56 protein-coding genes (1 of these 56 cut by a window edge) are annotated in these 54640 nt (G+C 60.8%); 31 read left to right on the top strand and 25 right to left on the bottom strand.

Annotation, left to right across the window (positions count from 1 at the left end):
• The first annotated feature begins 277 nt into the window (after window positions 1–277).
• The 3 genes from NAV32_RS11605 (at window position 278) to NAV32_RS11615 (ending at window position 2360) form a co-directional block, all read left to right on the top strand.
• Window positions 278–1438, top strand: a complete 1161-nt coding sequence (locus tag NAV32_RS11605) for a phospholipase D-like domain-containing protein (protein WP_256053028.1) — start codon at window positions 278–280, stop codon at window positions 1436–1438.
• A gap of 38 nt (window positions 1439–1476) precedes the next feature.
• Complete coding sequence (locus tag NAV32_RS11610) at window positions 1477–2058, top strand: DJ-1/PfpI family protein (protein ID WP_256052955.1); 582 nt, start codon at window positions 1477–1479, stop codon at window positions 2056–2058.
• Between the two features lie 77 nt (window positions 2059–2135).
• Window positions 2136–2360 carry a VF530 family DNA-binding protein gene (locus tag NAV32_RS11615; RefSeq protein WP_256052956.1) on the top strand — a complete coding sequence of 75 codons (225 nt, stop codon included), beginning with the start codon at window positions 2136–2138 and terminating at the stop codon, window positions 2358–2360.
• Between the two features lie 65 nt (window positions 2361–2425).
• Here the strand turns inward: NAV32_RS11615 and NAV32_RS11620 are convergent, their stop codons facing one another.
• Both NAV32_RS11620 and pyk read right to left on the bottom strand, forming a co-directional pair.
• A complete protein-coding gene (locus NAV32_RS11620) occupies window positions 2426–3949 on the bottom strand; it encodes a fumarate hydratase (protein ID WP_256052957.1) in 1524 nt (507 codons plus the stop codon).
• A gap of 186 nt (window positions 3950–4135) precedes the next feature.
• Complete coding sequence (gene pyk, locus NAV32_RS11625; protein WP_256052958.1) at window positions 4136–5587, bottom strand: pyruvate kinase; 1452 nt, start codon at window positions 5585–5587, stop codon at window positions 4136–4138.
• Window positions 5588–5768: 181 nt separating this feature from the next.
• On the opposite strand from pyk, the gene NAV32_RS11630 reads away from it, so the two are divergent.
• The 3 genes from NAV32_RS11630 to NAV32_RS11640 are packed head-to-tail and all read left to right on the top strand — an operon-like array spanning window position 5769 to window position 7078.
• Entirely contained in the window at window positions 5769–6146 is a 378-nt protein-coding gene (locus tag NAV32_RS11630; protein ID WP_256052959.1) for a tetratricopeptide repeat protein, read from the top strand.
• Window positions 6147–6180: 34 nt separating this feature from the next.
• On the top strand, window positions 6181–6606 hold the full coding sequence (locus NAV32_RS11635) for a DUF4124 domain-containing protein (RefSeq protein WP_256052960.1): 426 nt from the start codon (window positions 6181–6183) through the stop codon (window positions 6604–6606).
• Window positions 6607–6643: 37 nt separating this feature from the next.
• A complete protein-coding gene (locus NAV32_RS11640) occupies window positions 6644–7078 on the top strand; it encodes a PilZ domain-containing protein (protein WP_256052961.1) in 435 nt (144 codons plus the stop codon).
• 29 nt (window positions 7079–7107) lie between these two features.
• On the opposite strand, the gene NAV32_RS11645 is transcribed toward NAV32_RS11640, so the two are convergent.
• From NAV32_RS11645 to NAV32_RS11670, 6 genes are read right to left on the bottom strand one after another with little or no spacing between them, the layout of a single operon-like run.
• Window positions 7108–8439 (bottom strand): DUF58 domain-containing protein, encoded by a 1332-nt coding sequence (locus NAV32_RS11645; protein ID WP_256052962.1) that lies wholly within the window; start codon window positions 8437–8439, stop codon window positions 7108–7110.
• A 25-nt stretch (window positions 8440–8464) separates the two neighbouring features.
• The gene (locus NAV32_RS11650; protein WP_256052963.1) at window positions 8465–9460 is read right to left on the bottom strand and encodes an AAA family ATPase; all 996 of its coding nucleotides are present in this window, start codon (window positions 9458–9460) and stop codon (window positions 8465–8467) included.
• Window positions 9457–10614 carry a DUF4350 domain-containing protein gene (locus tag NAV32_RS11655; protein ID WP_256052964.1) on the bottom strand — a complete coding sequence of 386 codons (1158 nt, stop codon included), beginning with the start codon at window positions 10612–10614 and terminating at the stop codon, window positions 9457–9459. Before NAV32_RS11655 ends, NAV32_RS11650 begins: the two co-directional genes overlap by 4 nt.
• Window positions 10611–12164, bottom strand: a complete 1554-nt coding sequence (locus NAV32_RS11660) for a DUF4129 domain-containing protein (RefSeq protein ID WP_256052965.1) — start codon at window positions 12162–12164, stop codon at window positions 10611–10613. The genes NAV32_RS11655 and NAV32_RS11660 overlap by 4 nt, the downstream gene beginning before the upstream one ends.
• On the bottom strand, window positions 12151–13131 hold the full coding sequence (locus NAV32_RS11665; protein WP_256052966.1) for a stage II sporulation protein M: 981 nt from the start codon (window positions 13129–13131) through the stop codon (window positions 12151–12153). Before NAV32_RS11665 ends, NAV32_RS11660 begins: the two co-directional genes overlap by 14 nt.
• Window positions 13128–13886, bottom strand: coding sequence for an RDD family protein (locus NAV32_RS11670; RefSeq protein ID WP_256052967.1), 759 nt, complete (start codon window positions 13884–13886; stop codon window positions 13128–13130). The genes NAV32_RS11665 and NAV32_RS11670 overlap by 4 nt, the downstream gene beginning before the upstream one ends.
• A 104-nt stretch (window positions 13887–13990) precedes the next feature.
• On the opposite strand from NAV32_RS11670, the gene sbcB reads away from it, so the two are divergent.
• Complete coding sequence (gene sbcB / locus NAV32_RS11675) at window positions 13991–15415, top strand: exodeoxyribonuclease I (protein WP_256052968.1); 1425 nt, start codon at window positions 13991–13993, stop codon at window positions 15413–15415.
• A 114-nt stretch (window positions 15416–15529) separates the two neighbouring features.
• Here sbcB and mvaT read toward each other — a convergent pair whose 3' ends face one another.
• On the bottom strand, window positions 15530–15907 hold the full coding sequence (gene mvaT / locus NAV32_RS11680) for a histone-like nucleoid-structuring protein MvaT (RefSeq protein ID WP_256052969.1): 378 nt from the start codon (window positions 15905–15907) through the stop codon (window positions 15530–15532).
• Window positions 15908–16303: 396 nt separating this feature from the next.
• On the opposite strand from mvaT, the gene purU reads away from it, so the two are divergent.
• Both purU and NAV32_RS11690 read left to right on the top strand, forming a co-directional pair.
• Entirely contained in the window at window positions 16304–17155 is an 852-nt protein-coding gene (gene purU / locus NAV32_RS11685; protein WP_256052970.1) for a formyltetrahydrofolate deformylase, read from the top strand.
• An 84-nt stretch (window positions 17156–17239) separates the two neighbouring features.
• Window positions 17240–18700 carry a helicase HerA-like domain-containing protein gene (locus NAV32_RS11690; protein WP_256052971.1) on the top strand — a complete coding sequence of 487 codons (1461 nt, stop codon included), beginning with the start codon at window positions 17240–17242 and terminating at the stop codon, window positions 18698–18700.
• A 21-nt stretch (window positions 18701–18721) separates the two neighbouring features.
• On the opposite strand, the gene NAV32_RS11695 is transcribed toward NAV32_RS11690, so the two are convergent.
• The 3 genes from NAV32_RS11695 to yaaA form a co-directional block, all read right to left on the bottom strand.
• Window positions 18722–18931: a hypothetical protein gene (locus NAV32_RS11695; RefSeq protein WP_256052972.1), complete on the bottom strand. Its 210-nt coding sequence runs from the start codon at window positions 18929–18931 to the stop codon at window positions 18722–18724.
• A 244-nt stretch (window positions 18932–19175) separates the two neighbouring features.
• Window positions 19176–20621: a mannose-1-phosphate guanylyltransferase/mannose-6-phosphate isomerase gene (locus NAV32_RS11700; protein WP_256052973.1), complete on the bottom strand. Its 1446-nt coding sequence runs from the start codon at window positions 20619–20621 to the stop codon at window positions 19176–19178.
• A gap of 295 nt (window positions 20622–20916) precedes the next feature.
• Window positions 20917–21693: a peroxide stress protein YaaA gene (yaaA, locus tag NAV32_RS11705; protein WP_256052974.1), complete on the bottom strand. Its 777-nt coding sequence runs from the start codon at window positions 21691–21693 to the stop codon at window positions 20917–20919.
• 437 nt (window positions 21694–22130) lie between these two features.
• Between yaaA and NAV32_RS11710 the strand changes: the two genes are divergently transcribed.
• The 4 genes from NAV32_RS11710 (at window position 22131) to moaE (ending at window position 24809) form a co-directional block, all read left to right on the top strand.
• Window positions 22131–23522 (top strand): PhoH family protein, encoded by a 1392-nt coding sequence (locus tag NAV32_RS11710; protein WP_256052975.1) that lies wholly within the window; start codon window positions 22131–22133, stop codon window positions 23520–23522.
• Window positions 23523–23638: 116 nt separating this feature from the next.
• Window positions 23639–24109 (top strand): cyclic pyranopterin monophosphate synthase MoaC, encoded by a 471-nt coding sequence (moaC, locus tag NAV32_RS11715; RefSeq protein WP_256052976.1) that lies wholly within the window; start codon window positions 23639–23641, stop codon window positions 24107–24109.
• Complete coding sequence (locus NAV32_RS11720; RefSeq protein ID WP_256052977.1) at window positions 24106–24354, top strand: MoaD/ThiS family protein; 249 nt, start codon at window positions 24106–24108, stop codon at window positions 24352–24354. Before moaC ends, NAV32_RS11720 begins: the two co-directional genes overlap by 4 nt.
• A gap of 2 nt (window positions 24355–24356) precedes the next feature.
• On the top strand, window positions 24357–24809 hold the full coding sequence (gene moaE / locus NAV32_RS11725) for a molybdopterin synthase catalytic subunit MoaE (protein ID WP_256052978.1): 453 nt from the start codon (window positions 24357–24359) through the stop codon (window positions 24807–24809).
• Window positions 24810–24819: 10 nt separating this feature from the next.
• Here moaE and NAV32_RS11730 read toward each other — a convergent pair whose 3' ends face one another.
• The 4 genes from NAV32_RS11730 to NAV32_RS11745 all read right to left on the bottom strand — a co-directional run bounded on the left by NAV32_RS11730 (window position 24820) and on the right by NAV32_RS11745 (window position 28476).
• Window positions 24820–24987, bottom strand: a complete 168-nt coding sequence (locus tag NAV32_RS11730; RefSeq protein WP_256052979.1) for a hypothetical protein — start codon at window positions 24985–24987, stop codon at window positions 24820–24822.
• 130 nt (window positions 24988–25117) lie between these two features.
• Window positions 25118–26533: an ATP-dependent RNA helicase RhlB gene (gene rhlB / locus NAV32_RS11735; protein ID WP_256052980.1), complete on the bottom strand. Its 1416-nt coding sequence runs from the start codon at window positions 26531–26533 to the stop codon at window positions 25118–25120.
• A 144-nt stretch (window positions 26534–26677) separates the two neighbouring features.
• On the bottom strand, window positions 26678–27613 hold the full coding sequence (locus NAV32_RS11740; protein WP_256052981.1) for a GGDEF domain-containing protein: 936 nt from the start codon (window positions 27611–27613) through the stop codon (window positions 26678–26680).
• A 206-nt stretch (window positions 27614–27819) separates the two neighbouring features.
• Window positions 27820–28476 carry an alpha/beta hydrolase gene (locus NAV32_RS11745; RefSeq protein ID WP_256052982.1) on the bottom strand — a complete coding sequence of 219 codons (657 nt, stop codon included), beginning with the start codon at window positions 28474–28476 and terminating at the stop codon, window positions 27820–27822.
• A 367-nt stretch (window positions 28477–28843) separates the two neighbouring features.
• On the opposite strand from NAV32_RS11745, the gene NAV32_RS11750 reads away from it, so the two are divergent.
• The 6 genes from NAV32_RS11750 (at window position 28844) to NAV32_RS11775 (ending at window position 37691) form a co-directional block, all read left to right on the top strand.
• Complete coding sequence (locus NAV32_RS11750; RefSeq protein WP_256052983.1) at window positions 28844–29872, top strand: amino acid ABC transporter substrate-binding protein; 1029 nt, start codon at window positions 28844–28846, stop codon at window positions 29870–29872.
• An 89-nt stretch (window positions 29873–29961) separates the two neighbouring features.
• Window positions 29962–31146: an amino acid ABC transporter permease gene (locus NAV32_RS11755; protein WP_256052984.1), complete on the top strand. Its 1185-nt coding sequence runs from the start codon at window positions 29962–29964 to the stop codon at window positions 31144–31146.
• 10 nt (window positions 31147–31156) lie between these two features.
• On the top strand, window positions 31157–32254 hold the full coding sequence (locus NAV32_RS11760; protein WP_256052985.1) for an amino acid ABC transporter permease: 1098 nt from the start codon (window positions 31157–31159) through the stop codon (window positions 32252–32254).
• A gap of 20 nt (window positions 32255–32274) precedes the next feature.
• Entirely contained in the window at window positions 32275–33036 is a 762-nt protein-coding gene (locus tag NAV32_RS11765; protein ID WP_423836428.1) for an amino acid ABC transporter ATP-binding protein, read from the top strand.
• Between the two features lie 229 nt (window positions 33037–33265).
• Window positions 33266–37162, top strand: coding sequence for a phosphoribosylformylglycinamidine synthase (gene purL, locus NAV32_RS11770; protein ID WP_256052987.1), 3897 nt, complete (start codon window positions 33266–33268; stop codon window positions 37160–37162).
• A gap of 211 nt (window positions 37163–37373) precedes the next feature.
• Window positions 37374–37691: a YqfO family protein gene (locus NAV32_RS11775; RefSeq protein ID WP_256052988.1), complete on the top strand. Its 318-nt coding sequence runs from the start codon at window positions 37374–37376 to the stop codon at window positions 37689–37691.
• A gap of 119 nt (window positions 37692–37810) precedes the next feature.
• Here NAV32_RS11775 and NAV32_RS11780 read toward each other — a convergent pair whose 3' ends face one another.
• Both NAV32_RS11780 and NAV32_RS11785 read right to left on the bottom strand, forming a co-directional pair.
• Window positions 37811–38311 (bottom strand): L,D-transpeptidase family protein, encoded by a 501-nt coding sequence (locus NAV32_RS11780; protein ID WP_256052989.1) that lies wholly within the window; start codon window positions 38309–38311, stop codon window positions 37811–37813.
• An 85-nt stretch (window positions 38312–38396) separates the two neighbouring features.
• Complete coding sequence (locus NAV32_RS11785; protein WP_256052990.1) at window positions 38397–38561, bottom strand: hypothetical protein; 165 nt, start codon at window positions 38559–38561, stop codon at window positions 38397–38399.
• Here NAV32_RS11785 and NAV32_RS11790 point away from each other — a divergent pair.
• Genes NAV32_RS11790 through purT form a run of 4 tightly spaced genes read left to right on the top strand, consistent with a single transcriptional unit; the run spans window position 38560 to window position 41106 of the window.
• The gene (locus NAV32_RS11790; RefSeq protein WP_256052991.1) at window positions 38560–39168 is read left to right on the top strand and encodes a CoA pyrophosphatase; all 609 of its coding nucleotides are present in this window, start codon (window positions 38560–38562) and stop codon (window positions 39166–39168) included. The two genes, NAV32_RS11785 and NAV32_RS11790, sit on opposite strands and share 2 nt — an antisense overlap.
• An 11-nt stretch (window positions 39169–39179) precedes the next feature.
• A complete protein-coding gene (locus tag NAV32_RS11795; protein WP_256052992.1) occupies window positions 39180–39704 on the top strand; it encodes a gamma carbonic anhydrase family protein in 525 nt (174 codons plus the stop codon).
• On the top strand, window positions 39704–39898 hold the full coding sequence (locus tag NAV32_RS11800; RefSeq protein ID WP_256052993.1) for a DUF1289 domain-containing protein: 195 nt from the start codon (window positions 39704–39706) through the stop codon (window positions 39896–39898). The genes NAV32_RS11795 and NAV32_RS11800 overlap by 1 nt, the downstream gene beginning before the upstream one ends.
• Before the next feature lie 26 nt (window positions 39899–39924).
• Window positions 39925–41106, top strand: coding sequence for a formate-dependent phosphoribosylglycinamide formyltransferase (gene purT / locus NAV32_RS11805; RefSeq protein WP_256052994.1), 1182 nt, complete (start codon window positions 39925–39927; stop codon window positions 41104–41106).
• On the opposite strand, the gene NAV32_RS11810 is transcribed toward purT, so the two are convergent.
• A complete protein-coding gene (locus NAV32_RS11810) occupies window positions 41107–42399 on the bottom strand; it encodes a CNNM domain-containing protein (protein ID WP_256052995.1) in 1293 nt (430 codons plus the stop codon).
• 10 nt (window positions 42400–42409) lie between these two features.
• Window positions 42410–43210 carry a cytochrome C assembly family protein gene (locus NAV32_RS11815; protein ID WP_256052997.1) on the bottom strand — a complete coding sequence of 267 codons (801 nt, stop codon included), beginning with the start codon at window positions 43208–43210 and terminating at the stop codon, window positions 42410–42412.
• A gap of 256 nt (window positions 43211–43466) precedes the next feature.
• Between NAV32_RS11815 and ffh the strand changes: the two genes are divergently transcribed.
• The 6 genes from ffh to NAV32_RS11845 all read left to right on the top strand — a co-directional run bounded on the left by ffh (window position 43467) and on the right by NAV32_RS11845 (window position 47398).
• Window positions 43467–44843, top strand: a complete 1377-nt coding sequence (gene ffh, locus NAV32_RS11820; protein ID WP_256052998.1) for a signal recognition particle protein — start codon at window positions 43467–43469, stop codon at window positions 44841–44843.
• Window positions 44844–45022: 179 nt separating this feature from the next.
• Entirely contained in the window at window positions 45023–45274 is a 252-nt protein-coding gene (gene rpsP, locus NAV32_RS11825; protein WP_256052999.1) for a 30S ribosomal protein S16, read from the top strand.
• 5 nt (window positions 45275–45279) lie between these two features.
• On the top strand, window positions 45280–45816 hold the full coding sequence (rimM, locus tag NAV32_RS11830) for a ribosome maturation factor RimM (protein WP_256053000.1): 537 nt from the start codon (window positions 45280–45282) through the stop codon (window positions 45814–45816).
• Window positions 45817–45821: 5 nt separating this feature from the next.
• Window positions 45822–46574 (top strand): tRNA (guanosine(37)-N1)-methyltransferase TrmD, encoded by a 753-nt coding sequence (gene trmD / locus NAV32_RS11835; protein ID WP_256053001.1) that lies wholly within the window; start codon window positions 45822–45824, stop codon window positions 46572–46574.
• A gap of 45 nt (window positions 46575–46619) precedes the next feature.
• Window positions 46620–46970, top strand: a complete 351-nt coding sequence (gene rplS, locus NAV32_RS11840; RefSeq protein WP_256053002.1) for a 50S ribosomal protein L19 — start codon at window positions 46620–46622, stop codon at window positions 46968–46970.
• Window positions 46971–47167: 197 nt separating this feature from the next.
• Window positions 47168–47398, top strand: coding sequence for a hypothetical protein (locus NAV32_RS11845; RefSeq protein WP_256053003.1), 231 nt, complete (start codon window positions 47168–47170; stop codon window positions 47396–47398).
• 50 nt (window positions 47399–47448) lie between these two features.
• On the opposite strand, the gene NAV32_RS11850 is transcribed toward NAV32_RS11845, so the two are convergent.
• The 4 genes from NAV32_RS11850 to NAV32_RS11865 all read right to left on the bottom strand — a co-directional run bounded on the left by NAV32_RS11850 (window position 47449) and on the right by NAV32_RS11865 (window position 52553).
• Window positions 47449–48543 (bottom strand): DUF1513 domain-containing protein, encoded by a 1095-nt coding sequence (locus tag NAV32_RS11850; RefSeq protein WP_256053004.1) that lies wholly within the window; start codon window positions 48541–48543, stop codon window positions 47449–47451.
• Between the two features lie 2 nt (window positions 48544–48545).
• Window positions 48546–49619, bottom strand: coding sequence for an imelysin family protein (locus NAV32_RS11855; RefSeq protein WP_256053005.1), 1074 nt, complete (start codon window positions 49617–49619; stop codon window positions 48546–48548).
• A 26-nt stretch (window positions 49620–49645) separates the two neighbouring features.
• Complete coding sequence (locus NAV32_RS11860) at window positions 49646–51061, bottom strand: di-heme oxidoredictase family protein (protein ID WP_256053006.1); 1416 nt, start codon at window positions 51059–51061, stop codon at window positions 49646–49648.
• A 151-nt stretch (window positions 51062–51212) separates the two neighbouring features.
• Window positions 51213–52553 (bottom strand): imelysin family protein, encoded by a 1341-nt coding sequence (locus tag NAV32_RS11865; protein WP_256053007.1) that lies wholly within the window; start codon window positions 52551–52553, stop codon window positions 51213–51215.
• A gap of 188 nt (window positions 52554–52741) precedes the next feature.
• On the opposite strand from NAV32_RS11865, the gene NAV32_RS11870 reads away from it, so the two are divergent.
• Both NAV32_RS11870 and NAV32_RS11875 read left to right on the top strand, forming a co-directional pair.
• Entirely contained in the window at window positions 52742–53314 is a 573-nt protein-coding gene (locus tag NAV32_RS11870) for a LemA family protein (RefSeq protein ID WP_256053008.1), read from the top strand.
• Window positions 53315–53321: 7 nt separating this feature from the next.
• Window positions 53322–54206: an E3 ubiquitin ligase family protein gene (locus tag NAV32_RS11875; protein ID WP_256053009.1), complete on the top strand. Its 885-nt coding sequence runs from the start codon at window positions 53322–53324 to the stop codon at window positions 54204–54206.
• A 19-nt stretch (window positions 54207–54225) separates the two neighbouring features.
• On the opposite strand, the gene NAV32_RS11880 is transcribed toward NAV32_RS11875, so the two are convergent.
• Window positions 54226–54640, bottom strand: partial view of a putative bifunctional diguanylate cyclase/phosphodiesterase gene (locus NAV32_RS11880; RefSeq protein ID WP_256053010.1) — the 3' end only. Its footprint extends 1646 nt past the window's final position; only the last 415 of its 2061 coding nucleotides appear in the window; its start codon lies beyond the right edge, outside the window — the gene reads right to left on this strand; it ends in the stop codon at window positions 54226–54228.

Genomic DNA, 54640 nt, shown 5'->3' on the forward strand with positions numbered 1-54640 from the left:
GCACTTCAATTTGTGCTGAACACCTTGCTCGTATGGCGGTCGGAATTGCTGCTGGATCGCAGTAGCCCCTGCTCCTCTTGGAAAGGTTTGTCGAATCAGGCCCCTGTGTGTGATCCCGAGCCTGTCCGGTTAGTGCGAGGCTTTATTCCAGCTGCTTTCACGTAGACTGTGACGGCGATAAGCCGGTGGTGTTTTTTGGGTTGCGGACAGGGATTCCAATGTCATTCTATGATGTCAACAATCCTCCTTGGGACGGCTTCTAGTGAATGGAGGCATGATGCTGGCCGGCGAAGTGTTCCCATGGCGCGAAGGCAATCAATTTCAGTTAATAATCGATGGCCCCCGCTTCTTTCCGCGTCTCCTGCAGTGCATTGATGCTGCCGAGCGGCGCGTTGATGTTGAACTGTATCTGGTGGAGGACGGCCAGTGTGCCGAGCGTCTGGTTGCTGCGCTGGTTGCTGCGGCCGTTCGTGGCGTGCGAGTACGCTGTCTGTTTGATGGTTTTGGTTGCCTTAAGCTCGGACCAAAGGCGCGTAAGCGCCTGACCGATAGCGGCGTGGAGTTGCGGCTGTACAATCCGCTGAGATTTCGCCTGAAGTTCCGCAACTTGCATCGCGATCATCGCAAGCTGATCTTGATCGATGATGTCTGCTGTTTCGTCGGTGGCACAGGTGCGACTGACGAGTTCTGGAACCCGGAAAAACCGGAAGAGCATTGGCATGAAGCCATGGTTGAGATCCGCGGGCCATTGATGCATGACTGGCGTCGCTTGTTCGATGCTCAGTGGGCTTTATGCCTAAAGCGGAGAATCTGGCAGCTTCCCCTGCCGCAGAGTTTGCCGAAAATTCCGGAGAACCCGGAACCCGGCAATGGCATGGGGCGGGTAGCGTACTCTGCGGCGCGCCAACATCGTGACATCCTCCAAAGCCTGATCCGGAACTTGCGCCATGCGCGAACACGGGTCTGGTTCGCCACACCTTATTTCCTGCCGACCGGACGGGTACGACGCGAGTTGCTGCGTGCGGCGCGTCGAGGCGTCGAAGTGCGCTTGTTGCTGACCAGTCGCAACACAGACCACCCCCCCATTCGGTACGCAGGCCAACGCTATTATCCTCGCTTGCTGCGTGCAGGCGTGCGCATTCATGAATATCAGCCACACTTTCTGCACTTGAAGATGGTATTGATTGACGACTGGGTAAGTATCGGCTCGTGCAACTTCGATCACTGGAATCTGCGCTGGAATCTGGAAGCTAACCTCGAAGCTGTCGATGCCAGCCTCAGCGCGAGTGTTGCGGAGAGTTTCGAGCAGGACTTTTCACGCAGCATTGAAATCGATTTGTGCAAATGGCATGCACGCCCGTTGCGCATGCGCATTTACCAGAGAATGTGGGGGCTGCTGGACCGCCTGGCGATCAATATCCTCAACCGAAGTGGCTGATCGGCTACTGATTATTCACCTGACAGGAGAACGACCCAATGGCTGCAAAGAAGATTCTGATGCTGGTTGGTGATTATGTCGAAGATTACGAAACCATGGTCCCGTTTCAGGCGCTACAAATGGTTGGTCACACTGTTCATGCGGTGTGCCCGGACAAGAAAGCCGGAGACAGCGTGCGCACTGCGATCCATGATTTCGAGGGCGATCAAACCTACAGTGAAAAGCCGGGGCATAATTTCGCCCTGAATTTTGACTTCGATGCTGTGCGTGCCGAAGACTATGATGCTCTGCTGGTTCCCGGTGGTCGTGCGCCCGAGTATCTGCGTTTGAACGAGCAGGTACTGGATCTGGTCCGCGCCTTCGATGAGATGAAAAAGCCGATCGCTGCGGTCTGTCATGGGGCTCAATTGCTGGCGGCTGCCGGTGTGTTGAAGGGGCGTGATTGCAGTGCCTACCCTGCGTGTGCGCCCGAGGTGAAACTGGCAGGAGGTAATTACGTGAATATCCCGGTTGACCAGGCACACAGCGAAGGCAATCTGGTCACGGCACCTGCTTGGCCTGCGCATCCAGCCTGGCTGGCAGGTTTTCTCAAGCTGCTGGGTACCGAGATAACGTTGTAGGATAACGTCCATCCACGTCAGGTCCGTGTTTGCGTGCCTGACGAGCCCTGCCTCAAACGCACCCTGAGAGATCCCTCGTGACTGTTGCTCCGAAAAATCCGCTGCATGGCGTCACCCTTGAAGCGATGCTGATTGAGTTGCACGCTCACTATGGTTGGGAGGGGCTGGCCGAGCGAGTCGATATTCGCTGCTTCAAGAGTGAACCGAGCATCAAGTCGAGCCTGACCTTTCTGCGTCGCACTCCCTGGGCGCGGGAGAAGGTCGAGGCGTTGTTCCTCCGCTTGCGTAAAGGGCGCGCATGAGATTTCCCCGCTTCAAACAGAAAGCCCGGCACTAGGCCGGGCTTTCTGCATTCAGTTCAGCGCTATCACTGTACTTCAACAGCCAGGCTGTCGCTGATCTTCTGCTGCCAGATCGCCGGGCCGGTGATGTGCACCGACTCACCGTTGGTGTCGACGGCGACGGTCACGGGCATGTCCTTCACCTCGAACTCGTAGATGGCTTCCATGCCCAGCTCGGCAAACGCCAACACTTTTGATTTCTTGATCGCCTGGGCGACCAAATAGGCAGCGCCGCCAACAGCCATCAGGTACACGGCCTTGTTATCCCTGATCGCATCGATGGCAATCGGGCCGCGCTCGGATTTGCCGATCATGCCCAGGAGACCAGTGCTTTCCAGAATCTGGCGGGTGAACTTGTCCATGCGCGTTGCGGTGGTCGGGCCGGCGGGACCAACCACTTCGTCACCAACCGGGTCGACTGGACCGACGTAATAGATGAAGCGCCCCTTGAGGTCCACTGGCAGCTCTTCGCCCTTGTTCAGCATGTCGACCATGCGCTTGTGTGCGGCGTCACGCCCGGTGAGCATCTTGCCGTTGAGCAGGACGGTTTCGCCCGGCTTCCAGCTCTGCACGTCTTCCGGGGTCAGGGTGTCGAGATTGACGCGGCGTGCGCTCGGGCCGGCTTCCCAGACGATTTCCGGGTAAGCGTCCAGATCTGGTGCTTCCAGCACGGCCGGACCGCTGCCGTCGAGCACGAAGTGTGCGTGACGGGTGGCGGCGCAGTTGGGGATCATGCACACCGGCAGGGAGGCGGCGTGGGTCGGGTAATCCATGATCTTGACGTCGAGCACGGTGGTCAGGCCGCCCAGGCCCTGGGCGCCGATACCCAACTGGTTGACCTTGTCGAACAGCTCCAGGCGCATCTCTTCGATGCGGTTCTGCGGGCCGCGGGCTTTCAGCTCATGAATGTCGATGGACTCCATCAGCACTTCCTTGGCCATTACTGCCGCCTTCTCGGCGGTGCCGCCGATGCCGATGCCGAGCATGCCTGGCGGGCACCAGCCGGCGCCCATTTCCGGGACGGTCTTCAAAACCCAGTCAACGATGGAGTCGGACGGGTTGAGCATGGCCATCTTCGATTTGTTCTCGGAGCCGCCGCCCTTGGCTGCCACATCCACTTCCACCTTGTCGCCGGGAACGATGGAGTAATGGATGACCGCCGGGGTGTTGTCCTTGGTGTTTTTGCGGCTACCTGCCGGATCGGCCAGGATCGAAGCGCGCAAGACGTTTTCCGGCAGGTTATAGGCGCGGCGAACGCCTTCGTTGATCATGTCGTCGACGCTCATGGTGGCGCCGTCCCAGCGTACATCCATGCCGACACGGATGAACACGGTAACGATGCCGGTGTCCTGGCAGATCGGCCGGTGGCCGGTGGCGCACATGCGCGAATTGATCAGGATCTGCGCCATAGAATCGCGCGCCGCCGGTGATTCTTCACGCAGGTAGGCTTCGTGCATCGCCTGGATGAAGTCGACGGGATGGTAATAGGAGATGAACTGCAAAGCGTCTGCAACGCTTTGTATCAGGTCGTCTTGCTTGATCACGGTCATGCAGCGCGTCCTCTTGGCGGGGCGGAGACGAGGCGCGTCGAGAATGCAACCGGCGCGCTCAGGTTGAAAAATGCGCGGCAGTATAACCCGCTGTGCAAGCGCATACACAGACGGACCAAAGGCGAAGGGATGGAGCCGGAATTGAAAAGGCGGGGCTGAGTTCCCCGCCTTCTTCGCAGGGTCTTGTCAGCTCAGTGAGTCGCCTGCTCGCAGGATCTTCATGGTGTTGGTCCCGCCAGTGCCGTGATAGCGGTCACCTTTGGTCAGGATGACCCAGTCGCCGGGCTTGACGATGTCGCGCTTGAGCAGTTCATCCACAGCCGCCTGACTGACTTTCTCCGCCGGCAGTGCGGCCGGATCGAAAGGGATCGTCTGCACGCCGCGGAACAGCGCCACACGGGCCTGGGTTGCACGATGGGGCGAGAAGGCGAAGATGGGTACCGAAGAGCGAATGCGCGACATGATCAGCGGGGTGTAGCCGCTTTCCGTCAGGGCAATGATGGCCTTGACTCCCGGAAAATGGTTGGCGGTGTACATCGCTGCCAGCGCCGCGCTTTCGTCGCTGCGCTCGAAGCTGTGGCCAAGGCGGTGGCCGGAGCGGGTGCTGGTCGGGTGTTTCTCGGCGCCCACGCAGACACGCGCCATTGCGGTGATCGCTTCGACCGGATAGTCGCCTGCGGCACTTTCTGCCGAGAGCATGACCGCATCGGTGTAGTCGAGCACGGCGTTGGCTACATCGGACACTTCGGCCCGGGTCGGCATCGGGCTCTGGATCATGGACTCCATCATCTGAGTCGCAGTGATCACCACCTTGTTGTAGCGGCGCGCATGCAGAATGATTTTCTTCTGGATGCCCACCAGCTCGGCATCACCAATTTCGACGCCCAGGTCGCCGCGTGCAACCATCACACCGTCGCTGGCGCGGATAAGGCCATCCAGGGCTTCGTCATCGGCAACTGCTTCGGCGCGCTCGATCTTGGCGATCAGCCAGGCGCTGGAGCCGGCTTCGTCACGCAGGCGGCGCGCCAGTTCCATGTCGGCGGCGTCGCGAGGAAAGGAGACGGCCAGATAGTCCAGGTTCATTTCGGCGGCGAGCTTGATGTCGGCCTTGTCTTTTGCGGTCAGCGCCGGTGCGGTCAGGCCACCGCCGCGACGGTTGATGCCTTTGTTGTCCGACAGCGGGCCACCGATCAGCACCGTGCAGTGCAGCTCGTCGGCAGTAGCGTTATCGACGCGCATGACTACGCGGCCATCGTCGAGCAGCAGCTCATCGCCCACGCTGCAGTCCTTGATCAGGTCGGGGTAGTCAATGCCCACGACTTCCTGGGTTCCGGCATCGCGGGGGTGCGTGACAGAAAAACGGAAGTGATCGCCCTCGGCCAGCTCGATACGTTTGCCGGTGAATTTTGCGATACGGATCTTGGGTCCCTGCAGGTCGCCCAGAATGGCAATGAAGCGGCCATGGCGCGCGGCGATGTCACGCACCAGTTGTGCCCTGGCGCGGTGCTCGTCTGGCGTACCGTGGGAAAAATTCAGTCGAGCGACATCGAGACCGGCCAGGATCATTTTTTCCAGCACCTGCGGCGAGCTGCTGGCAGGACCAAGGGTGGCAACGATTTTGGTGCGACGCGGGATCATCCGATCTTCCTTCTTCTTCACAGAGTGGCCCGGAGGCTACTACGCCCCGTGGCTGTAGTCATTGTTGGGCAGCACTACTCTTTGCGGGTGGCTGAAGCAGGCTCGAAATGCCGCTTCGATAGCCGAATGGATTGCAGTTTTTGCCATAGTGGTCGATAAGCCGGAATCGGAGGATTTACCCATGCGCACTCTTGTGATTCTTTTTCTGGTCACCCTCAGCGTAGGCTGCAGCAGCAGAAGCGCACTCGATCGTCATCTCGACAATGCTTACAGGCATTACGCACAGGGCGATTGCGCCAAGGTGATGCTTGAGCTGTCCCAGGCCGAGCGTCGCAGTCACCCACGCGACAATCTGCAGCCGGAAATTTCCCTGCTACGCGGTCAGTGTCTGGAGCGCCAGGCGCTGTTTGTCGATGCGGTGGAAACCTATCGCTTCATCCAGTCCCGCTACCCGGCCAGCGAATATGCCTTCCGTGGTCGGGCTCGGCTGGAGACCTTGCGCCAGCTGGGGCATTATCAGCCGGCTGAACAGGCTGTGGCTCATGCCGCCAGGCCCTGAGCGGCACTGAAACTGGCGGAACGGGAAGGAGTCCATGCGGGTCACATTACTGTTGCTCATGCTGTCGTTGTCGTCGCCGGTGGTGGCTCAGATCTATCGCTGGATCGATTCACATGGAAACGTGCATTTCGATTCGCGATCGCGCCCGGGAGCCGAGCAGGTCGACGTCAGGCCGCAGGTTGTCGAACGTGATGATGCAACCCGTGACCGGGAGGCGCGTGCCGAGCGTTTTTTCAATGCGCGCCGGCAGGAGCAGCAGCAAGCTGATCAAGCGATGCGCGAGCAACAGGCACAGCGTGAACATGAGTGCCGGTATTGGCGTGAGGAGCTGGCGAGCCTGTCCCGAGGCGGTCGCTACTTTCGCATCGATGCAAAGGGCGAGCGGGTCTACTACAGTGAAAAAGAGATAGACGCGGCGCGGCAGCAGTTGACCGGTCGTATCAATGCAGGCTGCGGCTGAAGCGGCGGCAGCCATCTTCGCGGCAGGGCAGGAACCCATGAACATGCTCAATCAGCGAAGTATCCAGCGGCACCAGCTGCCGTATTACCTCAGTGTATTCAACCGTTTAACGGACAAGCCGCTGGGTTTCATCGGCAACCTTTCGGAAACCGGGCTGATGCTGATCAGCCGTTATCCGATGATGACCGGTGTGCGTTTCGATATGCGCCTGAAAATTCCCGCTCAGCATGGCGAGTTGCGCTGCGTCGATATCGGCGCGACCTGTCTCTGGTCACGCGAGGACGTGACACCAGGCAGTTTCGACTCAGGCTTTGTTCTGCTTTCGCCGCCCGATGACATTCGGGTCATGATTGATGCATTGCAGCGATACTTCAGCTTCCGCCCGGCAGCACAAATTCCTCCGGCTCGTTTGCCGCGTTCCGGCTCGTCACCCAGCAGGGCTGCTGACGAGGATTGTTGTCGGGGGAGCTAGAGTCCCCCGCTCTGGGTCCTTGCCACTGGCTAAAGCATTCCGCCTCTTTTCCAGGCCAGATAACGACTGATCAGCTGCGGACCGAGTTCATGGGGCAAGGTTTCGAGCACCGGGACGCCCCGTGCCTGCAGACGGTCATGCAGCCTGTTGCGGGCATTCAGGTAATCCAGCGTGCCGCAATAGCCCAACGCGTCCTGAAAGCCGCTTATCGGCTGCTGACGCAGACTGTCGAGAACGGGTTCGCGCAAGCTCGCCACCAGTACCCTATGCCGACTTGAAAGGCGGCGCACTGCATCGAGCAGTTCTTCATCGTCCTCATCGCGCAGATTGCTGAGGATGATCACCAGTGCACGGCGCTTCTGCCGTTCGAGGACTTCCTTGGCTGCGCTTGAAAAGTCGGCGGGCTGCAGGGTTGCGTCCAGGTCGTAGACGCCGTTGAGCAAGGTATTCAGCTGCTCCCGGCCCTTTGCGGGGGCGATGAAACGGTGCTGTTCGGTGGCGAAGCTGAGCACTCCCAGCGCATCACCCTGGCGCAGGGCGACATAGCTCAGCAGCAGGCTTGCATTCAGCGCATGGTCGAAGTGCGACAGGGCGCCGTCCTGGCTGCGCATTCGCCGGCCACAGTCCAGCATCAGCAGCACCTGCTGGTCGCGTTCGTCCTGATATTCACGGGCGATGGGCGTGCGCTTGCGGGCCGTGGCCTTCCAATCGATCTGGCGCAAGGTATCGCCTTCGCGAAAGTCTCGTAACTGATGAAAGTCCAGGCCAAGCCCGCGACGGGGCAGCTGGCTGACGCCCAATCGGCTCAGCCAGCTGTCTACCGCCATCAGTGGTGCGCCATGCAGGCGGGTAAAGTCCGGATAGACCCGTGTCTGCGATTCCAGCGGCAACACGCGACGCTGGCGGCACAAGCCCAGCGGACCGTACAGGCGAACTTCACAATGGCTGGCGCTGAAGTGGCCGCGACGTTCCGGGCGCACGCGGTAGGTCAGTTCGGCATGCTCTCCGGGTGCCAGCCGCAGGCTGCGCGGCAAATGCTCGAATTCCAGGCCGGTCGGCAGGTGATCAAAAATATCCAGATGCAATGGCCGAGGCAGCGCGTGTCGTATCTGTAGACGAACGTCGTGCCAGCGGCCCAGTGCCAGGTTGCCGGGCAGGCTGCGTTGCAGATCAGGCGAAGGCATGCGGCGCAGGGCCAACGCATCGAGCAGCATCGCAAGACCCAGGCAAAGCAGCAGGCCCCACCAGGCGTTGCTGATTGCCGGGTGTGTGGCTCGCTCCAGAGCAGAAAACAGCCCCAGCAGCACAGCCAGGCCGAGCAGCAGGAGCAGCGCATGGAGCAGGCGCCGGGTCGGGTTCATCGGGCGTCTCGCGTCTGTGGTTGGGTCAAAGACGTGGCGCCGTGATCTGCTCGAGTAACTGCTGCAACAGCTGATCCACCGAAACGCCGTCCATTTCCAGTTCCGGCGAGAGCCGGACACGATGCCGCAGTACGGCCAGTGCACATTCCTTGACGTCGTCCGGGGTGACGAATTCGCCACCTCGCAGCAGCGCCCGAGCGCGAGCGCAGCGCACCAGGGCGATGGATGCACGCGGGCCGGCGCCCAGGGTCAGGCCGGGCCAGTTGCGCGTCGAGCGTGCCAGGCGCACGGCATAGTCGAGCACCTGATCGTCGAGAGGCATGTCGCTGGCGATCTTCTGCAGGGCCTGGACATCCTTGGCTTGCAGCAGCACGCGCAGCCCGCTGATGTCGAGAATGTCGGTACGCGCCGAGCGCGTGACCTGACGGACCAATTCCAACTCTTCGTCAGCTTGCGGATAGTCCATGCGCAGCATCAGCATGAAACGGTCGAGTTCGGCTTCGGGCAGCGGATAGGTTCCTTCCTGTTCGATGGGATTCTGCGTAGCCATTACCAGAAAGGGCTGTGGCGCTGCCAACGCGCGGCCTTCGAGGGTGACCTGGCGCTCCTGCATGACCTCCAGCAGTGCAGCCTGGGTTTTCGCCGGGGCGCGGTTGATTTCGTCAGCCAGCAGCAGGTTGGTGAACACCGGCCCCTTGCGCAGCTTGAACTGCTCGCTGGCAATGTCATAGACCGCGTGGCCGGTGATGTCACTGGGCATCAGGTCAGGGGTGAACTGGATTCGCGAGAACTCACCGCCGAAACAGCGCGCCAGCGCACGCACCAGCAGGGTCTTGCCCAGCCCCGGAACGCCTTCGACGAGCACATGGCCACCGGCGATGAGTGCGGTCAGCACACCCTCGACAATTTCCTGCTGACCGATGACGGCCTTGTGCAATTCCAGACGCAGCGCCTGTGCCAACTGGCTGGCGCGCTGGCGCTGGAGGTCGGCATGACTGGACTCACTGGGCGCATCGTTCATAGTGCATTCCTGAGGCTTTGCAGGCACGAGACCTGACGGGTGAATTCGGCAGCGCTGACGGGTTTTTCTGCAGCAGGCCGCAGCGCTTGATGGATGGTTTCGTCAGGCAGGTGACTGAGTTTTGCCAGCAGCTGACATTGTTCGCTGTGTGACAGGCTGTCGAAGGTGCTGTGGCGGCGCCGCGCCTGCCGGCGGATATCGTTCTGCAGACTGCTCAGCAGGTGCTGTTGACCGGCATGTCGATAGAGAAAGTCTGCGCTGCCGCGCAAGTGTTCCTGCAGCTGACGCTGACTGGGCGCCACCGGACTCTGTAAGGGACCGTGGCGTTGGGCGAAATGCCAGGTCGCCAGCAGCACGCTCAGCAGCAAGGCGGCCAGTGCCTCGGGGAAATGGCGTAGCAAAAGCTGCAGCAGGTTGTCATGTCGAGCGTTGTAAACCAGGGTCACGTCGCGATCCTGGGTGAGATACCACAGCAGCCAGGCATGGTCGTACTGGCCGATATTGCCGTTCTGCCAGATCCAGCTGTCGGTGAGCGCAGTGATCAAGCCGTCGCCGTGACGCAGTTGCAGCATATGCGTGGCGCCGGGGCTGTTGGCCCAGGCGTGGGCCTGGCTGCCAGCATCGTAGAGATGGAAACGGGTATCGAAAGCCAGATAGGCCGGCGCTTCTTCGTTTTCCAGATACAAGCGGGTCAGCTGTGAGAGTTGTTCTCCCTTGGTAACCGCCGTATCCGTCTTGTCATCTTCGCGGGCGTCGTACTGCTGCAGGTTCAGCATGTCCAGCAGCAGATCGCCGCTGGACTTGGACTGTTCATTCCAGAGTTGTTCGGCGACAAAGACCACGTGCGCGCCTCTCTCGGCCCAGTCCAGCAGGCGTTGTGCCTGCTGCGGCGTCATCGCCTGGCGTGGACCCAGAAGCAGCAGAATCTGGTCCTGAGGTGGTGTGGCGAACAGGCCGGCAAGCCCTTCCACATGACTGACAGTACGGCCCTGGGTGCTGAGAAACAGCCCGGCTGCCAGATAGGGATTGTGCTGCACCTCAGGTGCCGGTCCATGTTCGATCACTTCTTCGTAAGGCTTTGCCTTGCTGGCGACGAACAGCAGGGCGCTGAGCAACAGCGCTGCTGCCAGATAGAGCGCATGACGTCGATTCATGCGCTCACCTGCGGCTCGAACAACGTGCGCCATCGGTTGCAGAGTTCGTCTCGTGCGGCATCCGGTGGCAGGCGATGGCCATAGGCGAGGTTGAGCCAGTGTTCGGTGAGGTATTCGGCATAGTGGGTGAGTTCTGTCTGAGCGGTTGCGCGCACCAGTTGCAAAACTTCACCTTCGGTATGAGCGCCAGTCAGCGGCAGCCGGTACTCATGCAGCAGGCGACTTAGAAACGCCCGGTAAAGCAGCCCCAGCGCCGCGCGCGGCTGTTCGTTCCAGAGCTGCATGACTTCGCCGATCACGTCCGCTGGCAGGCTTTCAGGGGCCACTTCGAGGCCGAACAACAGGTCCGGGGCTGCCTGGCGAGTGGTCTGCACGTTACGCCAGCGCCCTGCATGCAGCCTGATCCACTCCCTGTAGCGCCACAGTGCCAGACCGATCAGGCTGAACAGGCTGCTCCACAGCAGAATCTCCAGCGCGCTTGCCAGGTTGTCCAAAACACGGCGGAAACTGTCGAAGCCCGACACATTTTCGAGCAGGCGTGCCAGCCAGCCGGGCTCCTTGTTCGTCTGCTCTTCGCCAAAGCGCCAGTGCGTAACCGTTTCGCTGTTCCTGAATGGCGGTTTGTCCAGCAGTTCGGCAATCGCTGCGCTGGCGGCCTGGCTGCTCAGGGGCTGGTTGAGCAGGCGCTCGCTGTCAGGGCTTGGTTCGGACACTGTGGATGCAGGGGGTGCATCAGCCCAGACCGTTGCTGTTGGTGTGACGAACACCAGGCCGAGACCGAGCAGTATGATCGGCAGCAGCGTTTTCAAACGATCGCGCAGGCGTCTGAAGCTCAGTTCCAGGTCCCAGGCTTCCAGGTGGGTGCGGCGGTTCAGGTAGAGGCTGAAGCCACTGGCCACATAGATCGGTTCCCAGATCATCAGGACCAGCACATAGAGCAGGTTGGACAGGTGTTCGAGCCAGAGCAGATCATCGTTGACGTGCAGAAGATCCTGCCAGCGCCAGTCACTGAGCAGCTGTGCAGGAATGAGTAGATAGAGCAGCGCCAGTGCGCCCAGCCACAGGGCGAGTTCCAGGTGCATGCCGACGATGGTCAGCCAGGTCGCGGTGCCGGTGTCGCGCTGCCCCAGCACGATCAGCCGCTGCCTGCGGGCGGGGCCGGCCAGCTGTTCAAGCTGCAGCACCGGCAGGTCGAAACTGCGCGTAAGGCTCAGGCGTCGCCAGGTCAGGCTGGCCAGCCATTGCGGGCGCAGCAGGCCAGGCAATGCTCTGAAGCATTCAGATAGCGAGGGTGTGTCGCCAAACAGTGCGCGCGAGAGGATGAACAACGGCAGGCGCTCATAGAGCGGCTTGAGCCACCAGAACAGCAATATTGAGACGCTCGGGTGCTGCCAAAAGATCAGGCTGAGAAGCGCGAAGATCGGCAGCGTCAGCAGCGCCCAGGTGAGCATCAGCAGGCCGGCATGGCGGCGCGCCAGCAGAGTACCGATGTCCAGCGCTTCCCAGGCACTGCGTGGGCGGATGGCTACACTGGCATCATTCAGATGCATTTTGGCTCCTGCCGCCAAGTGTGAAATACAGGCCCACCAGCAGCCACAGCAGCGCTCCCACAGCGTACTTGACCGATGCCGAAGTGAAGGTCATGGAGGACCAGTAAGCCTCGATGAAGGCGGCAATCAGCAGCATCAGCGCGGCCCCGGCGATCAGGCGCACGGCGCGTGCAGCGGCCAGTCGCAGCGCCTCGCCACGGCCCAGGCGCCCCGGTGCGATGAGCGCAGTGCCCAGCTTCAGCCCGGCGGCGCCGGCCAGGGTTATGGCGGTCAGCTCGAAGGCGCCATGACCGATGACGAACGACCAGAACGGCTGGTGATAGCCAATGCCGGTGAGGTGACCGGCGATTGCGCCAATCATCAATCCGTTGAACAGCAGGTAGAAGAGGGTGCCAAGCCCGAACAGCAGGCCGCCGGCAAAGGTCTGAAAGGCGATGCCGATGTTGTTCATCACGTAATAGCCGAACATTACCCAGTCTTCACCAGAGCCACGGGTGCCGAATTCGCCCAAGCGGCGGGCCTCGGGGTTGTACATGGCTTCCATCTGCTCGACCTGGCTTGCGCTGACGAGGCTGTAGACCAGCTCGGGAAAGGCCAGAACCAGCGCAGCCATGCCCAGCAGACACAGGTAAAAGAGCAGGCTGGCGGCCAGCACATGGCGCCATTCCTCGCGCGCCAATCGGGGGAAGCCACCGAGCATGAAGCCCAGCAGGCGACCACCCAGTGGGCTGCGGTGACGATACAGTTGCTGGTGGCCGCGCTGGGCCAGCTGCTGCAGGTAATCGACCGAATGGCTGCTGTAGCCGCGTGAGCGGGCCAGGGCCAGGTGCTGGCAGAGGCGTCGATAGGCGGTGGGAAAGTCACGGGCGGTGGGTGAACCTTTCCGGCCTTTTTCGAGAGCGTCGAGGGTGTCGCCGAAGGTGCGCCACTCGGCCTGATGGCGGGCTTCGAAGCGGCTCTGCTTCATGCCGGGCCTACCAGGCTGCGGGCAATGCCGTTGAGACGCGCCTGCGCCTGTTCTGGCGAGACCTGAAGTGGCTCTGCCAGGATCGCAGCCAGCTCCTGGCAGCGCTCAGGCGAGAGGGCGGCCTGGCGTTCGGCGAAGGCGATCAGTGCGCGCTGCTCCTCAAGTTCCAGCGCGAAGGGCGCAGCCAGGGGCTCGGCCTCCGGCAGTTGCGGCTGCTGGAAACCTCGGGTGTCGTAGATCACCAGAGTGCCACCGGCAAGATCACCCAGTCGCTTGAATGACGGGTTCCACAGGCAACAAAGTGCGCCGATGAAATAACCGAACGGCAGCATATCCACGAAGCGCAGCAGGTTGCGCGTCAGCGACGAGGCCCAGCCGACCGGCGTGCCGTCGTCATGCACGACCTTCAGTCCCAGCCAGCGCTTGCCGGGTGTCCGCCCCTGGTTGAACACCTCGAACAACACCATGTACCACCACTGCACGAGAAACAGCAGCAGCGCACCGGTACCCAGCCCGAACTGGCCCAGCAGCCCCAGACCAAGCCCCAATACCAGCAACAGCGCAGCGCGAATCAGCAGGTCCACGGCGAAAGCCAGCGCGCGCGGCACCAATCCCGCCGGGCGCAGCAGCAGGTCGATGCCTTCCGGTGTCTCGATCCGGTGGGTGTTGTCCAGTAGCGCTGTGCGACTCAATGGATTGTCCGAACAAATGGCTGAATGCGGCCCGTTCCGGTTCGCAAGCGCGCATGTAAGCATTGAATGCGGCGTTCGACCAGAACCCGACAGGCATTTTTGGGCACAATGTTGCGATGCGGCCTCGGACATGCCTGCGCCGCCCTTGCACAGTGAAGGAATCCGCCGTGGCATCCAGCATCTTCTGGTACGACTTCGAAACAACCGGCATCTCGACGCGCCGAGACCGGCCCTTGCAGGTCGCGGGCATTCGGACCAACGAGGCGCTGGAGGAGATCGGCGAACCGCTTAACATCTATTGCCGACCTGCCGATGACATTCTGCCGCATCCGGCGGCCTGTCTGGTCACTGGCATCACGCCGGCGACTCTGCTCGAAAAGGGGCTGTGCGAGGCCGACTTTATCGAACGGTTACATCGCGAGTTGGTGCAACCGGGCACCTGTGGAGCTGGCTACAACAGCCTGCGTTTCGATGACGAAGTGCTGCGTCATAGTCTGTATCGCAACTTCTTCGATCCCTATGCGCGGGAGTGGCAGGGCGGCAACAGTCGTTGGGATCTGATCGATCTGGTGCGCACTGCTTATGCGCTGCGCCCGGAGGGCCTGGTCTGGCCGCAGGAAGACGGACGCGTGACGCTCAAGCTGGAGCGCCTGAGCCAGGCCAACGGACTTGAGCATCTGCAGGCGCACGACGCCTTGTCCGATGTACGGGCCACCATCGCTCTTGCAAGGCTGATACGCGAGCGACAACCGAAACTCTATGACTATCTATACGGCTTGCGTCGCAAGGATGCGGTGATTGAGCAGATTGAACTGTTGAAACCGCTCGTACATGTATCCGGTCGTTTCTCGGCGTCCCGTCATTATTTGTCGGTGGTATTGCCGTTGGCCTGGCATCCGCGCAACCGAAATGCATTGATCGTGTGTGACCTGAACGCCGACTGCTCGCCCTTGCTGGAAGCGTCTGCCGAGGATCTGCGTGAGCGACTATATACCCGCCGGGAAGCTCTGGACGGGAAACTTCCAGTTCCTCTGAAACTTGTGCAGATCAACCGCTGCCCGGTACTGGCCCCGATAAAGGTCTTGCGTGAAGCGGATATTGATCGGCTGGGACTGGATATGCAGTCTTGTGAAGCCAGGGCGAAAGAACTTCAGGGTCGGCAGGCGCAGTGGCGTGAAAAACTAACGATCATCTATCAGCAGGAGGCATTCGAAGCTACGTCAGACCCGGAGCAGCAACTCTACGATGGTTTTCTCGGTGAGCGGGATCGCAGACTCTGTGATCAGGTTAGAAATCTGGCCTCTTCGCAGGAAATGTTTGCCTTTGATGATGAGCGTTTGCCGGAACTCTACTCTCGTTACCGTGCGCGAAATTATCCTGAATCCTTGTCGGTAGCGGAAAAAATGCAGTGGCAGACGTTTTGCCGACAACGCCTGAGCGACCCTCAATACGGTGCTCCCAATACGCTGGAGCAGTTCGAGAGCAGCCTGCAGGAAGTGATGACGTCGGCAAGCCCGGCACAGATCAAGCTATTGCGCCAGTGGGCGCAGCATGCGCAAGTGTTGCGTAAGCGCTATCTACCAGACAGTTGAAAGCTGTCTGGTGGGACCTGGTCTGTGTTTTCAGTGATCTGATACCCGTACCAAAACGAAAAAGCCATCTGGCGCAATGCACCAGATGGCTTTGGGAGATGCGGCGAAGAAGAATCAGTCGAGCAGAGTGGCCCAGCCTTCAACTTCTGCGGAGCCCCATTTGGCTTTCCATTCTTTCAGCGTCTTGTGATTGCCGCCTTTGGTTTCAATCACATCGCCATTGTGTGGGTTCTTGTATTGCTTGACACGACGAGCGCGTTTGGCAGTTACGGGTGCGCGGCTCATGCGTTGTGTCTTGATGTTGCGAGCATCCGGATCAAGCAGGGCAATAATGTCGCGCAGCGACTTCTGATATTCGCCCATGAGTTCGCGCAGTTTGCCTTCGAACTCAAGCTCCTTTTTCAGCTTGTCGTCTGCGGAAAGAGACTTCAGACGCTCCTGAAGTTCCTTGATGGCTTCTTCGGTGGCGCGGTATTCATTGATCAGCGACATGTCACTTCCTTGGGATAGGTTTGAACGCAAGTGTTGGCAATCATAGACAGCTGCAATGCACAAGTAAATATAGTAGCGAATGAAAGAGTAAGCATTTTTTATAATGTCGATGTTTGAGACCTGGATAACTCCCTCGGCTTTTTCTCAACGGCTACGCATGCGCGACTGTCAGGCGGGAGGTCAATAAACTCGCCAATATGATGCTGGTGACCATGGTCTTTATCAGGCCTGGTCAGCGCACGAGGCTGCAGAGTGTCAGTTTATGTTCAGGCTTCGTAAGTACTGCGCAGTCTACTGTCATGGATTGACTGCCTTTTGGCGTCCAATCAACTGGTTGTGCTTTTCTCCGCTGGGATAGAATGGCGCGTCTTTTTTTGCAAGCCGGAGTTAACTTTAATGCGCACATTCAGGCTGGTCATTGCCTGCCCCGATGGTGTTGGTATCGTTGCCAAGGTCAGTAATTTTCTGGCGACCTACAACGGCTGGATTACCGAAGCCAATCACCACTCCGATCACCAGAGTGGCTGGTTCTTCATGCGCCATGAAATTCGCGCGGACTCGTTGCCCTTCGATCTGGATGGCTTTCGCCAGGCATTCGCCCCCATTGCCCGGCAGTTCTCCATGGAGTGGCGCATCACCGACTCGCAGGAACGCAAGCGCGTCGTATTGATGGCCAGCCGCGAGTCCCACTGCCTGGCCGACCTGCTGCACCGCTGGCACAGCGGCGAGCTGGATTGCGACATTCCCTGTGTGATCTCCAATCACAACGACCTGCGCAGCATGGTCGAGTGGCATGGCATTCCCTATTTTCACGTGCCGGTTGAGCCGGGCCGCAAGGAAGAGGCCTTTGCCGAGGTGGCGCGACTGGTCCGCGAACAGCACGCCGATGTCATCGTGCTGGCGCGCTACATGCAGATTCTGCCGTCCGAACTTTGCGAAGAATTTGCGCAGCGTGTGATCAATATCCATCACAGCTTCCTGCCCTCGTTCGTTGGTGCCAAACCCTATCACCAAGCGTCCCTGCGCGGCGTGAAGCTGATCGGCGCGACCTGCCACTACGTGACCGAGGAGCTGGATGCCGGCCCCATCATTGAGCAGGACGTGGTGCGCGTCAGTCACCGTGACAGCATCGAAGACATGGTGCGCCTGGGCAAGGACGTGGAAAAGATGGTGCTCTCGCGCGGTCTGCGCTATCACTTGCAGGACCGTGTGCTGGTTCACAGCAACAAGACGATGGTGTTCAACTGAGCCACGCACGGACGAGGTAGGGTAGATCCATTGGTGAAACCGGTTGGTCTGCAACCGGTTCGCCGCCGCCATGTCGGAGGCCGAATGTCATACAGCGATCGCCTGGTGCTGGGTGCGGATGCTACGGGCGCCGCCAATACTCATTCATTGCGTCTGGCCAACCGGCATGGACTGATTGCCGGTGCCACAGGCACGGGCAAGACAGTCACCCTGCAGCGCCTTGCCGAGCAGTTCAGCGATGCCGGCGTTGCGGTGTTCGCCGTCGACGTCAAGGGTGACCTGTGCGGTCTGGGCGCGGCAGCGACGCCCAAGGGCAAGATTGCCGAGCGCATCGCCAGCATGCCCTGGCTCGACTATCAGCCGCGTGCCTGTCCGCTCACGCTGTGGGATGTGCAGGGCCGGAGTGGGCATCCCTTGCGCACGACGCTGACCGAGATGGGGCCGCTGCTGCTGGGTAATCTTCTGGAATTGACTGACAGCCAGCAGGCAGCGCTTTATGCGGCCTTCAAGATTGCTGATCGTGATGCGCTCCTGCTACTGGATATCAAGGACCTGAAGGCACTGCTCAATCACCTCCGGCAGAACCCCGAAGTGCTGGGCGAGGATGCCGCGTTGCTGACTGGAGCATCGGCCCAGGCATTGTTGCGGCGGCTTGCGACGCTGGAGCAGCAGGGCGCAGAAGCCCTGTTTGGCGAGCCGGCACTGGCCATCGAGGACCTTTTGCGCGGGGACGACGAGCGCGGGCAGATTCACCTGCTCGATGCCAGTTCGCTCGCGCATCAGGCCCCCAAGGTCTATGCGACCTTTCTGCTCTGGTTGCTGGCCGAGTTGTTCGAGCAGTTGCCCGAGCGTGGTGATGCGGATCGTCCGCTGCTGGCGCTGTTCTTCGACGAGGCTCATCTGCTGTTTCGCGGCACGCCACGTGCCTTGCAGGAGCGGCTGACACAGGTTGTCCGGCTGATTCGCTCCAAGGGTGTCGGCGTCTATTTCGTCACCCAGTCGCCCTCGGACCTGCCGGACGAAGTCCTGGCGCAGCTGGGGTTGCGTATTCAGCATGGCCTGCGGGCTTATACGGTCAGGGAGCAGAAAGCCTTGCGTGCAGTAGCGGAAGGTTTTCGGGCCAACCCGGATTTCTCTGCGCTGGAGACCCTGGTCGACCTGGGTATCGGCGAAGCGCTGGTCGGCGGGCTGGAGGACAACGGTACGCCGGCCATGGTGCAGCGCGTGGCGATCGCACCGCCACAATCGCAAGTGGGGCCGCTGGATGAGCAGAGCCGACGTGAGCTGATTGCCCGTTCTGCGCTGCGGGGTCGTTATGACAAGGCCATCGACCGTGAGTCGGCCTACGAGATCCTGCTTGAACGCGCCAAACAGGCTGCCGAGCCCGAAGCGCCAAAGGCGTCGAAGGCGAGCAGCAAGGAGAGCGATATGCTCGGTGATCTGGCCGGGCGGGCATTCAAGAGCGCCATACGCCAGGCAGCCAGCCAGCTCGGCAGGCAGTTGGCGCGTGGCTTGATGGGGTCGTTGCTGGGCGGCAAACGCTGAGCAGGAAGATCGGCGGTCAGGTCACTCGGTCCGGGCTGTCTGTTGCGACAATTCCTTTTCCATCTTCTGCAGTTCTGCTTCAAATACCTGATCGTGAACGGTTGGCTTCTTGCGCCAGGGTTTTCGTTCAGGGTCGGGTTGTGCTGCGTAAGTGATTATTTCCCCGCCATATATATTCTGAAAGCGGCTGGCCTGTCGCTCGAGTTCAGCGCGTAGTTGCTCTTTTGTCACGTAGTCGTTTTTCCTGATGTTGTTTCAGCAGTGCAAGGCAGATAAAACAGCTGCGTATGCGCCTGCATTCGTGTGCAGGCTGCTATGCGGATGTGGCTTATTTAATGAGGGTGATCGCCGATATTGCAAGCCTTTTGCCCGAAGTAAATGCTAATAATTGTGTTGCGTCGCGGATTGGCGTTTTCCCTCTCGCCAAACTAAAAAACCGCGCTCGAAGGCGCGGTTCTTTCTTTACCTCAGATCATCAGCGCACGGACTGTTTTGTCTTGTCCTCGTGAGCACGGCCATAGACATCTTCCAGCCGTTCGATATCGTCTTCGCCCAAATAGCTTCCTGACTGCACCTCAATGATTTCCAGAGGAATCTTGCCGGGATTGGCGAGGCGGTGAATGGATGTCACCGGGATATAGGTCGACTGGTTTTCGGTGAGCAGGAAGGTCTTGTCATTGCAGGTCACCTGCGCAGTGCCCGACACCACGATCCAGTGCTCGGCACGGTGGTGGTGCATCTGCAACGACAGCGCGGCGCCGGGATTGACGCAGATGCGCTTGACCTGGAAGCGACCGCCCATGTCCACGGAGTCGTACCAGCCCCAAGGGCGGTAAACGGCGCAGTGATTGCGGGTTTCGGTGCGGTTTTGCGCATCCAGCCTGGACACCAGCTTCTTGACGTCCTGCACCTTGTCCTTGTGAGCGACCATCATGGCGTCCTTGGTTTCCACCACGACGATGTCGTCCAGCCCCAGCACGGTCACCAGCTTGCCGTTGCCATGCACCAGACAGTTGCGGCTGTCTTCGGCAATCACGTCGCCCTTGATGACGTTGCCGTTGGCATCCTTTTCCAGAACATCCCAGATCGAGGACCATGAGCCGACATCGCTCCACTCGGCGGACATGGGCACCACGCAGGCCAGTTCGGTTTTCTCCATCACGGCATAGTCGATGGAGTTGTCCGGGCAGCAGGCGAAGGTCGCAGGATCGATCAGCACTTCGTCACCGTTATGGGCGCTGCGTTCGAGCGCGAGCTTGCAGGTGTCGTAGATGTCCGGGTCGTGCTTTTTCAGCTCTTCCAGGAAAACGCTGGCGCGGAACAGGAACATGCCGCTGTTCCAGTAGTAATCGCCCGATTCGACATATTGCTGCGCGCTGGTTTCGTCCGGCTTTTCGACGAAGCGGGTGACGCGGCTGATGCCTTCGGGTAGCCCGTTGCGCTCGGTAAGGTCGCACTTGATGTAGCCGTAGCCGGTTTCCGGGCTGGTCGCAGGAATGCCGAACAGCACCATTTCGCCGTTTTCTGCCGCGTTAGTGGCCAGAGCAAGGGAGCGCTGAAAGGCTTTCTGATCCTTGATGACATGATCCGCCGGCAGGACCAGTAGCAGTTCGTCACGGCCATCCTCAACCAGCTTCATCGCCGCAAGGGCGATGGCCGGTGCGGTATTGCGTCCGAAGGGTTCGAGGATAAGGCTCTGGATGCTCAGTTTGCGCGCAGCCAGTTGCTCCTTGACGATAAACCGGTGCTCCTGATTACACACCAGCAGCGGCGGTTGCATGCCTTCGAAGGCGAGGCGCTCGATGGTCTGCTGGAACAGGGTCTGCTCACTGGTGAGGGCAAGAAACTGCTTCGGAAACAGCTTGCGCGAAAGTGGCCAGAGCCGGGAGCCGCTGCCACCAGAGAGGATGACCGGGATCATGTTGTTTCTCCTGAATCGTTGAGAAGGATGGGTTCTTCTTGTTCCATGTGAGCGTGCAGGCTACCTGCCTGAGTGCGTCTGGCATTGCCGGTACGGGCTTATGATTGTGGGTGGCTCGGGTAAGTTCCCCGGCAGACAGCCGCTGATCGGAGCGCTATGGCAGGTGGCTTGGGCGGTCTGGGTCAGGCAGGGATATGCAAAGGACAGGCGGCAGGGCAGAAGCTTCGTGGCTGAAGCCACTCCCACGGGGGCGTGAAATTTCCCGGGGGGGGCTCCAGCCGCGAAGGGGCCGTAGTCAGGCGGGTGTGTCGCGCAGGAATACCAGGTGATCGTTCGATGAGTCGTCAGGGCTGAAGCGGTAGCCTTCGCTGTCGAAGGCCTTGAGCTGCTCGGGGTTCGCGATGCGGTTGCGGATTACGTAGCGCGCCATCAGCCCGCGCGCTTTCTTGGCATAGAAACTGATGATCTTGTACTGACCGTTTTTCAGGTCCTTGAAGTCGACGCTGATGAGTCGCGCGTTCAGCGCCTTGCGTTTGACCGCACCGAAGTACTCGTTGGAGGCCAGGTTAAGCAGTACGTCGTCGCCCTGGGCTTCGAGCGCTTCGTTCAGCCAGCCGCTGATCCTCTCGCCCCAGAAGGCGTAAAGGTCCTTGCCGCGGGGGTTGGCCAGCCTGGTTCCCATTTCCAGGCGGTAGGGCTGCATCAGGTCGAGGGGGCGAAGCACCCCGTACAGGCCGGACAGCATGCGCAGATGATGCTGGGCGAAGTCGAAATCCTCCTCGCAAAAGTCCTCGGCATTAAGCCCGGTGTAGACGTCGCCCTTGAAGGCGAGCAGCGCCTGTTTGGCGTTGTCCGGGGTGAAGTCTGGAGTCCAGCTACCGTAGCGCGCGACGTTCAGTGCCGACAGCTTGTCGGACAGATGCATCAGTTCGCCAATCTGCAGTGGGGAAAGCTCGCGCAGCTGTTCAATCAGTCGTTCAGCGTGATCAAGGTGTTGGGGTTGCGTGTATCGCTGGGTCGCCGGCGGCGTATCGTAGTCGAGCGTTTTGGCCGGTGAAATCACCATCAGCATGGGTAGTCTCCTGTCCGTGTGCGGCGATTCTAGGCGTTATCCGGGTGCAGGCTCCAGCTATCGGCCTGTTTGCTGCGCTCAATCAGGCGTGCTGGCGGATGAGGGTTTCGGGAGAAGGGCAGGCGGAGCAGGGGAGAAGCGGGTGTGACGAAAGCGCACAGGCTGATTGGCGACTCTAGCGCTGCAGTGTGAGGTCCGCCAAGGGCTATTCGTCGAGATGCAAAATAAACGTGCGATCGCGCGAAAAGACTTTTTCCTGTCATCTCTTTTGCGGTATTACCGATACACAGACCGCCGAACCCTGCAGCACAGGTGGCGGCCGATGGGTGGCCCCGGACCTCTGCTACCCACGTCTGCTGGCCTCGCAGCCGGTGGTCCCAAAATGGCGGTGCGCTCAGACGCTCCGTCGTCCGTCTCTACGGAAAAGGTGACCGCGAATGGATGACTACGGCAGACCCCGCGCTACTCAGCCCACCCTCTACGTTCTGGACACCAACGTCCTGCTTCACGACCCCAACGCACTGCTGAACTTCGAAGAGCATCAGGTCGCCATTCCCATGACCGTGCTGGAGGAGCTGGACAAGCTCAAGAGCGGCAAGCACAGCGTGGCTGCTGAATGCCGGCAGGTGATCCGGCTGATCGACAAGGTGCTGGGCAACGCGACACCGGAGCAAGTCGAGCTCGGCGTGCCCATCCAACGCGAGACGACGGGTGGCTTCTGCGGCAGTCTGTCGATCCTGATGAGCAAGAGCGCCGACGCCAGGGGACTGCCGGAGGATCTCAACGACAACAAGATCATCAACCAGGTGGTCGAGCTGCAGCAGCGCAATGCCGGGGTGCCGGTGGTGCTGGTGACCAACGACATCAACATGCGCCTGAAGGCGCGCGCCTGCGGTGTGGCCGCCGAGGACTACCAGACCGACAAGCTGGTCGATGACGTCGGCCAGTTGTCGCGTGGTTATCACAGCCTCAGTGGTTCCTTCTGGGACCGTGTCAGCAAGGTGGAAACCCAGCAGGGGCACGGTCGGACCTGGCACCGGGTGCAACTGATCGACAACCTGCCGGCGGTGCATGTCAACGAGTTCATTCTCGACGAGCAGGGCTTCGTCGGCTGGATCAAGGGCATCAAGTCGGACGAGCTGTTATTGCTGGACATGCATCAGGAACCCCTGCTGCATCAGGAAGCCTGGGGCCTGCGCCCGCGTGATATCCACCAGGCGCTGGCGTTGTACGCGCTACTCGATCCGGATATCCACCTGGTCAACCTGTCCGGCGCTGCAGGTTCCGGCAAGACCATCCTGGCACTGGCGGCGGCCATCGAACAGACGGTCGTGAGCAAGCGTTACCGGCGCATCATCGCCACGCGCAGCGTCCAGGGGCTGGACGAGGACATCGGCTTCCTGCCCGGTACCGAGGCGGAAAAGATGGAGCCCTGGCTGGGAGCCATCACCGACAACCTCGAAGCGCTGCACATGGACGACGAGAACACCCACGGCAGCGTCGACTACATCCTGCAGAAGGTGCCGTTGCAGTTCAAATCGCTCAACTACATCCGCGGCCGCAGCTTCCAGCAGAGCCTGATCCTGATCGATGAGTGCCAGAATCTCACGCCGCACCAGATGAAAACCATCATCACCCGGGCCGGAGCCGGCTCCAAGGTGGTCTGCCTGGGCAATCTGGCGCAGATCGATACGCCTTACCTTTCGGCCACCAGTTCCGGGCTGACCTATCTCACCGAGCGCTTCAAGGATTTCCCGCATGGCGTGCACATCACCTTGCAGGGTGTGCCGCGATCGGTGCTGGCGGAATATGCCGAGGCGAATATGTAGCAGCCGCAAGCCGAAGCAGGGCGAATGTCATCTTTTACATCCGCCCTGCGTGAGGCCAAAGCAGTTTCAAGCTGGGCTAAACTGCCTGTCTTTCACATAGACCCGGCAGGATTCCCATGCTTACTCATCTCGATTCACAAGGTCGCGCCAGTATGGTCGACGTGACCGACAAGGCCGTCACTGCGCGAGAGGCGGTGGCGCAGGCGCGGGTGCGGATGCTGCCGCAGACCTTACAGATGATCGAGCAGGGTGGTCACCCCAAGGGCGATGTGTTCGCGGTGGCGCGTATCGCCGGCATTCAGGCGGCAAAGAAGACCCATGAACTGATTCCGCTCTGCCATCCCCTGCTGCTGACCAGCATCAAGGTCGAGCTGCAGGCGGACGGCTCTGACGTAGTGCTGATTCGCGCCACCTGCAAACTGGCCGGACAGACCGGCGTTGAAATGGAAGCGTTGACTGCTGCCAGCGTGGCTGCGCTGACCATCTACGACATGTGCAAGGCCGTGGACAAGGGCATGATTATCGACGGTGTACGGTTGCTGGAAAAACGCGGCGGCAAAAGCGGTGACTGGCAGGTGCAGGCATGATTTCTATCCAGTATTACGCCCGCTACCGGGAAAGCCTCGGCAGCGACGGCGAGCATCTGCCGTGGGATGCAACCTTTGCCACTGTGGATGACGTGCGCCGGTATCTGCTGGCGCGTGGTGACGACTGGGCCGTGCTGGGCGAGCAGAATCTCATGTGTGCGCGCAACCAGGAGCTGTGCAGTCTCGACGAGCCGGTGAGTGACGGCGACGAAGTGGCCTTCTTCCCGACCGTGACCGGAGGCTGACAATGGGTGTTCGTGTTCAGCAGGCAGCCTTCGATCCCGGCGCAGAACTCAATGCCCTGCATGCGGCCAATCTGGGTATCGGTGCGGTGGCCGGATTCGTCGGCTACGTCAGGGATTTCAATGATGGCGAGGAGGTCGCCGGAATGTTCCTGGAACATGCGCCGGGCATGACCGAAAAAGCCCTGATGAAGATTGTCGAAGAGGCCGAGCAGCGTTGGCCGCTGTTGCGACTGGACGTGCTGCATCGGGTCGGGGCGCTGGAGCCTGGCGAGCCCATCGTCTTTGTGGGCGCTGCCAGTGCGCATCGCGAAGCGGCGTTCGATGCCTGCCGCTTTGTCATGGATTACCTGAAAACGCGCGCGCCTTTCTGGAAGAAGGAAACCACGCCTCAAGGTCCGCGCTGGGTCGAGGGTCGTGAGAGTGACCAGAGTGCCGCCCGGCGCTGGAGCGAATGAAGCGCTCGAGTCAATAGTTGAAGGTGATGTAAAGCTTGAAGGAGAGGGTGGAGAACATCATCAGCACACCGATGGTGAGCAGGGCGATGCCCCAGCTCTGGTCCCGATAGTTGTAGCCGAGGCCCAGTAGAACAAAGCCTGTTCCGATCAGGATGATCAACCAATCGATATGCTGCATGAGCGGACTCCGTTTCTTCAGGGGATGTACTGACTGTAGGGCTTTTGCCCCTTGAGGTGATGACCTCTGTCAGTGGAAGTGGGACGGCTGTGATGCAGGAAGGCAAAGGCGCCTTCCTGCAGGCGTGCCGTTAGCGAGAGCGAGGCGCGGGTGTCAGCAGTTCAGCAGGCGGCATCTCGCAGCTGATCTTGCGCCCGAGCAGCGCCTCGATGGCGGGCAGGGCGAAGGCGTCATCCTCGCCGGCAAAGCTGATGGACGTGCCGCTGGCGCCGGCACGTCCGGTTCGCCCGATGCGGTGTACGTAGTCGTCCGGCACTTCCGGCAGGGTGAAATTGATCACGTGGCTGATGCCATCGACATGAATGCCACGCCCGGCTACATCGGTGGCCACCATCACGCGAATCTTGCCTTCGCGGAAGCCTTCCAGCGCGCGGATGCGCTTGTGCTGGGGCACGTCGCCGGACATCTGCACGGCACTGATGCCATCGCGGGTGAGGCGCTCCTCGATGCGGCGTACTTCATCCTTGCGGTTGGCGAAAACCATCACCCGACTCCAGTCGTTCTGGGTGATGAGGTTGTAGAGCAGCTTGTATTTGTCGCTGCCTGCTACGGCATAGACGTGTTGCTCGACGCTGTCGCTGGCAACGTTGATAGCCTCGATCTCGACGATGGCGGGGTCGGTGGTCCACTGCTTGGCCAGGTTCATCACGTCCTCGGTAAAGGTCGCGGAAAACAGCAGCGTCTGGCGCTCGCTCTTGGGCGGCGTCTGCCGGATGATCTGGCGAACCTGTGGAATGAAGCCCATGTCGAGCATGCGATCCGCTTCGTCGAGCACCAGCACCTCGACCATGTCCAGATGCGCTTCGCCGCGCTGGTTGAAGTCCAGCAGTCGCCCCGGTGTCGCCACGAGAATGTCGCAATAGCGGGACTCCAGCGCCTTAAGCTGCTTGTCGAAGTCCATGCCGCCGACGAAGCTCATGACGTTGAGGTTGGTGTATTTGGTCAGGTCCAGTGCGTCGTTGGCGATCTGGACCACCAGCTCACGGGTCGGCGCGATGATCAGCGCACGCGGTTCACCCATGTAGCGTTCCTTGGGCGGTGGGGTTTCCAGCAGCTGGGTGATGGTGGAAATCAGGAACGCGGCGGTTTTGCCGGTGCCTGTCTGGGCACGCCCGATGGCATCGCGCCCCTTGAGGGTGAAACCCAGCACTTGCGCCTGGATCGGGGTGCAGTAGGGGAAACCCAGATCCTGTATCGCATGCATCAGTTCGGGAGAAAGCTTGAAGTCATGAAAGCGTGTCTTGCCTTCTGCTGGCTCGACTACGAAATCTTCCAGCTTCCAGGCCGGGGGAGGTGGCGCAGCGGGTTTGCGGGTGCGCTCGCGGCGCGGCTTGGTGACGGCCGGCGTATCGCTGTGCTGGGGCGCCTGCGTTTCACGCGGCTCGCTGTAATGGGGCGCGGCTTCACTTGGGGCGTCGCTGGCAGGTTGCGCAACGGAAAGCTCGGTCGGGCTTTTACCAAAGATTTTCTTGAGTGCTTTGAGCACGGTCTTCTCGTCTGGTTGTCAAAATTCGCCCGCCAGTGTAATGCATGTAGCAGACAGGGCGAAGACTTGCACCTGCCGGGCGCAGCGGTTCGTGCGGCTGCGCGGGTTCTGGCGATAGGATGAGGCTTTCAGTGCCGCCATGACTCAGCCGCAAACGCGGTTTCGTCCGTTCTGCTTGGCCTCGTAGAGGGCATGATCGGCCTTGTGAATGAGGCCTTCCAGATTGTCTTTTGGCTGTCTCAGGGCTACACCGATGGAAATCGTCACGCCCGGCAGCGTACCCAGCGGTGAGCGGAACGAGCGCAGCCGGGCCAGACGCAAGCGCAGGCGCTCTCCCACTTTCCGGGCTTGCGCCAGGGCCATGCCGGGGAGCAGGACCACGAATTCCTCGCCACCGTAGCGCACCAGGCTGTCAGCCGGTCGCAGCAGTTTCCCCAGCGTATCGACGACAAGACAGAGCGCGTGATCGCCGGCCAGGTGGCCGTGCAGGTCGTTGTAGTCCTTGAAGTGGTCGACATCCAGCATAAGGATCGAAAGGGGCCGTCCGCTGAAGGCGCAGCGGGTGCTTTCACGGTTGTAGATATGTTCCAGCCGGCGTCGATTGAAGGCGCCGGTGAGGGTGTCGATATTGGCGTTCTGCTCGCTGTTGATGATCAGCCGGTCGCTCAGGCGGACACGCTGGCAAAACAATTCGACCAGGTTCTGCATCAGCTGCGGTGAGCGCGAAAGCAGGGACATTGAGCGGCTATGCAGGCGCAGCATCAGCGAAGACTCAAGGCTGACGACCCAGGCGGACGGCAGCTGGTTGTCGATGAAACTGATCTCGCCGGCGCAGTCGCCGGGACCAATGATCCGCACCGGCTGGCTGTCGAGCGAATCCAGGTGAACCGCCAGCTCGCCATCCAGGAGCAGGTAAAGATAGTGGTTGGGTTTGAGGGGTGAAAGCAGTACCTCGCCGGTACCGACCAGACAGGGTTCGCAGATTTCCTGCAGCATGCGCAGGCAGGGTTCGTCGAGATGATCGAACAGACGCACCTGCTGCAGGTGCTTCCATTCGGCCCGCCAGTCGGCGGTTTTCATGACGTCCACATGCGTCTGGATGAGAATTTCGCCATGGCAGCTCGCGCGTCTCGTGACGCAGATCGGTGGTTGCTTCCGGCCGCGATGAGCGCTGCCAGACAGGTGCATCGGGTTTTTGGTACTCCTGCTTCAAGCGTAGCCGTAAACCGCCGTTCGGATAGCTGAACGGCGGGAATATTGCGTGAAGATGTCGCCTTGCCGAAGGCTCAGCCCAATTGTGTGGTGAGCCAGTCGCCAATCTCGTGGATCTCGGCCGGCAGCACCTCATGGGCCATCGGGTATTCCTTCCACTGCGCCTGTACGCGGTTCTGCAACAGGCATTCATAAGCGGCACGACCCATGAAGGGAGGTACTACGTCATCCCGGCTGCCATGCAGGCAGAGCACCGGCAAGTCCGTCTGCAGGGGCGAGAGTTTGAGATCGTCGCTGAACGTGGGCGCGTAGGTAGACAACGCAAGCACACCGCCCAGCGGCCCGGCCCAGCGCAAAAAGGCAGTGTGATAGACCACGGCGCCGCCCTGGGAGAAGCCGGCCAGGAAGATGCGTCGGGGATCGATGCCGCCATCGCGTTGCGCTTCAATCAGCTCGATGACGCTCTGTGCCGACTGCTCCAGCTGTGCCTGGTCGATGGCGCGTGCGGGACTCATGGCCTGGATGTCGTACCAACTGGGCATCGCCCAGCCGCCATTGATGGTTACCGCACGGGTCGGTGCCTGCGGCAGTACGAAGCGCGTGTGCAACAGGCGCTGCTGAAGGGCTTCGGCGACCGGCAGGAAGTCATAGCGGTCAGCGCCCAGACCATGCAGCCAGATAACGCAGGAGTCGGCAGTCTGTGCCGGTTCGATGATCAATGGGTCGCTCATGTGGGGCTCCGTCTGATGGCCTGCACCGGCGCGGTGCAAACAGCGGGGAAGTTGCTCGAAGGTTGCATTGGAAGTTGCAGTGGCAGGCGGCGAGATTACCCCTTGTTGGCCGTTCCCTGAAGTATGAGCCCGCATGACAGGCGATTTGGCATGACTGGTACGCCGCTTGCTTCATGCATTCGTGGCTGCTGCGCCGATACCCCCGCACGTCTGCGGAGTTGCGTATCGGGAGGAGTTGCCGATCAGTGATCGGCGACTAGACTCAGGTCAGGTTCTTCCTTGGTTCTGATTGACGCATGTCGATTGGTGTTTTCCGACGCTGGTGGGAGACCCGACCCCGCAGAATAAAAACAAACTGGAGGTTTCGATGATCAGAGCTAAATCCACACTGACCGTGCTGGGCGCCGCGATGCTTTTGAGTGTTGGCGGCCAGGTGCAGGCAGGGGCGACTCTGGATGCGGTGAAGAGCAAGGGTTTCGTGCAGTGCGGTATCAGCGATGGGTTGCCGGGCTTTTCCTACGCAGACGCCAAGGGTCAGTACAAGGGAATCGATGTGGATATCTGTCGCGCGGTTGCGGCTGCAGTCTTCGGTGATGCCGAGAAGGTCAAGTACAGTCCGTTGACCGCCAAGGAGCGTTTCACCGCGCTGCAGTCCGGCGAGGTCGATATGTTGTCGCGCAACACCACCTGGACCAGTTCGCGTGACGCGGCCATGGGGCTGAACTTCACCGGTGTCACCTACTATGACGGGCAGGGCTTCCTGGTCAACAAGGAGCTGGGCGTGGCCAGCGCCAAGGAGCTTGATGGGGCGACTGTCTGTATTCAGGCCGGCACCACCACTGAACTGAATCTTTCCGACTATTTTCGCAGCAACAGCCTCAATTACACGCCCATTACCTACGACACCTCGGACGAGAGCGCCAAGTCGCTGGAATCCGGTCGTTGCGACGTTCTCACATCCGACCAGTCACAGCTCTACGCCCAGCGCATCAAGCTGGCGAAGCCGGATGAATACGTGGTGCTCCCGGAAGTCATCTCCAAGGAGCCGCTCGGCCCGGCGGTTCGCCAGGGTGACGAGGAGTGGTTCGATATCGTGCGCTGGACACTGTTCGCCATGGTCAACGCCGAGGAGCTCGGGGTGACAGCGGCGAATGCAGAAGAGACCGCAAAAAACACCAAGAACCCGGATGTGGCGCGCCTGCTCGGTGCGGAAGGCGAATACGGCAGGGACCTGAAACTGCCCAAGGACTGGGCGGTGCAGATCGTCAAGCAGGTCGGCAACTACGGTGAGGTGTTCGAGCGCAACGTCGGTGCTGGCAGCGAGCTGAAAATCGAGCGCGGCCTGAATGCACTCTGGAACAACGGAGGTTTGCAGTACGCACCGCCAGTGCGTTGATCGAGCAGGGCCGGCATTCAGCCGGCCCTGTTTCAAGGATGAGCGATGCCGGTGAGTGTGTGCCGGCGCCTCCGTATTGAGGTTTCCTGATGCGAACCATCGCCAAATCGGGAGCAGCGCGTGGTTCGCTGCTCAGGGATCCGCAGGCGCGTGCCTGGCTGTTTCAGATCATCGCCGTCATCACCGTTGTTGCAATCGGCTGGTTTCTGTTCCACAACACCCAGGCCAACCTGGCACACCGGGGCATTAATTCGGGCTTTGGATTTCTCGATAATGCCGCTGGCTTCGGCATCTCCCAGCACCTGATTGACTACAGCGAAAGCGACTCCTACGGTCGGGTGTTCTGGGTCGGCCTGCTCAATACGCTGCTGGTCAGCGTGATCGGCATCATCCTGGCGACCATCATCGGCTTCACCCTAGGAGTAGCGCGACTGTCGCCGAACTGGCTGATCCGTCAAATCAGCACTGTCTATATAGAGATCTTCCGCAACATCCCACCGCTGTTGCTGATCTTCTTCGTCTACTTCGCCGTGCTCAGCCCCTTGCCCGGTCCGCGCAACAGCCTGAGCCTGTGGGACATCATCTTCATCAACAATCGCGGTGTACAGATGCCCGCGCCCCGTGCGGGTGAAGGTTTCTGGGCGTTCTGGATTGCGCTGTTTCTGGCGCTGGTAGCCATCGTCCTGCTCAACCGCTGGGCACGCGCCCGGCGTCATGCCACCGGACGTCCCTTTCCGGTGTTCTGGATCAGCCTGGTTCTGTTTGTCGGGTTTCCCTGGCTGGGTTCACTGCTGTTCGGCGGGCCGTTTCTCTGGGAGATTCCCGAGCTGCAGCGCTTCAACATTCGCGGCGGCTGGGTGGTGATTCCCGAGCTTGTGTCCATCGTGCTGGCGCTTTCCATCTATACCGCAGCCTTTATTGGCGAAACCGTGCGCGCCGGCATCCAGTCGGTGAGCCACGGCCAGACCGAGGCAGCGGCCTCGCTGGGGTTGCGGCCGGGACGGGTGCTGCGGCTGGTGATCGTGCCGCAAGCGCTGCGCGTGATCATTCCGCCTCTGACCAGCCAGTACCTCAACCTTGCGAAGAATTCCTCGCTGGCAGCGGCCATTGGCTACCCGGACATGGTTTCGCTGTTCGCCGGGACGGTACTCAACCAGACCGGCCAGGCGATCGAAACCATGGCCATCACCATGAGCGTATACCTGGCCATCAGCATCAGCATTTCGCTGTTGATGAATTGGTACAACAAGCGCATCGCGCTGATCGAACGGTGAGGGCGCGCACATGACGACTCATGCTTTCAAGCCGGACCTGCCAGCACCTTCACGCAGCATCGGCGTGGTCGGTTGGCTGCGAGCCAATCTGTTCTCCAGCTGGCTCAATACGCTGCTGACCCTGATGGGACTCTATTTGATCTGGTTGATCGTGCCGCCGATCATCGACTGGGCGATTATCAAGGCCGACTGGAGCGGCGAAAGTCGGGACGATTGCAGTCGGGAGGGCGCGTGTTGGGTGTTCGTGCAGACGCGTTTCAGCCAGTTCATGTATGGCTTCTATCCGGCGGAGTTGCGCTGGCGTGTGGATGCCGCTGCCTGGTTGGCGGTTCTCGGTGCCGCGCCGTTGTTCTTCCGGCGGATGCCGCACAGGGTGCGTTACGGCATCGCCTACCTGCTGCTGTATCCATTGCTGGCCTATTGGTTGCTGCATGGTGGCTTCTTCGGTCTGGAAACGGTGCCGACCTCGCGCTGGGGCGGCTTGATGCTGACCATAGTGATTGCCGCCGTGGGCATCGCCGGAGCCTTGCCACTGGGCATTTTGCTGGCGCTGGGACGCCGCTCGGACATGCCGGCGATCCGCGTGCTGTGCGTTACCTTCATCGAGTTCTGGCGCGGCGTGCCGCTGATCACCGTGCTGTTCATGTCCTCGGTGATGCTGCCGCTGTTCCTGCCCGAGCAGATGAACCTCGACAAGCTGATGCGCGCCATGCTGATGGTGATCTTCTTCGAGGCCGCCTATATCGCCGAAGTAGTGCGCGGCGGCTTGCAGGCGATACCCAGAGGCCAGTACGAGGCGGCTGCGGCAATGGGTCTGGGCTACTGGCGCAGCATGATCCTGGTGATCCTTCCGCAGGCGCTGAAGATGGTCATTCCCGGCATCGTCAACACCTTTATCGCGCTGTTCAAGGACACCAGCCTGGTGATCATCATCGGCCTGTTCGACTTCCTCAACAGCATCAAGCGCGCCACATCCGACCCAGCCTGGCTGGGCATGTCCACCGAAGGCTACGTGTTCGCGGCGCTGGTCTACTGGATGTTCTGTTTCGGCATGTCGCGCTACTCCATCCACCTGGAACGCACGCTTGATACCGGTCACCGGACTTAGGAGGGGGCAATATGAGCGACATGCAATCCGAACAATCTGAAAGAGCCGCTGAGCCGGTTATCCAGATGCAGGGCGTGAACAAGTGGTTCGGTCAGTTCCATGTGCTCAAGGACATCGACCTGAATGTCAGTCAGGGTGAGCGCATCGTACTGTGCGGCCCCTCGGGCTCGGGCAAGTCGACCACCATTCGCTGTCTCAACCGGCTGGAGGAGCACCAGAAGGGACGTATCGTGATCAACGGTGTGGAGCTGACCAGCGATCTCAAGCAGATCGAGGCGATTCGCAGTGAAGTCGGCATGGTTTTTCAGCATTTCAATCTGTTTCCGCACCTGACCGTGCTGCAGAACTGCACGCTGGCGCCGATGTGGGTGCGCAAGCTGCCACGCCGCGAGGCCGAGGAAATTGCCATGCACTATCTGGAGCGCGTGCGTATACCGGAACAGGCTGAGAAGTTTCCGGGTCAGCTTTCCGGTGGCCAGCAGCAGCGCGTGGCCATCGCCCGTGCGCTGTGCATGAAGCCGAAGATCATGCTGTTCGATGAGCCCACCTCGGCGCTGGACCCGGAAATGGTCAAGGAAGTGCTGGACACCATGGTCGGCCTCGCCGAAAGCGGCATGACCATGCTTTGCGTGACCCACGAAATGGGCTTCGCCCGTACCGTCGCCGACCGGGTGATCTTCATGGACAAGGGTGAGATCGTCGAGCAGGCCGATCCGGAAGTGTTCTTCAGTAATCCGGTCAATGAGCGGACCAAGCTGTTTCTCAGCCAGATCCTGCATTGAGCTTGAAGGCTGGGGAACCTGGTAAGAGAACAGTGCCTGTTTGTGGTGCGTAGGGTGGATGTCGCTTTTTACATCCACCGTGACTTCGCTCGGTGGATGGCCACCCCGTGGATCGGTGAAGCGTGATCCACCTGCACCCTGGTCTGCGCTTGCGTAGCCTTAGCCTCGAACGCCGTCATGGGCTAGAATACGCGCCCCGACTGCTCCCCTCTTCGAGGCTGTTCCGACGATGTTGATCCTGCGTGGCGCTCCCGCTCTTTCCGCCTTCCGTCACGGTAAGCTCCTGGCACAACTGACCGAGAAGGTCCCCGCCGTGAGCGGGTTGTACGCCGAGTTTGCCCATTTCGCCGAAATATCCGGCACGCTGGACGCCGACGAGCAGCAGGTTCTTGCCCGGTTGCTGAAATACGGCCCGAGCGTATCCGTGCAGGAACCGGTGGGTCGGTTGTTCCTGGTGGTGCCGCGTTTCGGCACCATTTCTCCCTGGTCGAGCAAGGCCAGCGATATCGCCCACAATTGCGGACTGAGCAAAATCCAGCGACTGGAGCGTGGTATTGCCTTCTACGTGGAAGGCGAGTTCGACGATGCCGATGCACGATTGATTGCCGCCGCACTGCATGACCGCATGACCCAGCTGGTGCTGGGTCGCTTCGAAGACGCCGCCGACCTGTTCAGCCATGCCCAGCCCAAGCCGCTCACAGCAGTGGATGTACTTGACGGTGGCCGTGGCGCGCTGGAAAAGGCCAACGTCGAGCTGGGCCTGGCGCTGGCCGACGATGAGATCGATTACCTGCTGACCAGCTTCACCGAGCTGGGACGCAACCCGCACGACATCGAGCTGATGATGTTTGCCCAGGCCAACTCCGAGCATTGCCGGCACAAGATCTTCAACGCCAGCTGGGACATCGACGGCGAGAGCCAGGACAAGTCCCTGTTCGGCATGATCAAGAACACCTATCAGCTGCATTCCGAAGGCGTGCTATCGGCGTACAAGGATAACGCCTCGGTGATCGTCGGGCATGAAGCTGGACGGTTCTACCCTCATCCCGAGACCGGCGAGTACGCGGCGACCCGCCAGCCGGTGCATATCCTGATGAAGGTGGAAACCCATAACCACCCGACGGCCATTGCGCCATTCCCCGGTGCTGCCACCGGCTCGGGCGGCGAGATCCGTGACGAAGGCGCTACCGGTCGCGGCTCCAAGCCGAAGGCCGGGCTGACCGGCTTTACCGTCTCCAACCTGAATATTCCCGGCTTCGAGCAACCCTGGGAAAAGCCCTACGGCAAGCCCGAACGCATCGTCACACCGCTGGATATCATGATCGAAGGCCCGCTGGGCGGCGCGGCGTTCAACAATGAATTCGGGCGTCCGGCGCTGGCCGGTTATTTCCGTACCTTCGAGCAGCGCATCGAAACGCCGCGCGGCGAGGAAGTGCGCGGCTACCACAAGCCGATCATGCTGGCGGGTGGCCTGGGCAATATTCGTGAAGATCATGTGCAGAAGGGCGAGATCTCGGTCGGCGGCAAGCTGATCGTGCTCGGTGGCCCGGCGATGCTGATTGGTCTGGGCGGCGGTGCAGCATCCTCGATGGCCACTGGTTCAAGCTCGGCGGACCTGGATTTTGCCTCGGTGCAGCGCGAAAACCCGGAAATGGAGCGTCGCTGCCAGGAGGTGATCGACCGCTGCTGGCAGTTGGGCGAACACAACCCGATCAAGTTCATTCACGACGTAGGCGCTGGCGGCTTGTCCAATGCCTTCCCGGAACTGGTCAACGATGGCGGTCGCGGTGGTCGTTTCGAACTGCGCAACATTCCCAACGACGAACCCGGCATGGCGCCACACGAAATCTGGTGCAACGAGTCCCAGGAGCGCTACGTGCTCTCGGTCGATTCTGCCGATTTCGTGCGTTTCAAGGCCATCTGCGAGCGTGAGCGCTGCCCCTTCGCCGTGGTTGGCGAGGCCACCGAAGCGCTGCACCTGACCGTCGCCGACAGCCATTTCGGTAACAACCCGGTGGACATGCCGCTCAACGTGCTGCTCGGCAAAACCCCGCGCATGCACCGCAGTGCCAGTCGTGAAGCCGAGCTGGGCGATGACTTCAATGCCGCAGCGGTCTACCTCGATGAAGCCGTTGGCCGTGTACTGCGGCATCCGGCGGTGGCCAGCAAGAGCTTCCTGATTACCATCGGCGACCGCAGCATCACCGGCATGGTGGCGCGCGACCAGATGGTCGGGCCCTGGCAGGTGCCGGTGGCCGATTGCGCCGTGACCACCACCAGCTACGACGTCAATACCGGCGAAGCCATGGCGATGGGCGAGCGCACGCCCCTGGCGCTGCTGGACGCACCTGCATCAGGTCGCATGGCTATCGGCGAAACGCTGACCAACCTTGCTGCTGCACGTATCGAAAAGCTCTCCGATATCAAACTGTCCGCCAACTGGATGGCCGCCGCCGGTCATCCGGGTGAAGACGCACGGCTGTACGACACCGTCCGCGCCGTCGGCATGGAACTCTGTCCGCAGCTGGGCCTGACCATTCCGGTAGGCAAGGACTCGATGTCGATGAAAACCCGCTGGGACGAAGAGGGCGCCGAGAAAAGCGTGACCTCGCCCATGTCGCTGGTTGTTTCCGGCTTCGCTCCGGTGCTCGACGTACGTCAGACTCTCACGCCGCAACTGCGCATGGACAGGGGCGCTACTGACCTGATCCTGATCGACCTGGGCCGCGGCCAGAACCGCATGGGCGGCTCGATCCTGGCTCAGGTATACGGCAAGCTCGGTCGCCAGGCACCGGACGTCGACGATGCCGAAGACCTGCAGGCCTTCTTCACGGTGATTCAGGGGCTTAACGCTGACGGCCTGTTGCTGGCCTATCACGACCGTTCCGACGGTGGCCTGCTGACTACGGTGCTGGAAATGGCCTTCGCCGGTCATTGCGGCCTGAACCTGAACCTCGACGGCCTGCTGGACGATGCCGACGAGGTCCCGGCTGTGCTCTTCAACGAAGAGCTGGGCGCTGTCATCCAGGTGCGTCAGGACGATACCGAAATCGTTCTGGCCCAGTTCAGTGCGGCAGGTCTCGGCGATTGCGTCGCAGTGATCGGCCAGCCGGCCAATAACGGCTACATTTCGCTACGCCTTGCCGGTAGTGAAGTCTTTAGCGGTGATCGCCGCCTGCTGCAGCAGCAATGGGCCGAAACCAGCTACCGCATCCAGCGTCTGCGCGACAACGTCGAGTGTGCCGATCAGGAATTCGATGCGCTGCTTGAGGAAGACAATCCCGGCCTCAATGCCAAACTCAGCTTTGACGTCAATCAGGACATCGCTGCACCCTACATCAAGCGTGGCGTGCGCCCGAAGGTGGCGGTGCTGCGCGAGCAGGGCGTCAATGGTCAGGTGGAAATGGCGGCGGCCTTCGACCGTGCCGGCTTCGCTGCGGTGGACGTTCACATGAGCGACATCCTCTCCGGTCGCATCAGCCTGGAAGACTTCAAGGGTCTGGTGGCCTGTGGCGGTTTCTCCTACGGCGACGTGCTCGGCGCCGGTGAAGGCTGGGCCAAGTCGATCCTGTTCAATGCTCGTGCGCGGGATGGCTTCCAGGCCTTCTTCGAGCGCAGCGACAGCTTCTCCCTTGGCGTATGCAACGGTTGCCAGATGATGAGCAACCTGCATGAGCTGGTGCCTGGCAGCGAGTCCTGGCCGCACTTCGTGCGCAACCGCTCCGAGCAGTTCGAGGCGCGTGTGGCCATGGTCCAGGTGCAGGAATCGCCGTCGATCTTCCTCCAGGGCATGGCCGGCTCGCGCTTGCCGATTGCTATCGCCCACGGCGAAGGTCATGCCGAGTTCTCCAGCGAAGTGGCGTTGCAGGCTGCGGATCTCTCCGGCACCGTGGCCTTGCGCTACGTGGACAACCACGGCAGGGTCACTGAACGCTACCCGGCCAACCCCAACGGCTCGCCGCTCGGGATTACCGGCATGACCAGCCGTGACGGTCGCGTGACCATCATGATGCCGCACCCTGAGCGGGTATTCCGCGCCGTAACCAACTCCTGGCGCCCGGATGAGTGGCAGGAGGATGGCGGCTGGATGCGCATGTTCCGCAATGCACGAGTCTGGGTGGACTGAGGTCGGCGCCTGCTGCAAACAAAGCCCGGACGCGTGCAAATGCTCCGGGCTTTTTCATGCGCGCGCGAGCAGGTCGTTGCGCTGAACCAGGCGTTGGCTGCAGCGTCTGATATTGATCCTGGGCAAAAATGCCGCCGCTGTTTTTGGGACACTTGCGCCTTTTTGAGCAGGCTGCCTGTTTCGTCTCGTTGTGATTCTTGTGGAGATGCCGATGTACAAACTGTGCTTCTACGTACCGGAAAGCCATCTGGAAGAGGTCAAGGATGCGGTATTTGCCGCAGGTGGCGGGCGTATTGGCGATTATGATCGCTGCAGCTGGCAGGTGCTCGGGCGTGGCCAGTATCGACCGCTGGAAGGCAGTCAGCCGTTTATCGGTCAGGAGGATCAGGTGCAGCTTGTGTCGGAATGGCGGGTGGAGCTGGTGGTCGCCGACGAGCTTATCCACGACAGCGTCAAGGCACTCAAGCGGGCACATCCCTATGAAACCCCGGCCTTTGACGTCTGGCGGCTGTCGGATATGGTTTTCTAAAAAGCAGGCAGCCAGGGCTTGTTCGCCCTTACCACGCATCACGCCTGCAGCCCGCTACGGCCTGGCTTCGGGCCAAATGTGTTCGGTTGTTTATCAATGCCTGGCCGAATGAATTCGGTTTACGGCCTGATTTCGATCAGCGTGCCGTCTTTCACCAGGTTCCACACTTCGCGCATATCGTCGTTCTTCAAGGCGATGCAGCCTTCGGTCCAGTCAAGGGTGTGGAAAAACCACTCGGGGTATTCCTCGTCCAGCGGCGTGCCATGAAGCATGATCATGCTGCCCGGAGAGGCGCCTTCGGTGCGGGCGCGTGCCAGGTCCCTGGCGTTCGGGTAGGAGATGTGCATCGCCAGGTTGAACTTGTCCGAGGTCTTGCGCCAGTCGATCCAGTACAGCCCTTCCGGAGTGCGCTGGTCGCCTTCGCGTTGCTTGGGGCCGGGTTGCTTGCCCAGCGAGATGCGGTAGCTTTTCAGCGTGGTGCCGCGACTGATCAGGTGCAATTGGCGTTCCGATTTGACCACCAGGACCTTGTCGATAAAGGCTCCGTTCAAATTCGGCGATGCTGTCGCGTGTGACAGCGAGGCCAAGGTGAGGCAGAAAATCGTTAACAACCATCGCATTCGGTATTTCCCAGGAATTGGTGCTACATCAGGCCTTTATCCGGCGGCATGCAGGTTGGCTGCAGCCGCTCGACGAGCGCGTATTCTAGGAGCTTTTCCCGCTTTGCTGCGAGCCGTGCGGCGCTGACGCCAGCAAGATGTGCGGCTTTCGGTAGTGAGTGCTGTCGTTGCGTATTTTGGCTTTGCCTGTCTTGGGCGCCTCGGTGATCCATGCCATGATGTTGGTCAAATACGCAAAGAGATTTTTCATGCTGGACACAATTCTCCGACGGGTGCGTGACTACTCACCGCACCTTCTGGAGCCGGAAGGACGGTTGCCCGAAGCAGCAGTGCTGATGCCGGTTACCCGCAGTGAATCGCCCGAACTGGTGCTCACGTTGCGCGCCAGCGGCCTGTCTACTCATGGGGGGGAGGTTGCGTTTCCTGGCGGGCGTCGCGACCCCGAAGATCGCGATCTGGCGCATACCGCCTTGCGTGAGGCCGAGGAAGAGGTGGGCCTGGCGCCGGGTATGGTGGAGATCGTCGGGCCGCTCAGCAGCCTGATTTCTCTGCATGGCATCCATGTCACCCCCTATGTCGGCATCGTGCCGGATTATGTCGAGTACCGCGCCAACGATGCGGAAATCGCCTCGGTGTTTTCCGTACCCCTGGATTTCTTCTGCCACGATCCGCGTGAGTTCACCCACCGTATCGATTACCAGGGCGGCGCCTGGTATGTCCCTTCTTACCGTTATGGCGAATACCAAATCTGGGGGCTGACGGCGATCATGATCGTCGAGCTGGTCAACTTGGTGTGCGACGCCGGAATCGAGATGCGTCGGGCTCCGACTTCCTATATCCATCTGAACAAAAAATAGAGGTGATGGCTGTGAAATATCGTCTGGGCGAGTCTCGTGTTGAAACGCACCCGCAAAGCTGGGCTGCACCGGGCGCCATGCTGATTGGCAAGATTCGTCTGGATGCCGGCGCCAGTGTCTGGTTCGGCGCGGTGCTGCGTGGCGACAACGAACTGATCCACATCGGCGAGAACAGCAACGTTCAGGATGGTAGTGTGCTGCACACCGACATGGGTCATCCGCTGACGCTGGGTACCGGTGTTACCGTGGGCCACAACGCCATGCTGCATGGCTGCAGCGTCGGCGACTACAGCCTGATCGGTATCAATGCGGTGATCCTCAACGGGGCGCAGATCGGCAAGTACTGCATCATCGGCGCCAATACGCTGATTCCCGAGGGCAAGATCATTCCCGATGGCTCGCTGGTGGTCGGCTCGCCCGGCAAGGTAGTGCGCGAGCTGACCGAAGAGCAGAAGAAGATGCTCGAAGCCAGCGCCGCGCATTACGTGCAGAACGCCCAGCGTTATGCACGTGATTTGGTAGAGCAGGATGATTGATGTCTGAGCCGGCCGAGAAACCGATTGCTTCGCCCTGTGTGAGCATCTGCGCGCTGGACGAGACGGATGTCTGCACCGGTTGCCAGCGTAACGTCGACGAGATCATTCGCTGGAGCCGGTTGAACAACAGCGAGCGGCGGGAAGTGCTGTTGCGTTGTCATGAGCGGGCCCGCGAGCGCGGCCAGCTGTTGTAATCATTCAATCGTAAACGAGGGAAACCATGCCACGTATCGGCACTCCGCTGTCTGCCAGCGCTGTTCGAGTCCTGCTGTGCGGTTCTGGCGAGCTGGGCAAGGAGCTGGTGATCGAACTGCAACGTCTGGGCGTCGAGGTGATCGCCGTGGATCGCTACGCCAACGCGCCGGCCATGCAGGTTGCGCATCGTCACCACGTTATCGATATGCTCGACGGCGCTGCGTTGCGCGCGATCATAGAGCGGGAAAAGCCGCACTATATCGTCCCCGAGATCGAGGCCATCGCCACGGCGACGTTGGTCGAGCTGGAGGCCGAAGGCTTCACCGTGATTCCCACCGCGCGTGCTGCGCAGCTGACCATGAACCGTGAGGGTATTCGTCGTCTGGCTGCCGAAGAACTTGGGCTGCCGACTTCGCCGTATCGCTTTGCCGACTCGCTGGAAGACTGCCGCAGCGCCGCACTGGCCATCGGTTTTCCCTGTCTGATCAAGCCGGTGATGAGTTCGTCGGGCAAAGGGCAATCGGTGTTGCGCAGTGAAGCGGATATCGATGCGGCCTGGAGCTATGCCCAGGCGGGCGGTCGTGCCGGTAAGGGGCGAGTGATCGTTGAGGGTTTTATCGACTTCGATTACGAAATCACGCTGCTGACGGTGCGCCATGCGGGTGGGACCACATTCTGTCAGCCGGTGGGGCATCGCCAGGAGAGGGGCGACTATCAGGAATCCTGGCAGCCGCAACCAATGAGTGCGGGTGCCATGGCCGAGGCCGAACGCATTGCGCTGGCCGTCACCGAGGCGCTTGGTGGGCGTGGTGTGTTCGGCGTTGAATTGTTTGTTAAAGGGGATCAAGTCTGGTTTTGCGAGATATCGCCACGGCCACACGATACCGGCCTGGTGACACTGGTTTCCCAGGATCTGTCCGAGTTCGCCCTGCATGCGCGGGCCATTCTTGGTCTGCCGATCCCGACCATTCGCCAGTTCGGCCCATCGGCGTCTGCCGTAGTGCTGGTGGAGGGTGAGAGCGAGCAGGTCAGCTTCGGCAATCTGGCCGCCGCAATGGCTGAGCCGGATACTGCGCTGCGCCTGTTCGGCAAGCCAGAGGTCAGTGGTCAGCGGCGCATGGGCGTGGCGCTGGCGCGCGATGAGTCCATCGAGGCAGCACGCGCGAAGGCGTTGCGGGTCGCAACGGCTATCGATACGCAGTTGTAGCTATGGCTGTTCGGTGTCGTCGGAGGCTGCTATGCCATCTTCGGCGACCCAGGCGCGCACGCTTTTCACCCGGTTGTCGGCGGCCTGGAGGATTTCCAGTCGGTATGCGCCGATCTGCAGGCAGATGCCGCTGTCGGGGATATGTTCTAGGGCTTCGGTGATCAGGCCGTTGAGTGTCTTGGGGCCGTCGCAGGGCAGTTGCCAGCCGAGGGCACGGTTGATCTCGCGCAGGTAGGCTGCGCCATCGATGACCAGCGTGCCGTCGTCCTGGGGATGAATGTCGGGGCTGCGCAGGGCATCCTGGTTGCTGAATTCTCCGACGATTTCTTCGAGGATATCTTCCAGGGTGACGATGCCCAGCACGTCACCGTACTCGTCGACGACGATGCCGATTCGTCTTTTCTGCTTCTGAAAGTTCAGAAGCTGGGTTGAAAGCGGCGTGTTCTCCGGGACGAAGTAGGGCTCGCTGCAGGCTTCAAGCAGGCTTTCCCTGGTCAATTGGTCGTGGCTGAGCAGGCGGGCAATCTGCCGCATGTGGACAATGCCCAACACCTGATTGATGTCTTTCTCGAACACCGGCAGGCGAGTGTGTGGCGTGGTGCGCAGTAGGCTGATGATGGTTTCAAGGTTGTCTTCGAGATCGATGCCGGTGACTTCGTTGCGCGGAATCATGATGTCATCGACGGTGACGCGTTCCAGATCGAGAATGCCGAGCAGCATGCTCTGGCGATTCATCGGCAGATCGCTGCCGGATTCGCGCACCACGCTGCGCAGCTCTTCAGTAGACAGGCTGTCGGTGCCTTTCTTGGACGGGTCCACACCGAGCAATCTGAGCAGTCCGTTGCTGATCCAGCCAAGCAATGCGACCAGCGGATACAGCACTTTCTGCAGCATCAGCAGCGGCAGGCTGACTGGGTAGGCGATCAGCTCGGGACGCAGTGCTGCCAGCGTCTTGGGCGTTATTTCGCCGAAGATCAGCAGGGCGATTGTCAGGCCGATAGTGGCAATGGCGATCCCGGCTTCGCCCCAGAACTGCATTGCCAGCACCGTGGCAATCGAGGATGCGAGGATATTGACGAAGTTGTTGCCCACCAGGATGGTGCCGAGCATGCGGTCGGGTCTGGACAGCAGTTCGATGGCGCGCCTGGCTCCGCGGTGACCTTCTCTGGCCTGATGCCGGAGGCGATAGCGGTTGAGGCTGAGCATTCCGGTTTCCGAGCTGGAAAAGAATGCGGAGCACAGCAGCAGGAAAACCAGTAAACCGAGCAAAAAGCCGGGGTGTAAACTTTCCACAAGGCTGCCTTCAGATGTGCAGGATGAATTCGCGGACCAGCTTGCTGCCGAAATACGCCAGCATCAGCAGACAGAAGCCGGCGAGGGTCCAGCGAATGGCTTTGTAACCGCGCCAGCCGAGCCGGTGGCGGCCCCATAGCAGCAGGCCGAAGACGATCCAGGCTATGAACGAAAGCAGCGTCTTGTGCACCAGATGTTGCGCGAACAGGTTGTCCAGAAACAGCCATCCGGTGATCAGCGAGGCCGACAGCAGCAGCCAACCCGCCAGCAGAAAGCCGAACAGCAGGCTTTCCATGGTTTGCAGCGGCGGGAAGTTCCTGATCACGCCTGACGGATGCTTGTGTTTCAGGTGGTGGTCCTGCAGGAGCAGAAGCAATGACTGGAATACGGCGATGGTCAGCATCCCGTAGGCCAGGATTGAAAACAGGATATGCGCCAGTATTCCGGGTTGTTCGCTGATGGCGGGCGCTGTTCCGGAGGGGGCGAACTGGGCGAAAAGCACCGTCAGGCAGCTCAGCGGGAATAACAGCAAGAGCAGGTTCTCGACCGGCATGCGGTACAGGGCTAGCAGGATCAGGAGTGTCACGGCGGCGGCGATCAGGCTTGATGCCGTGAAAAAATCCAGATGCAGACCGCTGGGCGAGAGCAGCTGGATGAAGAGGCTCACGCTGTGGGCGATCAGTGCCAGTACGCCCAGAAGGGTCAGTATGCGTTTATCCGGCGCGCAGCGTTGTGCCAGGCGCAGGCCTTGATATCCGGTTACGCCAGCGTAGAGACAGGCCGCAGCCAGGCTCGGTAGCAAAGGGTGCATAGTTTTTCAACGGGCTCGAAAGTTGCTGAGTGTGGCACAAACCCCTGACGTGCAAAAGCATGTGCAGCACAGTGGTTGGTCCTCTCGTTGTGCGGAGGCGGTTGTAACAGGATGGCACATACGCGCCGGTCTTCAGTGGCGACTGCTGCGGGTGGCTTGGCCATCTGCAGCAATAGCGGCGATGATGGGGTACCGGCATAGAGCTCGCAGCTTCTATAATCGCTCCCCTTAACCACATTCAGCGTGGAAATGGCTCATGTTTGAAAACCTAACCGATCGCCTCTCGCAAACGCTACGCCATGTCACCGGCAAGGCCAAGCTGACCGAGGACAATATCAAGGACACCCTGCGTGAAGTGCGAATGGCGCTGCTTGAGGCGGATGTCGCGCTGCCGGTGGTCAAGGATTTCGTGGCTCGGGTCAAGGATCGGGCCGTGGGTACCGAGGTTTCCAAGAGCCTGACGCCGGGCCAGGCGTTCGTGAAGATCGTCCGTGCCGAGCTGGAAGAGCTGATGGGCGCGGCCAACGAAGACCTCGATCTGAGCGTGGTGCCGCCGGCGGTCGTGCTGATGGCTGGCTTGCAGGGCGCGGGCAAGACCACCACGGTCGGCAAGCTCGCGCGCTTCCTGCAGGAGCGCAAGAAGAAGACCGTGCTGGTGGTGTCGGCGGATGTCTATCGTCCGGCGGCGATCAAGCAGCTGGAAACGCTGGCGGCAGAAGTCGGCGCGACCTTCTTCCCCTCCGATATCACCCAGAAGCCGGTAGAGATCGCGCAGGCGGCAATCCGTGAAGCCAAGCTGAAATTCATCGATGTGGTGCTGGTGGATACTGCCGGTCGCTTGGCCATCGATGCCGAGATGATGGCTGAAATCCAGGCCGTACACGCGGCGATCAACCCTGCGGAAACCCTGTTCGTGGTCGACGCCATGACCGGTCAGGATGCGGCCAACACTGCCAAGGCCTTCGGTGAGGCGCTGCCGCTGACCGGCGTGGTGCTGACCAAGGTCGATGGTGATGCGCGTGGGGGTGCGGCGCTTTCGGTGCGGCAGGTTACCGGCAAGCCGATCAAGTTCCTCGGCATGGGCGAGAAGAGCGATGCGCTCGAACCCTTCCATCCGGACCGTATCGCCTCGCGGATTCTCGGCATGGGTGACGTACTCAGTCTGATCGAGCAGGCCGAGCAGACGCTGGATCGGGAAAAGGCCGAAAAACTTACCAAGAAGCTGAAGAAGGGCAAGGGCTTCGATCTTGAAGATTTCCGCGACCAACTGCAGCAGATGAAGAGCATGGGTGGCCTCGGTGGTTTGATGGACAAACTGCCTTCCATCGGCGGCATGAATCTGTCCCAGATGGGCAATGCCCAGGGCGCAGCCGAGAAGCAGTTCAAGCAGATGGAAGCCATCATCAATTCGATGACGCCCGTTGAGCGACGCAACCCGGACATAATCAGTGGCTCGCGCAAGCGCCGCATCGCCATGGGGTCGGGCACCCAGGTGCAGGACATCGGGCGGCTGATCAAGCAGCACAAGCAGATGCAGAAAATGATGAAGAAGGTCGCCGGCAAGGGCGGCATGGCCAAGATGATGCGCGGCATGGGCGGTATGTTTCCCGGTGGCGGGATGCCGAAGTTCTGATGGCGCTGCAAGCCTCACACAGCGCATGCAAGTGATCCACTCGATTCAGGTTTTGCATTTACTTGTAGCTGCGGCTTGATGCCTGCCGCTTTTACTCGTAAAATGCGCGGCCTTTCGGGCCATAGGCCCAATTTAAGTGTGTGCCTTAAGCTAGCACCGACTACAGGAACGATGTTCACATGGTAACTATTCGTCTCGCCCGTGGCGGCTCCAAGAAGCGCCCTTTCTATCACCTGACCGTGACCAACAGCCGCAACCCGCGCGATGGCCGCTTCGTTGAGCGTATCGGCTTCTTCAATCCGGTTGCTGCAGGTGCTGAAATCAAGCTGTCCGTGAATCAGGAACGTGCCACCTACTGGCTGAGCCAGGGTGCACAGCCGTCTGAGCGCGTTGCTCAGCTGCTGAAGGAAGCTGCCAAGGCCGCTGCCTGAATCGCATGAACACAACGTCAGCCCCGGCCGAAGATTTGATCGTAATCGGCAAGATCGTTTCGGTGCATGGCGTGCGTGGTGACGTGAAGGTCTATTCCTTTACGGATCCCATCGACAATCTGTTGGGCTATCGCAACTGGACGCTCAGGCGAGGTGGCGAGGTCAAGCAGGTCGAGCTGGTCAAGGGACGTATCCAGGGCAAGATTCTGGTGGCTACGCTCAAAGGGCTGGATGATCGGGAAGAGGCGCGTACCTACGCGGACTTCGAGATCTGCATTCCCCGCAGCGAATTGCCCTCATTGACCGGTGATGAGTATTACTGGTTCCAGCTTCAGGGTTTGACGGTCATCAACCAGCTCGGGCAAACGCTCGGAAAGGTCGACCATCTGCTCGAAACCGGCGCCAACGATGTCCTGGTGGTCAAGCCGTGCGAAGGCAGCCTGGATGATCGTGAACGTCTGCTGCCCTACACCGACCCCTGTGTATTGAAGGTCGATCTGGAAGCGGGCGAGATGCAGGTCGAATGGGATGCGGACTTCTGAGCGATATGTCCGGTCTCCGTGTAGAAGTCATCAGTCTGTTCCCGGACATGTTTGCTGCTGTGTGTGACTACGGTATTACCAGTCGCGCCGTGAAGCAGGGGCTGCTCCAGCTGCGATGCTGGAATCCGCGAGCCTATACCGAAGATCGCCATCAGACGGTGGATGATCGTCCTTTCGGTGGTGGTCCAGGCATGGTGATGAAGATCAAGCCGCTGGAGCTTGCGCTGGCCGATGCCAGGCAGGCCGCAGGCGAGAAGGCGAAGGTGATTTACCTGTCGCCGCAAGGACGTCAGCTGAAACAGGCCGATGTCCGCGAACTGGCGAAGGAGGAGGGACTGATCCTTATCGCCGGGCGTTACGAAGGCATCGACGAGCGCTTTATTCAGGCGCATGTCGATGAAGAATGGTCGATTGGCGATTACGTGTTGTCCGGCGGTGAATTGCCGGCCATGGTGCTGATCGATGCGGTGACTCGATTGCTTCCCGGAGCACTGGGTCATGCTGATTCTGCCGAGCAGGATTCGTTTACCGACGGCCTGCTCGACTGCCCGCATTACACGCGACCGGAAGTGTATGCGGATAAACGTGTTCCAGAGGTGCTGCTCAGCGGTAACCATGAACACATCCGGCGCTGGCGCTTGCAGCAGTCCCTCGGAAGGACCTGGGAACGCCGTGCCGATCTTCTGGATAGCCGCTCGCTTTCTGGGGAAGAACAGAAGCTGCTGAAGGAATATATCCGTCAGCGGGACGATAGTTAACGTATCGATGGCAGGCCGAAAGGGTTTGTCTCAGGAGCACACAGCATGACCAACAAGATTATCCAGGCGCTCGAAGCTGAGCAGATGACCAAAGAACTGCCTCCGTTCGCCCCTGGCGATACCGTGATCGTTCAGGTCAAGGTCAAGGAAGGCGACCGTGAGCGTCTGCAGGCCTTTGAAGGTGTTGTAATCGGCAAGCGCAACCGCGGCCTGAACAGCGCCTTCACCGTGCGCAAGATCTCCAATGGCGTAGGTGTGGAGCGTACCTTCCAGACTTACAGCCCAATGGTTGACAGCCTCAGCGTCAAGCGCCGCGGTGACGTGCGCAAGGCCAAGCTGTACTACCTCCGCGCGCTGTCCGGTAAGGCAGCCCGTATCAAGGAAAAGCTGTCCTGAGAACCGCTTCCCTTGCAAGAAAGAGCAGCCTTCGGGCTGCTTTTTTTATGGATGTCTGGCGGGTATCGCCTGACCTGCAATGTGGGCGGTCAGATGCTGCAGGTTGCTCGATGACCGCCTGTCACTTTCTTTCGGCGACTGCGCAATCCTTGAACTAAGGTGGGTTCTCAACTCCTGAAATAACAAGAGTTTGCGCTATGAAGCTTGAAGTCGCTCGAGGACTGTTTCTGCTGGGTGCGCTGGGTGTCGCCTCGTTGTGCGCGGCAGCCTGGAGCGAGCCCAATGCCAGGGTCGTGGCGCGCAGTGTGTCAGCTGACTACTGTCCGGTGCCGCGCCTGGTCCAGGCTTCTGCCGTTGAAACGCGACCCGACGAGGACCTGCTGTTGTTCCTCTACGGGATGTCGCAAAGCCTGGTGGGCCGAGGCTGAGGCAGGCATAACGAATCAGCGGAGACGGAGATTACCCTTGGCCGCGCTCCTCAGATCAAACGCAGATGGTTGTCCCAGAGACCCGCAGGCAATTCCAGCGGCGTGCTGACAACGCGTTTGCCGCTGCAATCGAGCAGTCTGCAGCGGCCCTGCCCGGCGCTGACCACAAAGCCCTGTTTCGTCGCCGCCACCCCGGCACAATCCGGCAGATGAATTTCCTGGCGCAACTCGGTACTGTCCAGATCCCAGAGCAATACCTTGTTGCCGCGTGGCGCAGTCACCGCCAACAGGCGAAGTTCATCATTGATCGCCAGGCTGGCGGTGTATTGGTTCATTGACTGGCGCTGTGCTTCGCCCAGCGGGAAGGGCTGGAAAGCCTGACCAGGGCGTTTGATCGCTAGCAGCGGCACCTGATCCAGAGGATCGCCTTCATATTGCTGGCCGGACACCACCGTGCCATCAGCCGCGACCGCGAGGTGGCGCACGCTGTTCATCCGCTGCGGAAGTTGTTCCTTGCTGACCAGGGTGCCGTCGCGGCGCAACAGCACCAGGCTCGGTTCCATGGCATCGAGGTTCATCATTTCGCGGCTGTCGGCCTCGGTGCGAATGCCGCCATTGGCGATCACCAGGGTTTCACCATCGGGCATCCACAGCAGCTGATGCGGGCCTACGCCGTGCGTCGAATGTTCGCCGGCGCGAATCAGTTGTCGCTCTGCAACACGATAAATGCCGAGTACGCCACGGCCGGCATCGCGGGTATCGTTCTCGGTGGTGTAGAACCACTCGCCGCTGGCGTGAAACACGCCGTGGCCGTAAAAGTGGCGATCCTCGGGCGATACGAGGGTCTGCAACAGGCTGCCGTCGCGGCTGTCGATCAGGTAGCTTTCACGGCTTGGTCTGCGCCCGACGAAAACCGCCAGCGGCAGATAGGGATGGGTATGCACGTCATGACAGCGTTCGTTCACCGGCGTGGCAAAGGCGCGGCTGCCATCGAGCCGATAGCCGACTGCATAGTGACCGCCGTCGGCATCGTTGCGCGCCGAGAGCAGCAACGGCTGCCCGCTATTGCGCGAGTACGTCCAGCCGCCGATGGCGGTAGCAGTGGCCAGGACGCCGCCCAGACCGAGAAAGATGCGACGTTTCATGCTCAGTCACCGTCGTGGGCATTGAAGCCGATTTGCACGCCCAAGGCTCTGGCCAGTTCGCTCTGATGTAGGCGATGCAAGGCGTCGATATTGCGGTACAGCGTATCGAGCTGTTGGCGCCCGGTTTCGTCGGCAAGCAGCACGCTGAACGGTTGGTCGAGGCTGCTCAGCTGCTGGCGAGTCGCTGTATAGGCTGTATCGATACGCCCGGCCAGATCGGCCTGTTCGGCTGGAATCAGTTGCTTCAGGCCATTGTCATTCTTGCCCTGCCATAGTTGCTGGGCGCCGGCGAGGGCGGCATCGAGGCTGCCGAGGGTGGTATCGCTGCGCCAGGCTTCAGCTTGAAAGGGTTGCGGATGGCCCTTCGTCTGCCGGCCAAGCGGAGCACCCAGTTTTTTCTTCAGGCCATCAAGCGCCGTGACCTGCACGCGCAGCATGTCGGCTATGGCTTCTGCCGACTCGGCATAGCGCTCATTGGGGAAGTGACCGAGCTGCGAGGCCATGCCGTCTTCGGCCTGCCAGGCGTCAAGCATCTCGGCGCCAAGCTGTTGCTGGTGCTCGCCGATCGCCTGCAGCAGTGAGCAATGGCGCGCCTTGACCTCAGGGGCGGTGAGGTCGACGGCCTGGTCGTAGAGGATGTATTCGTAGGCTGAAAGACCCTGCAACACGACACTGGCATTTTCCAGGTCGACCTGGGTCAGGTCGGGCGTGTTTTTCAGCAGAGCGCCGACCTGGCGCCCGACCAGGTTTTTCTTGTCGGGCCAGAACTGTACCTGCCAGGCACGATTGCCTTCGCCCATGGGGCCGACCAGTAGTGGCTGCAGCCCGGCCCAGGCAAGTTGCGCCTGCACGTAGATCTGGCGAGTATCTTCCAGGTCTTCGTTGCCTGCGCAGAAGGCAATGCTGCTGGCGGCCAGGCGCCGGTTGGCCTCGGCCCAGTGGCTATAAGCGGGCAGCAATACATCAGCCGTCAGGGTTTTGCTGGTTTCGGTGAACGGATCGGAGGGCGTGCAGGCACTCAGCAGCAGACCCAGTGCAGCGGCAGTTGCCGTGCGGAAGAATGGCTTGGCGAACATGGGGTTCCTTGGCGGGTAACGGGTCATCAGAGCGATTCGAGAAAGGCCAGCAGGTCGCTGCGCTGCTCGGCGTTGAAGCCCAGCACGACTTGTCGTGAGCGCTCGGCCTCACCACCGTGCCAGAGTATGGCTTCGAGCAGGTTGCGTGCGCGCCCGTCGTGCAGGAACTGGGTGTGACCGCTGACGGTTTGTGTCATGCCGATGCCCCAGAGCGGTGGCGTGCGCCATTCGCTGCCGCTGGCTTCGAATTCCGGTCGGTGATCGGCCAGGCCTTCGCCCATGTCATGCAGCAGCAGGTTGGTATAGGGGCGAATCAGCTGGTTGGCCAGTTCGGGTTCGGCGGCATCACCTGTGGTGAAAGAGGGCGTGTGACAGCTCTGACAGCCGGCCTGATGGAACAGCGTCTTGCCGGCAAGCACCTGCGGATCGTCCACCTTGCGCCGTGCCGGTACGCCGAGGTTGCGGGTGTAGAACAGGACCTGGGCCAGGATGTGGTCGCTTACCTCGGGTTCGCCTCCGTCGGGCAGTGCGCGGCAGTCGGGCTGCCGATCCGTGCAACTGCTGCCGCTGAACAGACTGGTGCTCAGACCCATGTCGTTGAAGAAGGCATCGGCGTTCTGCTGGTTGAGGCTGGGCTGACCGGCCTTCCAGCCGAAACGACCGATCACCGTTTCGCGTGTGAGCTGATCAAAGACCCGGTTGGGGCGACCGGAAATGCCGTCGCCGTCACGGTCGTCCGGGTCGGCGTTGGCCAGCAGTGCGGCTTCGGGAATGGCTTCCAGCAGCCCGAGGCCAATCATCTGTGGTGCCACGCGGATGGAAAACAGGGTGTCCGGATGCAGCGCGCCGTAGCCCGGTTCGCTGATGGCCAGGTGCGGTGTGCGCAGCTCCACTTCAAAGCCGTCGGCGAAGCGTTGCGTATGGGTGCTGTAGCTGAGGCGGACCTTGCCCTCGGGGGCTGCGCCGGGGATTGCCATGTCCTGCAACTGGCCGCCGTAAGTGGGTTCCGGGGCGATGCCTCGCTGTCTGACCACTTCGACATGTTCCGGGCCGGCTGGAATGGACAACCGCACCAGCATGGAAACGGCATTGCCATTGCCTACGGGAGCAGGATGGCCGCGGCCATCCTTGATATGGCAGTTCTGGCAGGCATTGGTGTTGAGCAGCGGACCGAGGCCGTCACGGGCGGTAGTTGAGGCCGGAGCGATGACCCAGGGATTCCTGAAGAAACTGTTGCCGACGCTGAAGTCCAGTCGCCGCACCGGCGAGAGATTGGCCGAAGGCATGGAAAAGGCGTTCTGGTCGAACTTCATCACGGTGGTGGTGCCAGCGGACAGTGACTCCCCCGGCTCGGCTTGCTCGAAGCGCGGTGCCTGCTCTTTACAGGCGACAAGGCCCAGCGCCAGAAGCAGGGCGGTGGTAGAGCGTAAGAGCGGGCGCATCGGGTTGTACCTGGCCTTTGGGGGCCGGCATTTTAGCAGCTCAAAGAAATCTTAATAAGAGGGATTTGCATTTGCTGCGAGGCGAGCAGAACAGGTCCTGCTTTGCGCCAGAAGGGGCGGCATTGCGCCGCCCCTTTACGACGCGTGCGAATCAGAATTGGTGATCGGCTGTGTCGGGGTTGAGGTCTGTGATGCCCAGTGCGGCTGCAGCCTTCTCGATTGAGACGGTCTGCTGGACCAGTGCGGCGATGGCGGCGCGGACCTTGTCCTGGCCTTCGCGGTTGTCCGGTGCGATCAGCTGGTCGAAGGCTTCGCCATTCTCGGCGCTGACCACCAGCACCTGCAGCTTGGCATCGGTGGTTTCCAGATCGGTCTTCAGCGTGACGTTGACCTCTGGGTCGATGCCATCGACCAGCGAAGCCAGGCTAGGGCCGCTGAGCGTGCTGCCGTCCACGCGCTGGTATTCGCCGAGGTAGACGTTGCGGATGCCTCGGGCATTGAAATAGTGGGAGTTGTGCGTGTTGTCGCTGAAGCAATCGTGTTCGTCTTCCGGCGAGTTGGCTTCCAGGGCGACTTTCATGCGTTCGCCAGCCAGCTCTCCAAGGGACAGGCTGCCCATGCCGAAGAACATCTTGCGCAGGCCGTTTTCGCCGGATTCGCTCTCCAGGCTGGTGCGGTAGTTGCCAGCAGTGCCGGGCGCCCACTCGCCGACCATCTTTTCGAGATCGCTGACCAGCAGGTCGGTGGCGGCTTTCAGATAGGCGCGACGACGGTCACAGTTGCCGCCCGTGCAGCCTTCGCCTTCGAGGTAATCGCTGGCCGGGCGCGTGCCGGCGCCGGCCTCGGTGCCGTTCAGATCCTGGCCCCACAGCAGAAATTCGATTGCGTGGTAGCCGGTGGCGACATTGGCCTCGGAACCAGCCAGTTCGTTGAGACTGGCGAGCAGCTCGCCGGTGATCTTGCTGACATCGATGCTGTCTTCGCCAATCTGCAGCTGCTGGTTGGCGATGATGTTGGCGGTCGCGCCAGGGTTGCCCAAGGCGTGCTGATAGTCGCCCTCGACGTAGTCGATCATGCCTTCGTCCAGCGGCCAGGCATTGAGCTGGCCTTCCCACTCGTCCACCACCGGGTTGCCGAAGCGGAATACTTCACTCTGCATGTAGGGCACGCGAGCGGCCAGCCAGGCTGCCTTCGCGGTCTGCAACGTTTCATCGCTGGGGCTGGCGAGCAGGGCGTCGATGGCTTCCTGCAGCTGCAACGCAGTTGTGTGGGCATCGCTGAAGATCGCATGCGCCATATCGGCGTAATGGCTGACCACCGCCTGAGCCGCTTCCTCGTTCAGGGCTTTTGGCGCGCTGACTGCCGGTTCGCTCTGGGTCGTGGTTTGCGGCGCTGCAGCCTGTTGCGCGGGCGCGTTGTCGTCACCGCAACCTGCGAGTGATATGGCGGCAGCCAGAAGGCTGGCGGTGGCCCAGAGAGGAGTACGTGGCATGGCGGGTTCCTTTGCGTGCGAGAGAGGTGGAAACGATGGCCGGAGCGCGACAATCGGAAGCGGATCATAATGCGAAAGATTTTCATTTGGTACAAAGAAATTGCGTGCTGTGCTTCGCGCATCGTTTCGTTTCGGCTGGCACCGCTAGAATGCCGGCTTTACAAATCCGGACTTCATGGAGAAGCCTGATGAGCCTGAGCGCTGTGGTTGTACTGGTCGTGTTGTTCCTCGTTGCTGCCTATGCAGTGGTTCTCTACAACGGCCTGGTGCGCCTGAAGCACGGCGTGAGCAAGGCCTGGGCGAATATCGATGTGCTGCTGCGCCAGCGCCATGAAGAGCTGCCCAAGCTGGTCGAGACCTGCAAGCAGTACATGCAACACGAACGCAACACGCTGGAACAGGTGATCAGCGCCCGCAATGCGGTGTCCGATGCTCGGCAGCAGGGTGATATCGGCGCCCTGGGGCAGGCCGAAACGGGTCTGCGTGCAGGGCTGGGGCGCCTGTTCGCCCTCGCCGAGAACTATCCCGAGCTGCGCGCCAACGAGAGCTTTCGCCATCTGCAGCAGCGCATCAGCGGGCTGGAAAGTGGTATCGCCGACCGCCGTGAGCTTTACAACGAATCTGTCAATCTGAACAACGTGCGCATCGAGCAGTTCCCCGACGTGCTGCTGGCGCGGACCTTCGGCTTTGGTTCGGCTGAGCTGCTGCAGTTCAGCGAGGCGGAAAAGGCTGACGTCGATCTCAAGACCCTGTTTGGTTGAGCTGAGCATGGACAGTGGAGCACTGTTGCTGGCTGGTGCGGGCGCCGCGCTGTGTCTGACCGGCGGCTGGTTATGGGTGAGCCGCTGGTCGAAAGTGCGCCATTTGCTGGATACACCGACCTCGCGGATTCGCTCGGCGGCGCAGGGCTATGTGGAGCTGACGGGAATCCTGCATGAGCTGGCCGGGGTTCCGCGGGTCATGGCGCCGCTGACGGGCAGCCCCTGTCTCTGGTGGCGCTATCGTATCGAGGAATATCGCTCCAACGGCAAGAACGGAAGTTGGCGCGTTGTCGAACAGGGCAGCAGCGAGCACCTGCTGCGTCTGGCCGATGCCACGGGAGAATGCCTGATCGACCCACGCGGTGCCGAAGTGCTGCCGGCGAGGCGACAGCGCTGGAGTGGCAGTCAGCGTCATCCCAGGGGGCTTCCGCCCACTGGCATGCTCGCCTGGTTCAGCGGAGCTCGCCGCTACCGCTACACCGAGGAGCGCCTGCACGCGGGCGAGCCGCTGTATGCCATCGGTGATTTCCGGACTGCGGGCGGTGGCAGGCAAGGGTTTGATCGGCAGGCTGCCAAAGGGCAGGTACTCAGGGAGTGGAAAGGGAATTACGCCGGCCTGCTGCAGCGTTTTGACAGCAATGGTGATGGCCAGATCGACCAGGCCGAATGGCATCGTGTGCGTCTGGCGGCCGGCTTTGAAGCGGAAGATCGTCATCGGCTCGCCAGCGCCCGGGCTGCGCAGCACCGGCTGGTGCGTCCGGAGCAGAACCTGCCTTTCGTGTTGTCCAGCCATGGCGAGGAAGTGCTTGCCCGGCGTTATCGCTGGCAGGCCGCTGGCGGCGCCTTGTTGTGTCTGTGCGGCGCACTGCTGCTGGCTTCCCGGCTGGCTTGATCCGCTTTTCAGCAGATGCTTACAGTATTTCGGAACTGACTGGGTGGCCGCACTGCAGTGAATGCTGCAGCAGGCTGAGCAGCTCCGCCGCGGGCAGGGGTTTGCTGTAGTGATAGCCCTGGCCTTCGTTGCAGCCTTCGTCGATGAGATAGCGCTCCTGCTCCGCCGTTTCCACGCCTTCGGCGATGACCAGCATGTCCAGGCTCTTGCCCAGTTGGATAATGGCTCGGACGATGCTGGCATCGCCCTCGTCGACGCCCATGTCGCGCACGAAGCTCTTGTCGATCTTGATCTTGTCCAGTGGCAGGTTCTTCAGATAGCTGAGCGAGGAATAGCCGGTGCCAAAGTCGTCGAGGGCAATCAGTGCTCCGGAGCGGCGCAAGCTATGCAGGTTGCGGGTGGCCGCGGCGATATCTTCAATCAGGCCGGTTTCG

This window comes from Stutzerimonas stutzeri, from assembly GCF_024448695.1.
In the GTDB taxonomy this organism is placed as follows: domain Bacteria; phylum Pseudomonadota; class Gammaproteobacteria; order Pseudomonadales; family Pseudomonadaceae; genus Stutzerimonas; species Stutzerimonas stutzeri_T.

What these genes read in the sequence shown, in the direction of transcription:
- NAV32_RS11605 (WP_256053028.1), top strand. Translation starts at nt 278, where the DNA reads ATGCTGGCCGGCGAAGTGTTCCCATGGCGCGAAGGCAATCAATTTCAG.
- NAV32_RS11610 (WP_256052955.1), top strand. Translation starts at nt 1,477, where the DNA reads ATGGCTGCAAAGAAGATTCTGATGCTGGTTGGTGATTATGTCGAAGAT.
- NAV32_RS11620 (WP_256052957.1), bottom strand. Translation starts at nt 3,949, where the DNA reads ATGACCGTGATCAAGCAAGACGACCTGATACAAAGCGTTGCAGACGCT.
- pyk (WP_256052958.1), bottom strand. Translation starts at nt 5,587, where the DNA reads ATGATCCCGCGTCGCACCAAAATCGTTGCCACCCTTGGTCCTGCCAGC.
- NAV32_RS11630 (WP_256052959.1), top strand. Translation starts at nt 5,769, where the DNA reads ATGCGCACTCTTGTGATTCTTTTTCTGGTCACCCTCAGCGTAGGCTGC.
- NAV32_RS11635 (WP_256052960.1), top strand. Translation starts at nt 6,181, where the DNA reads ATGCGGGTCACATTACTGTTGCTCATGCTGTCGTTGTCGTCGCCGGTG.
- NAV32_RS11640 (WP_256052961.1), top strand. Translation starts at nt 6,644, where the DNA reads ATGAACATGCTCAATCAGCGAAGTATCCAGCGGCACCAGCTGCCGTAT.
- NAV32_RS11645 (WP_256052962.1), bottom strand. Translation starts at nt 8,439, where the DNA reads ATGAACCCGACCCGGCGCCTGCTCCATGCGCTGCTCCTGCTGCTCGGC.
- NAV32_RS11650 (WP_256052963.1), bottom strand. Translation starts at nt 9,460, where the DNA reads ATGAACGATGCGCCCAGTGAGTCCAGTCATGCCGACCTCCAGCGCCAG.
- NAV32_RS11655 (WP_256052964.1), bottom strand. Translation starts at nt 10,614, where the DNA reads ATGAATCGACGTCATGCGCTCTATCTGGCAGCAGCGCTGTTGCTCAGC.
- NAV32_RS11660 (WP_256052965.1), bottom strand. Translation starts at nt 12,164, where the DNA reads ATGCATCTGAATGATGCCAGTGTAGCCATCCGCCCACGCAGTGCCTGG.
- NAV32_RS11665 (WP_256052966.1), bottom strand. Translation starts at nt 13,131, where the DNA reads ATGAAGCAGAGCCGCTTCGAAGCCCGCCATCAGGCCGAGTGGCGCACC.
- NAV32_RS11670 (WP_256052967.1), bottom strand. Translation starts at nt 13,886, where the DNA reads ATGCTTACATGCGCGCTTGCGAACCGGAACGGGCCGCATTCAGCCATT.
- mvaT (WP_256052969.1), bottom strand. Translation starts at nt 15,907, where the DNA reads ATGTCGCTGATCAATGAATACCGCGCCACCGAAGAAGCCATCAAGGAA.
- purU (WP_256052970.1), top strand. Translation starts at nt 16,304, where the DNA reads ATGCGCACATTCAGGCTGGTCATTGCCTGCCCCGATGGTGTTGGTATC.
- NAV32_RS11690 (WP_256052971.1), top strand. Translation starts at nt 17,240, where the DNA reads ATGTCATACAGCGATCGCCTGGTGCTGGGTGCGGATGCTACGGGCGCC.
- NAV32_RS11700 (WP_256052973.1), bottom strand. Translation starts at nt 20,621, where the DNA reads ATGATCCCGGTCATCCTCTCTGGTGGCAGCGGCTCCCGGCTCTGGCCA.
- yaaA (WP_256052974.1), bottom strand. Translation starts at nt 21,693, where the DNA reads ATGCTGATGGTGATTTCACCGGCCAAAACGCTCGACTACGATACGCCG.
- NAV32_RS11710 (WP_256052975.1), top strand. Translation starts at nt 22,131, where the DNA reads ATGGATGACTACGGCAGACCCCGCGCTACTCAGCCCACCCTCTACGTT.
- moaC (WP_256052976.1), top strand. Translation starts at nt 23,639, where the DNA reads ATGCTTACTCATCTCGATTCACAAGGTCGCGCCAGTATGGTCGACGTG.
- NAV32_RS11720 (WP_256052977.1), top strand. Translation starts at nt 24,106, where the DNA reads ATGATTTCTATCCAGTATTACGCCCGCTACCGGGAAAGCCTCGGCAGC.
- moaE (WP_256052978.1), top strand. Translation starts at nt 24,357, where the DNA reads ATGGGTGTTCGTGTTCAGCAGGCAGCCTTCGATCCCGGCGCAGAACTC.
- NAV32_RS11730 (WP_256052979.1), bottom strand. Translation starts at nt 24,987, where the DNA reads ATGCAGCATATCGATTGGTTGATCATCCTGATCGGAACAGGCTTTGTT.
- NAV32_RS11740 (WP_256052981.1), bottom strand. Translation starts at nt 27,613, where the DNA reads ATGAAAACCGCCGACTGGCGGGCCGAATGGAAGCACCTGCAGCAGGTG.
- NAV32_RS11745 (WP_256052982.1), bottom strand. Translation starts at nt 28,476, where the DNA reads ATGAGCGACCCATTGATCATCGAACCGGCACAGACTGCCGACTCCTGC.
- NAV32_RS11750 (WP_256052983.1), top strand. Translation starts at nt 28,844, where the DNA reads ATGATCAGAGCTAAATCCACACTGACCGTGCTGGGCGCCGCGATGCTT.
- NAV32_RS11755 (WP_256052984.1), top strand. Translation starts at nt 29,962, where the DNA reads ATGCGAACCATCGCCAAATCGGGAGCAGCGCGTGGTTCGCTGCTCAGG.
- NAV32_RS11760 (WP_256052985.1), top strand. Translation starts at nt 31,157, where the DNA reads ATGACGACTCATGCTTTCAAGCCGGACCTGCCAGCACCTTCACGCAGC.
- NAV32_RS11765 (WP_423836428.1), top strand. Translation starts at nt 32,275, where the DNA reads ATGCAATCCGAACAATCTGAAAGAGCCGCTGAGCCGGTTATCCAGATG.
- purL (WP_256052987.1), top strand. Translation starts at nt 33,266, where the DNA reads ATGTTGATCCTGCGTGGCGCTCCCGCTCTTTCCGCCTTCCGTCACGGT.
- NAV32_RS11775 (WP_256052988.1), top strand. Translation starts at nt 37,374, where the DNA reads ATGTACAAACTGTGCTTCTACGTACCGGAAAGCCATCTGGAAGAGGTC.
- NAV32_RS11780 (WP_256052989.1), bottom strand. Translation starts at nt 38,311, where the DNA reads ATGCGATGGTTGTTAACGATTTTCTGCCTCACCTTGGCCTCGCTGTCA.
- NAV32_RS11790 (WP_256052991.1), top strand. Translation starts at nt 38,560, where the DNA reads ATGCTGGACACAATTCTCCGACGGGTGCGTGACTACTCACCGCACCTT.
- NAV32_RS11785 (WP_256052990.1), bottom strand. Translation starts at nt 38,561, where the DNA reads ATGAAAAATCTCTTTGCGTATTTGACCAACATCATGGCATGGATCACC.
- NAV32_RS11800 (WP_256052993.1), top strand. Translation starts at nt 39,704, where the DNA reads ATGTCTGAGCCGGCCGAGAAACCGATTGCTTCGCCCTGTGTGAGCATC.
- purT (WP_256052994.1), top strand. Translation starts at nt 39,925, where the DNA reads ATGCCACGTATCGGCACTCCGCTGTCTGCCAGCGCTGTTCGAGTCCTG.
- NAV32_RS11815 (WP_256052997.1), bottom strand. Translation starts at nt 43,210, where the DNA reads ATGCACCCTTTGCTACCGAGCCTGGCTGCGGCCTGTCTCTACGCTGGC.
- ffh (WP_256052998.1), top strand. Translation starts at nt 43,467, where the DNA reads ATGTTTGAAAACCTAACCGATCGCCTCTCGCAAACGCTACGCCATGTC.
- rpsP (WP_256052999.1), top strand. Translation starts at nt 45,023, where the DNA reads ATGGTAACTATTCGTCTCGCCCGTGGCGGCTCCAAGAAGCGCCCTTTC.
- rimM (WP_256053000.1), top strand. Translation starts at nt 45,280, where the DNA reads ATGAACACAACGTCAGCCCCGGCCGAAGATTTGATCGTAATCGGCAAG.
- trmD (WP_256053001.1), top strand. Translation starts at nt 45,822, where the DNA reads ATGTCCGGTCTCCGTGTAGAAGTCATCAGTCTGTTCCCGGACATGTTT.
- rplS (WP_256053002.1), top strand. Translation starts at nt 46,620, where the DNA reads ATGACCAACAAGATTATCCAGGCGCTCGAAGCTGAGCAGATGACCAAA.
- NAV32_RS11845 (WP_256053003.1), top strand. Translation starts at nt 47,168, where the DNA reads ATGAAGCTTGAAGTCGCTCGAGGACTGTTTCTGCTGGGTGCGCTGGGT.
- NAV32_RS11850 (WP_256053004.1), bottom strand. Translation starts at nt 48,543, where the DNA reads ATGAAACGTCGCATCTTTCTCGGTCTGGGCGGCGTCCTGGCCACTGCT.
- NAV32_RS11855 (WP_256053005.1), bottom strand. Translation starts at nt 49,619, where the DNA reads ATGTTCGCCAAGCCATTCTTCCGCACGGCAACTGCCGCTGCACTGGGT.
- NAV32_RS11860 (WP_256053006.1), bottom strand. Translation starts at nt 51,061, where the DNA reads ATGCGCCCGCTCTTACGCTCTACCACCGCCCTGCTTCTGGCGCTGGGC.
- NAV32_RS11865 (WP_256053007.1), bottom strand. Translation starts at nt 52,553, where the DNA reads ATGCCACGTACTCCTCTCTGGGCCACCGCCAGCCTTCTGGCTGCCGCC.
- NAV32_RS11870 (WP_256053008.1), top strand. Translation starts at nt 52,742, where the DNA reads ATGAGCCTGAGCGCTGTGGTTGTACTGGTCGTGTTGTTCCTCGTTGCT.
- NAV32_RS11875 (WP_256053009.1), top strand. Translation starts at nt 53,322, where the DNA reads ATGGACAGTGGAGCACTGTTGCTGGCTGGTGCGGGCGCCGCGCTGTGT.